The following is a 52,325-nucleotide window of genomic DNA, read 5'->3' on the forward strand; positions in this document are numbered from 1 at the left end:
TAGAATTTTACGATGACTTTGCAAGGGGTAAAAGTAAAAAAAATTCACTTTTTTTTACTTTTTTCGCTAAAAACGGGATGTATTCCGTCGGTACTACACATTATTCACATTCTGTAAACAGAAATCTTTTTGGCCATAGGCAAGAATCGACTGGACCCTTCACTTCGTTCAGGGTGACAAGAGTGAAAAAAAGGCAATTCCGGCACGGCGGCCGGGGTGACAAAAGCAAGAAATGACTGGATTCTTCGGCGATTCTCGCCTCAGAATGACGCGCTTAGCATTCTTCCACCAAAATCCAACTAAAAAAAAACGTCCCGGGAGTGGAGCTTCCGAGACGTTTTAAGCGAGATTCCTACTTTCGAATGACGACACGCCGTGGGTTTTCGCCTTGCACATGCAGAAAATATACACCGTTGTTCACGCTAGAGAGCCAAACCGTCTCGCCCTTGGATGCTCGGCCCGAAAGTACGCGCTTTCCTTTCAAGTCAAACACGGCATACGCAACGTCACTATCACGGACAACTGTAAAGTTCAAGCCACCTTCACCCATAGAAATTATCGAGGGCCTAACCATAGCGAATACCGGGGATACCGCTGAAGGCCCCTCCGCTCCAGGAATCAAACCAACGGCGAGCCTGTACAGGAAATCAAACGCCTTATTTTGTACAGAATCTGCAAAAACAATTTCCTTACCGTCTTTACCTGTACGAGTCGCATCGTAGAACTCGTGCTTCAACCCATAACCCTCAGGATTGTAGAATTCATGATAGACTTTGTTCTTAGTCAAAACGGAATCGATATAGTAGCTACCATAAAGCGTCGGCGTGTGGACCTCCAGATGAATAGCGCCTAAAACAATACTGTATTCATCCGAAATATTGTCGCGCATCATTTTATCGGCCTCAGTCATAGCATAGCCCACCTTATACGGCATCACGTAATCGGAATCGCCATGCGCGAGGAATACAGGGACCTTGCTATTTTTGAGAATCGACGGATCGTGAATACCTCCCCAGAGTGCCACCACGCCATTTGCAACGCCACTTGCCCCTCTAGGCCCATACCTGTCCAGTCCACCTAGCGGAATGGTATCGTAGACATACTTACTTTGTTCATCGGAATACATCTTGACGTATTGCGCACCTTCATTCAAATAACTCGGAAAATCCTTTTCGTCAAGAGCATAGATGTTTTCAAGGCCAAGCAGAGCACCGGCACTGTTTCCGAGTATATATATTTTATTCGTATCAATACGGAGAGCCTTTGCATTCGTCCTTAAATAACGGATAGCGGCATTCACGTCCTGGACGCTTTTGTAGACCGTGCGCGCAAAATCCACACTATCAATAACAAATGTTTCTTTTCGGCTGGACATCAGGACACCCAGACGGTATTCCAGCGATGCCGTCACAAAGCCACGAGCAGCAAGAGAGTCCACATAGGCGACCGCCTTCTGGTCAAAAGAAGTCTTGGTCCCCGCCACAAAAGCGCCACCATGACAAACTAACACCGCCGCCCTATTTTCAGCTTCATCGCCTTCAGGTTCATAAATATCCATCTCTAGCGGCCTGAAACTCACCCCCTCTTCACTGTACATATAGAACATCGGATGGACATTAAACATGTTCATCAGCGACGTCAATTCATTGTAGTACGACTTGTCCAGAAACGGAACACTATCGGCAACAGTCACCGTTGTAGGCAAGCTCGTTTCAAACAGGCGGTCTTTGTAGCGAACCCCATCTGCGGCAAAAGCATAAACACCGCACAGCAGTGCGGCCAAATACAGGTTGATTTTCATAGCCCCTCTCCTATTTTGACAGATTTTAGTAAGATTAAATTATCTTTTTGGCAAAGCAAAGTCAAGAAAAAAATCCCGCGATGCAAATCACGGGATTCTCAAATTTTCCGATTCCGGCACATGTCCGGAATTACAGATCATTAATTGGCAGGCTTGCAACCGTTCGGATATTCATCCGTGAGGCATTCCTGTTCTTCGAGCGGATCGCCTTCCTTGTAGGTGGACCAGTCATCGTGCCACTTGTAACGGTTATCCTTGGTCTTGTTGATACGCGTCATGTAATGGTCGATGAGGTACTGCGGGCATTCCACTTCTTCCCAGTGGTAGGTCGGATTGTCTGCGGCCATGTACCAGTCGGCAAACCAGTGGCAGCCGCGGAGCAAGTTCGGGAAACCGGCATTTCCGAATGCGGCATCGCACATATCCTTTACGCATTCCTGATACTTTTCAAGAGTGTTGTCGTAACCGAGCTTGCTCTGGCATTCCGTGAGGAAGCCGCCAAAGCCTGCGCCCCATTTCACGTTAGCACCGTTTACCTGGACAGAGAGGGCATCGAACGCTCCAACACCGCCACCCGGCACCATCAAGTCGAACTGGCCAACTTCCACATCGTGACCGATGTTGGACGTCATCACGACAATGTGCTTGCCCTTGAGAGCCTTGTGCGTTGCCTTCGCTGCATTGTTAGCACTTGCGTCCTTGAAGCTACCATCGTACTGGAGATGGAAGCACTTGCCGCAGGTCGTCTGGGAACCAGGGCCAGCCACATAAGCGTAAGAGAGATTTTCATTTACAGCGATAGGAGCCATGTCCGTGCAAGTGAACACGCCCTTTTCCTTAGCATTGCCGCAAGCGTTGTTCGTGCCTTCAAAGCCATACCAGTACTGCTGAACAGCATGGCCAAGCGTAAAGGTCGGGACTTCAACGTCGTGGATGTTGCAGTTACGGGCAGTCGTCATGCCCTTCTCATAGGATTCCTGTGTAGTCGTATCGGTCTTGCCTTCCTGACCATTGCTAATCCAGGAGCAGTGCGGCTTACAAGCATCCCAATAGCGGCTGTTCCAGCCCTTATTTCCGTTGCTCAAGATGTCCTTCGTGTATTCCGCAGGAGGCGGGCCGTAAGATTCGATTGTCGGGAAACCATCGGGGCCAATTTCAGAATTGCCACTGCTAGAGCTTTCGGCAGCCGAAGACTCAGGAATTCCACTAGACATCGGATTTACAGACGAACTAGACAGAGCTGAATTAACACTGGAGCTGGACACCGGATTCGGACCAACAACAGAGCTTGAAGACACATCAGAACCGCCACTTAAGCCAGTATCGGTAGAGCTCGATCCCGGATTCGATGCACCTGCACTAGAGCTGCTTTCGCCACCCGGAGTAAAGTTCGCTTCGCAACGCAGCAAAGCTTGAAGATCGACATTGGACAAAATAACTTCACCAGTGGTCAAATCCAAAATGTTACCGACGCCATCGTACGCGCCAACAACATTATCCACAACGTCCGTGACCTTGTTATCATCGCCAATAATCCAGTAGGAATTGCCCACTTCAAGGAGCCTGCCCGAATGGGTAAGCGTCATTGCAGAGCAAATATCCGACGGGCCAGGACCTACTGGCGGCAGTGGATCATCAGAGCAGGCGCTGAACATCGAAAAAGCGCCCGCAGCAAGTAAAGAACTCGTTAAAATTTTTTTCATATTTTTCCTTTTCACACCTTCGTCTAAAATTAGATTTTCTCGCAACAAAATGCACAAAAAAAAGCTTTTTGAAAGCAGATATGTGAGTTAGGACAAAAAAAGGCCGCACTTACGTGCAAGCCTTTTGGTTATTAGCTATTAGCCAATAGTCATCAGCCTTAGTTAGGCGCCAAAGGCGCGATTACTTAAACCAATAACCAATGACCAACTACTAATGACTAGTCGCGGAACTTCACCTGCTTGGTGCCGGCGACGACTTCACCGATCTGAGTCCACTTTTCACCCTTAGCTTCGAGGTGAGCGACAACTTCAGCCTTGTCAGCCGGGTCGATGAAGATGAGCATGCCCATGCCCATGTTGAACGTGGAGTACATTTCGTCCTTTTCGACAGAGCCAGCCTGCTGGATGAGCTTGAAGATCATCGGAGGATCCCACGTGGTGCGATCGATAATCACATCGACATCGTCCGGGAGGATACGCGGGATGTTGCCCTGGTAGCCCGAACCCGTGATGTGGGCAAGGCCCTGGATCTTCTTCTTGTTGCAGAGGTCGATGAGGCTCGGGTAGTAGCTGCGGTGCGGAGTGGCGAGAGCTTCGCCGATGGACTTGTCCATGCCATCGACCATGGTGTCTACCTTATAGCCGGCCACGTCAAAGAGAACCTTACGGGCAAGAGAATAGCCGTTTGTATGGAGACCCGTGGACGGGAGACCGAGGATGATCGTACCCGGCTTGATCTTCTTACCGTCGATGATGTTTTCGCGTTCCACGACACCCACGATCGTACCGGAGATATCGTAGTCGCCCGGACCGTAGAAGCCCGGCATTTCAGCAGTTTCGCCACCGATCAAGACGAGGTCGTTTTCGCGGCAGGCCTTGGCCATACCGGCAACGAGCTTGTCCATGACACCCGGTTCCAAGCGGCCCGTAGCCACGTAGTCGAGGAAGAACAGCGGACGTGCGCCCTGAACGAGGATATCGTCACAGCAGTGGTTCACGATGTCCTGGCCCGGCAGTTCGTGCGTGCCCATTTCGATATCGACCTTGAGCTTGGTGCCCACGCCATCGACGGAACTCACGAGGACAGGGTCCTTCATGCCGAGGTGGTTCAGCGTGAACAGGCCACCGAAGTTGCCCACGTCGCCGAGAACGCCCTGGTTGAAAGTGGTACGGACGGACTTCTTGACACCGACCATTGCCTCATCGGCACGTGCCAAGGAAACTCCTGCGTCTGCGTAATTCATCTTTTTTCCTTTGCCCTACGAGCGGGCAGCGATTTGGCCCTATTTACGGGCACTTTGTTTTTCATCAATATTTCTGAGCGCATCAAGGATGAGGCTTGTCGTATCCGTCATCTGGTTGATGTTTACTACATCGGGCATCACGTGCGTATCCAGCTTGAACAAGGTTTCGTCGCCCCACGAAAGCATCTTTTCGAGAGCGTCCGGGCCTGCAAGCTTGCCGCACTTGGCACAGCAAATTCGACCTTCCTGGAAGGCAATAAAGCCCGATTCTCCAGCACATTCGAAAATGACCGTCCCGGTGATATGGCTCTTTTCCATCGTCTGCGCAAAATCAATAAACGGAAGAACCTTCGCCGAAGCCAGAAGCGACAAACGTTCAAATTCATCGAACGCCTCGTTCTTTGCACGGAGGCGGTTCGCCATCACCTTGTAAAGGTAAACCACAACACTTGGATTCTTATCCAAGAACTTCACAAATTCCGCTTTCGGGATATGAAGCACCGTGCAATTGTCTTCAGCAGCAATAACCGTATTTGCAGTAGGCTCGTTACACAGGATAGACATCTCGCCAAAACAGGAGCCGCTTTCCAAAGTCGTCAGCATGCTGTAATGGCCATCCGGCAAAATCTGTCCACAAATAATGGCGCGACCGCTCTGCAATACGCAGAAGCTGTCGCCTTCGACTCCACCCTGGAGAATGATCTCGCCAGCATCGTATTCGCGGATCTGCGCATTCAAAAGCAGAAAGTCCGCATAATCTCTCGGAACCAGTTGCAAGAACGGTACACCAAGATCATACTGAGCAGCGATCCAATCTCCAATACCTGTGTGTGACATCATACGCTAAAAATTATAGATATTTCTGTACCATTTGTAAGTAGTGTCGATGGAATTTACCCCCGGAACCGTGCCTTTTATGCATTTCGTAAGATTCCACAGGAGTTCTGCCGGCCGCGTAATCGCCCCTTCGTAAAAATCGTTGCCTGTTCCGGGTCCCTTGCGACCGTCATTCTGGAAAACCTTCTTCTCCCTGAACGCCCTGATGTTTTTCACACGAGGTTCAAGCGCGAGGATTTCATCTGCCGTTGCAAACATCGACGGATTGACCCAAACATCGACGCTATCGGCAAGCGCATAGACTTCTTCGAACGAGAACGTGAGTTCACGGGATGTATCGGATGCCCACACATAGCAGCCCCCCGCATCGCGGACCAGGTTCGCCGTAAAGCTGTTGCCGCCGGACGCATGCCACACACCGCCGTAGGACATGCCGGCGAGAACGCGAGGACAATGTTTAGTAGACGGTAGGAAGTTAGAAGTAGGAAGTGGGCTATGGGCTATGGGGTCGCGACCTTCGGTCGCTTTGGGGTTTATGCTATCATTTGTGACAGAAGAGGCTATCAGTTTTTTCAGTGTTTCGTATTTATTCTTCTCTTGTTCGAAAATGGTATCGGCTTGAGCGCGGAGGCCGAACAGGATTCCGTACAACTTAATCCATTCCAGCTTTGCAAGCGGAGTATTCTCTTGCCACTCGGACGTAAGCATCAACGGCAAGTTCGTACGTGCAATTTGTTCATAGTTGTCATAGTCGCCGCCTGTCGTAAAGTCAAGCACCAAGTCTAGATTCAGCGCCATCAGCTTTTCCAAGGCGCCCGCATCATAACCGACACTGGCCACGGCCCCCTGTTTTGCACGTTCATACAGAACACTATCTACAATGTACTGTCCGTCCGAAACGCCGACAATGTTATCCCGGAGTCCAAGCCTGAGCATGTACCCCACCTGCGAAGTCGAGAGCGCCGCCACGCGCTTAAGCGGCACTCGCAGTACAACCGCCGCCTTCCAATCATCCGGGAATCCTCGACGGCGCAAATCCATCCCGAGAGAAGCCTCCGCAGAATCCATCATCACGTACTTGTGGACAAGCGTGTCTTTGCCGACCACGGAACGCACAACCGCGACATCCACCCCGCACAGCTTACCCATCGAGAAAAAATCGCTTTCGACCGGTTCGAACAGGACATCCTTATCGCACTTCGCCCCCGACGATTTCACCTGCAAATCTTTCGACGCATCACGGCATCCCGATATCGTCAAGGCGCCATAAAGAACCACAAGAGGTAAAAAAACAAACCTCAGCCCTCGGAACGGATGACTAAAAAGCCTTAATTCCTTGATTTTCAACAATCTATCGTAAAATTTCATGCACAAAACCCGAAGATAATGTATTTTATTGTTTGACTAAATATCTCTTTTTCTGAGATTCCTATTAGGAGAGAGCCTTTATGAAGACAAAAATAGCCTCTTTGTGCTTAGCTGCGGTGTTTAGCATTCTTGCATTTGCCACAAATTCATCCGCTGCCGACGACGGTTTCTACGACAAGGAACACATCCGCGGTTTCGTTTCTTTAGGCGGAGATTTCCGTGGCATGCTCCCTGGATTCCACGACTACATTAACGACGTTGCATTTGCCTACGGCTCGCTCAGATACAGATCGGACTCCACCATCTACCAACCGACCAAGGCCCCCAAATACAGCAAGTTCAACAAGTTCTATCCAGGACTCCAGTTCAATGTCGGTGCACAGTACAAGCAGTTCATGACCTGGATCAACTTTAACTTCATGTTGACGCAGATTTCTGAACGCCCGTCGTCTTCTATCACGGCCGTAGATACAAGCGGTAATGCGGTAAAATTCCCCCTCTACGATGCTCGCTGGTTCAGCTACGGCGCCGACTGGATGTTCGGCTGGAAGATTCTTGGCGAAGACGCGTTCTTCAACTTGATTCCGGCCGTAGGTATTGGCTTCAACATGATGAATATCCACTTTACATCCAACTACCTGCTTACGAGCCTCGATTCCAAGGAAGACGTCATCATGCGTGACCGCTATTACAGCACCATGTCTGCATCGTTCAATGCAGAACTTGAAGCCCGCCTTCAGTTTGAGCAGTTCTCCATCGGAATCTACGGCGGCTACCGCGCAGTGCGCTACAACGACATCAAAGTCGAAGGCACAAACCTCTATACAACATCATATGACACCGACAACGATGGCGACACCTGGTTTGTGGGTCTCCGCATCGGCTGGACATTCTTAAGTCCCTGGGAAAAGAAGCAACTGGACAAGATCTAGTCTAAACAAAAATTGCTAACCGAGCCTCGCCAACGCGGGGCTTTTTCTGTATCCGTTTTTCCCATAGCCAGTTTTCTCCTTATGCGCAACCGGTTCATCAAGCGAGGCCATGACCTTCTGCAAATACGTTTTCCAGATATTTGAATTTTCTGGTTGCGGATTATACGGCAACATGAACAAATTCTTTTCAGCGGCACGTTTGGGCGGATACATTTCGGCCACCTCTTCCATGGCGACATAATAACCGCTGAGTTCCCGAAGACCTGGATCCGTTTTCCAGTAAATTGGCGTATCCCCCTTCAAGTATTCAAAATTCCAGCCAAGAAGAAGCATTGGCACACCTTCCCTCTTGAGGCGTTCCGGCAACGTCGAATACTGCCCCTGCGTACTCAGCAGCACAAGGACATCGATCTTATGGTAATAAGCATAAAGGTAAGCGTCTTCAACAAGCTGCATATTCGGCCCCATTTTATCGACATCCTTAGCCGCATTGTAATGCACTTCGAACCCCGCTAGCGTAAGCTGCTTTTCAAGGCGGTCCTGCCCATCGCCAAACGAGGACTCCGCTTTGTCGAGATGCCTCACGTATGGATGGTAGTAATGCGCCTCGACCTCGACAGGGCAGCCCTCCCTGCCCAAAAGCTTCATGGCATAATCGCGCACCCAGCCCTTGAGCGCCCTGAAGTCCAGGCGGGAATGGTACTTGTGGTGCTTCAGGTAATATTCATTGACCTTCTTAAGCGTGTAGCCATCCAAAAAGAATCCAACGCGCAATACTGATAGCTTGCTCGGCATAAAACCTCCTGATATGTTAAAGAGCGTCTACTCTATTAACACGCTTTTTTGCCGAGTTTGGTCCCTATAATTTTGTAAAAAAATATAAACATATAATTAACGATAGTCAGAAGTTAAAAGCCCTCATTATCAATCCAAACAGAATCTGCTGTATTTAGTATAATTTGAATTCTCGCATCTGGATGTGGTTCAGAAAAAATAGATTTAATTTCTTCAGTGACTTCAAAAGTACACGTTTGCCAATTATTAAACCAATCCAATACTGGTTTTGAGAAGTGGAAGGAACAAATTCTGAGGCGAATACACCAGAATCTTATTTATAGAACTTAGATTTTCCGCCTTTACAAGAAGAGAATAGCTTTTCTTTGATTCAGTACCCACAATCTGATAATCATCAATATCATTCGATGTCATATAGGCTTTTACGGCGTCATTTGGCTTCAAAAGAGCAACCTTGTTTTCTAACGGATTAGAACAACAACCTTAGATACTTTCCAGAATCACTATCTTTATTTAAAAAGATTTCCGCTATAAAATAATTCTTATCTCCCATAGGGTAAACATTAATTGTAGAATTTAAGACATTACCATTTTCATCTATAACAGAAATGGGAACACTCGAACTTGAACTGGAAAAAGAGCCATAAATTTGCAGCCTGGATGTATGTGGTTCCACATAGATATTCGATGAATGAGAATTACTTACTACATTTTCACTAGCAATTTGTTCTTTTCCATAAGCATTTTAAATTTTTTCAGAGATGCATTATTCTTTTCTAATTTCAGCCAACCATCTGGTGAGTCAATCGAAATATACACCTCATCATCATGTGGATTTATCCCAGCATCTCCATACTCGTCATACAATCCATATATGTAATGCATCGATTCATGCAATAAATCACTAGCAGCTTCATAAGGCCTTTTACGACGATCATCTTTTTCAACTTCTATAAGATGATCATAATCAGAATAATTCAAAGCCCCCCCCATGATTAAACGCACCAACATTCGCATTGGGATGAATATCAAATTTTTTCCAATCAACAAATCGTTAAGTCGATGATTTCTTCTGTAGGAATCGGATTACTATTTTGATAAACCGCTCTAACAGTAGAATATGGAGATATACCCGCAAAAATTACGGAAAATAGGGATAGAGAGAAAAAAAGTTATTATTTTACAACCAAAAGAATTACATTTTTTGATTGATATTTTTTTGCAATATTTTCATTTTTTGTTTATATATATTTTTTATATGATAAAAATTTTATTACAGTCGATTTTAGCGCTATCCATTGTTTGTCTTGCACAGACAAGTTCCAGTTCGACACCCAAAAGTTCTTCAGCAGCAGATTCTCAAATAAGTTGTCCTAATATAGAAACCCGAGGAATGCAAACAACTAAAAATATACCTTATAGACCCGATAAAGATAGATGGATGTTGAATAAAATCAATATAGAGGGGATTATTGATTCCGTAGGTAAAGACACATTTTTCGTTGATGACAAATATGCAATCCGTCACTTAGACTCAACTTCTATTGTTGCAAAAATCATCAGGATAAAAAATGTAAAACCAATTGACTCTGACAATGCAATGAAATGGGCTTTTGATTCGAATGCAGTTTATGTTCCCTTAGATCTAAATCTCGTCAAAGGTGATTCTATTTTTATCACAAATTATTCTGTAACTTTTTTCCTCGAATGTTACACACACACTAATTTAAGAGGGCGATTCATAGGGGAATTTTTTGTCAATTCACGCCCAACTACAATAATCCCTTATAAACCACGAAAAGCAAAAGTTCCCGCCACAAAAAAACGCAATAGAAACGCTGCGGGTAAATTTCTAAAAGATACTCCATCAAAAATAATCAAGTACTAACATAAAATCACAATTCATTCTTGCTTTCCAGCAAACGCAATTACTCATCGCAATCATATTTGGGACAGCCATCCCCAGAAAACCAATTGTAAAACAACATTATCTGTTCAGGATTAATCAGCTGAGCACGAAGAATTCGCAAGAGAATTCGTTTTTCCATCATAGGATAAATTGCGATAATATAATACCCTACTCTTAAATCAGCTTGCGGTCGGTGAGGTCGTCAACGAGCGACCCGGGCATCCACTTCTTGAGCTTCTGGTAATCCGGGTCATCGAGCTTTTTGCGCTGTTCGGCGGACTTTGCTTCGTCTCCAGCGTCGTGGTAGATGCGGATGAGGTTCAGGACGGAGCACCAGTAGCGAATGGACTTGCCTGTGCGCTCGAGGTAATCGGCAGCGCTCTTCTCGTAAATGGAGGCGGCTTCATCGTAGCGCTTCAGCCTGTAAAGCATGTCGGCCTTGATCTGGAGCATTACCGGATGGTCCGGGGCCTTCTTGAGTCCGCGTTCAGCAAGCGAAAGCCCCGTCTTGTAGTCCTTGCGGTCGTAATGCATCCAGATGAGCGGCGTCAAGAAGAGCGGCCAGAACTTGGTCGAGCGCAATGAGCCGGAATCGAGAATCTTGAGGTAGGTCTCGCGATTGTCCGACTTGAACGGAAGCCAGCCGAAGCTGTTATCGACATAGTAGGCGTAAATCGCATAGAACGCTTTCGATTCATAATCCTTGGCATCTTCAAACTGGCTTGCGGCCGAGCGCGTCTGCATGGCACCCTTGACGGAGTGCCCCGTCTCCGTGAGTACATAGCCAATCTCAAAATTGCGGAGCGCATCCCAGAGGCCCTCGGCCTTGCAGGTTTCGAGATTCTTGGCGGCCACCTTGAGCGATGTGGTATCGCCCTTGTCGTCGTACATGCTCACGCGGATGATGTTCTGGAATACGCAGCCGACGCCATCGTTTTCAAGGCGAAGCTTGCGGGCCAGGTTGAATGCTTCAACGTAGTTGAGTTCCATCGTCTTCTGCGTCACCTTTTCGGCGAGTTCGTTCTGCGCCGGAGAAAGAGCAAAAGAAAGCTCGTCGGCAAACGAGATGCCGGCGACAAAAAAGATCAAGGCAAATAATCTAGATAGCATTAAAAGGTAATCTAGAAACTTTTGATACAGCGCACCACCTTCCACTTTGGAATATGGCAAAGCTTGTCTAATGATATAAAAAAATGTATAAATACAATAGATGTTAATAGGAAGTAAACATTTTATTAACAATCTATCAAGAAATTTCTAGTTAAGTGGTTGTCAGAAGAGAAGTTACAAAAATTCAGGCGCCACAACTACTTTTTTCGACGGAGGCCACCATGAAGATGTTCCATAAAACTCAAACTGCGGCTCTCTACTATTTGCTCCATACAGGATTCCAGTCCTTCAAGGAGCGGATCAAAGACGAGCTGACCTCCACTAGCGGCATCAACCTCGAAGACGTCATGGACGATTCGAACCTTTACGCTTATTACCAGCAAGGCGAATCGGCGGACTTCGTGGCGGCCTGCATCGCAGCGAACTGCTAATTTCTCTCTCTAATCCGGATTTACCGGTCTTCCTCATAAAAAGGACCCTGGGGCTTAGCCACAGGGTTCTTTTTTAAAGCTTATGCAAATCAAGACTTAACTGGATCCTTCGCATTCGCTCAGGATGACAAGTGTAAATCAAGACTTGACTGGGTCCTTCGGGCTTTGCCTTCAGGACGACGAGTGCGTTACTTCTTTTTCTTGGACTTGGCGGCTTCCTTCGCCTTGTCCTGGCGTTCGCAAGCCGTCACGACTTCGAACTTGCCCTTCTTCACGGTTATAATCTTCGTATTGGCGTTTGCACCACGGCGGAACTTGATGTCACCGTAAATGCCCTTGAAGTCCTTGGTCGCATTAATGTAATGCGTCATGTCGTCATCTTTGCCCGTGACAGCAGCAAGCGCAGTAAAGATGATGTTTGCAGCATCGTAGCTGAGACCGCTTACTTTATCTTCACCCGGTTCAACTCCCCAGCGCGCTGTAAAGTCCTTCACGAAGTTCGTGTAAGCAGTATTTCCTTTGTTCATATCGAGATCAGGAACACTGAAATAGGAGCCTTCGACAAGGCGCTTGCCCTGAATCAGAAGTTCACGGCCATACCAGCCAGAAGTTCCGAGGTACGTGCCGGAGACCTTGTTGAATGCGGCCTGGCTAACCATCGCGCCAGCATCTGCCGGATTTGTCGCCGGGATAAAGAGGCCCGGGATTTCGACGGTCGAGTCGGCGAGGTAGAGCTTACGGTCACGCGGATTCACGGTATTCAAGTCGCTCAGGCCCTTAGCAATGTTGCGACGGCGGTTTTCCTGATTGAAGCGGACATCGCGCATGAGGTTGAATTCCGTCTTGTAGTCCGGGCGGCCTTCTTCGTAATTGCGGAAGCCGACCACATCGCCGCCACGGCGTTCGACAGCCTTAGTAAAGCTTTCGGACATCGCCGTTCCAAAGTCACCAAGCGGGCTCATCACGCCAAACTCGCGAATGTCGAGACACTTGATGGCAAAGTCTGCGATGGTCTGGGCGAGGATGTCCATAGTGAGGTTCACCTGGAAGATGTTCGGGCCAAGCTTTGCGATGCCGGCATCCGTTGCAGTCGGGGTAAGCATCGGCACATGCTGGAAGTTCGCACCAAGCCATGCGGCGACAGATGTTGCCGGAGCACTCATGATAGGTCCGATAATGGCGATGATGCTGTCCTGGTTCACAGCGCGCTGCGTACGCATGAGGGCAATCGCCGCATCAGCATGCGTGTCCTGGAAAATGATGTTCACCTTGCCCTTGAGGTCCGCCTGTTCATAGGCGAGGAGGGAACCCTGCACAGCGGCGGCACCGAATTCAGCGAAGTCACCAGAAAGCGGGGCAAGCACGAGCACAGTCGGAAGACCTGCGCCAAGACCTTCAAGAGCGCTTATGCCTTTCTTGGCGGTCTTCTGCAAACTTTCGGAAGAAGTCGTCCTGAGGACCTTCTTGTACCAGTACCTAGCAGCGCGGTAGCGCTTGGCATTCTGGCATTCTCGACCGATCTGGAGCTGCATCCAGCCCATGACTTCACGATCGACAGGATACTTTTCAAGGAGAGACTGGAGCTGGTCAGCCGTGAGGAGAGATGCCGCCAGAGTCTGGATGACGACGTCTTTTGCGCGGGACCTTGCGGCCGGGTTGGTCGAATAAGAAAGTACGCGGAGCATCGCTTCGACGCCATCGAACACGGAACCCTTTTCAACATCGATAACAGCGCGGGCAAGTTCCATGCGTTCGCGGTAAGCGGACTTCACATGATATTCCAAGAAGCGGGAAGCGACATCGTAGGCATCGTCCTTCTTGTCTGCACGGAGATAGCACTCCGCAAGCATGACCGCAGCCTTTTCTCCTTCAATCTTGCGGAAAGAAGAGCTGTATATCTTTTGCAGCGGGGCAATCGCATCCGAGCAGCGGCCGCTCTTGACCACGGACTTTACCTTTTCGACATCGTCCTGTGCAAACGCCGCAGTAGAAATGACCGCAGCCAAAAATAGGGGAAACAAGCGATTCATATTTAAACCTCGCCGGTCTTACTGGAAGCTTTCGGCGGCCTCCTGGATGACAGAATGTTCTTTCTTGATTTGCTTTTGAAGAGATTCGGGGAGCTTAGACCAATCGACAACATCAACACGGAACGGAAGTCCGCTTTCGACAAAAGCCTTTTCCACCGAAGTCATGTCATCAAGGGAAATAGGGGAATCCGAGATGACAGCCAATTCCAAATCCGTATCCGGGGTCAAATCCACTCCCGTGACACGCGTACCGTACGCCCAGACTTCAAAGCCCTCAAAATGGAGGCCAAGTATTCTCTGTACGGTTTCCAACTGATCCGTTTCTAAGCAAAGAGTCATAGTTCCCTAAAATATAGTTAATGTATTTTGACACTGAATGACACTACAGCCTATCAGGTACAAAACGGAGGAACCAGACCTCTGTATCGCTACCGATTCGGACAGGAGGACCCCAGGAATCGACACCGCTGGAGACAAGCCACTTGACCTGATCCAGTTCACCAATACCGTAGGCGAGGCGCCAGAACCAGTCAATAAACACCGTACCCGGAAAGAACTGGCCATTATGCGTGTGCCCGGACATGGCAAAGTCAGGACGGCGGCCAGGGTGGTCCTCTTCGATACCGCGCGGCTGGTGGTCGAGGAGGAGCCAGGGGAGTTTAGCATCTCCGGCCACAGGACGCATTTCAAAAAGCGGCTTACGTTCGACATCGCGCATCTTGGCAACGCTGTGGTCTATACGGCCGGTAATACAGGCAAAAGGTGTGCAGACGGTGGAGTCTTCCAGCACGACGAAACCGTTGTTCTGCATCCACTTTTTAAAGTCGCTGCCCTCGCGTTCGAGGAACCCTTCGTGATTCCCGTCGATGGCAATGGCGGCCGTCTTGGCGGTTGCGGCAAGCTTTTGCACCAGGAAGTCGTATTCCCAGGCAGATAGCGTCGAATCCACAACATCCGAGAAGTCACCGCCAAATAGCACCAGGTCCGGATGGAGGCTATCGGATACATGCACGATGCGTTCCATCTTTTCGCGCTTGAAAAGCGGGTCGATGTGGAGGTCGCTAAAGAAGACCGCCGTAAATTCCTTTTCCGTCGGGACGGCAATCTTGAATTCGCGAACATGGAAATTGTCGTTTGCGCCTGTGCCTGCAATGCGGAAGATCACCGTCAGGAGTACAGATACAAAGAGCAAAAGTCTCGACACCGAAATTTCGATATGGCGGTCGAGCGGCTTTTTCACGATTGCGCGACGGATTCCGCGGACAATCCACCAGAGGATATAAAAGAAAAGCGCCTCGGCAAGCCAGACAGCAAAGAAGGACATGCCAAGCGATGCAAAATAACTTGTTCTAAACAAGAAGCAGACGGGGAGGAGGATCACCGAGATTCCGGCAATGACGCTTCCCTTGATTCCAGGTGCCACCATCCTGACGTTAAAGAACAGGAAGAATACACCGAAGATGAGTATGAAGAAAAAAATCATTTCAGTTTCGCTTTAATAAGTGAAAGAACATCGTTGTGGACTTCGTCGGGAGTGCGGTCAGCATCGACGACGCTCACGCAATCGCTATAATCGCGGCCTGCGGCGAGGTAGCCTTCGCGGACGCGTTCAAAGAATTCCGCCTTTTCGCTTTCGAGGCGGTCGGGGGCGCCACCGCGAGTCGCCATACGCTTGCGGCTTGATTCGACGGTCAAGTCGAGGACTACGGTGAGTTCCGGGAAGCAACCGCCGCACGTAAGCTCCGTAAGGCGCTGGACTTTATCAGCACCGAGCCCGCGGGCGTAACCCTGGTAGGCAAAAGTGCTCCACGCAAAACGGTCGGCAATAACGATGTTCCCTGCATCGAGCGCGGGTTTTATGATTTCGTGAATCACCTGGGCACGGGCGGCATTGTACAGCAAAAGTTCGGTATCGTCTGCCATGATGCCCTTGAAAGCAGGGTCGAGCAAGAGTTCACGAATGCGTTCGGAAATTTTCGCTCCACCGGGTTCGCGCAGCCTTACGACCTTGTGGCCTTCGGATTCCAACACGCGGACGAGCATGTCAATTTGCGTGGACTTTCCGGAACCGTCAATGCCTTCGAGGCTGAAAAAATTCTTCGCAGTTTTCATAAGAACAAATATGCAAAAATTTTTTGGGGACCACACGCTTTAAAAAGGGGATGCCCGCTCGGCGGCGGGCATGACAACATAAGCAAAAAACCTCGGCGGGAGAGCCGAGGATTTTTCAATTACGTTTTATGCGGGAGTGCTCGCGATTCTTGGAAGGATATGCCCCGACTGCCATCCCGGACTGGTTCCGGGACAGGGCATGACAATTCCGAATTACGAACTCTTAACTCCGAATTATTCGACGTCCTTGCCGTGGCACTTCTTGTACTTGAGGCCAGAACCGCACCAGCAGAGGTCATTGCGGCCGAGCTTTGCACCAGCCTGCTGCTGGGCGCGTTTCACAGCGGCAGCAAGGGCAGCGTTAGCGGCAGCGGAGCGGTTCGGGCGAGTGCCCGGGAGTGCGCTCTGCGGCATCGGCTGTGCATGCTGATCCTCGGAAAGGGCGTTCGTTTCAGAAGAAGCTGCCTGACCGGCGAGACCTGCAGCCTTTGCGCCTTCGGCACTCAGCTGTTCAGAAGAAGCTTCACTGGATCCTTCGCTTTGCTCAGGATGACTTTCTGCATTAGCATCGCCAGCGTTACCTGCGGTAGCGGCAGCTTCTTCAGCGGCCTTGCGTTCGGCATCGATCTGTTCCTGGCTCTTGAGCTGGAGCTGGTCCGGAGAAACAGTCACACCGTTCGGGAGCGTGATGCGGATGTTCAAAATGCGGAGAGCCGTGAGCGTTGCAATCTTTTCCATGCAGCTTTCGAACATCTTGAAGCCGTCATTTTTGTAGACCATCAGCGGATCCTTCTGGGCGTATCCGTGGAAGCGGATAGCATCCTTCAGCTGGTCCATAGCATACAAGTGTTCCTTCCATACCTGGTCAATCGTCATGAGGAGGAAGCGGCGTTCGATATTGCGGAAGTCAACATCCGGAATAATCTTCGTGAGCTTGTCATAACGCACCCTGCAAAGAGCGATGATTTCATCGAGCACCTGTTCCGGCGTCTTCGAAACAGCTTCATCAAGCGTGAGGCTGTATTCCATGCCGAGCGTACGCTGCAAGTCTTCGTGCAAGCCTTCGAGGTTCCACTGTTCCGCATAGCTCTTTGCCGGGATGTAGTTGGAAACCTTGATATCGCAAGCGTCTTCGATGCGGTTCATGATTTCGTCACGGATATCTTCACCGTTCAAGATGCGACGGCGGAGTCCGTAAATCACCTTGCGCTGTTCGTTCATCACGTTATCGTAGTCGAGCAAGTGCTTACGGATATCGAAGCTCTGGCTTTCGACGCGACGCTGTGCACCACGGATGGAACGGGAAACGATCGGGTGGGTAATCACTTCGTCTTCGCCCACGCCAAAACGGTTCATGAGGTTCTTGACGTTGTCGCCACCGAAGATACGCATCAGGTTATCGTCGAGGGAGAGGAAGTACTGGCTAGAACCCGGGTCACCCTGACGGCCAGAACGACCGCGCAACTGGTTGTCGATACGGCGAGATTCATGACGTTCCGTACCGAGCACATGCAAACCGCCGAGTTCAGTCACTCCCGGTCCAAGAGCAATGTCAGTACCACGACCAGCCATGTTCGTTGCAATCGTCACCTTGTCCTTGTGACCAGCGTACTGGATGATTTCAGCTTCGCGGCCATGGTTCTTGGCGTTCAAGACTTCGTGCGGGATGCCTTCCTTTTCGAGCATGCCGTGGAGGATTTCGGACTTTTCGATGGAAGCCGTACCCACGAGGAGCGGCTGGCCCTTCGCATGGCGTTCCTTGATTTCTGCAACAATGGCGCGCCACTTGGCATCTTCGGACTTATAAACGAGGTCCTGCAAGTCCTTACGGATGCACGGCTTGTTCGTCGGAATGACCCACGTGTTCATGTTGTAGATCTTGATGAATTCCGTTGCTTCGGTTTCAGCCGTACCGGTCATACCGGAGAGCTTCTTGTACATACGGAAGTAGTTCTGGAACGTAATCGTCGCAAGCGTCTGGTTTTCGCGACGGATCTGCACATTTTCCTTGGCTTCGATGGCCTGGTGGATACCGTTAGAATAGCGGCGGCCTTCCATCAAGCGGCCCGTATTTTCGTCAACGATGATGATTTCACCGTCACGGACGATGTAATCGACATCCTTTTCGAAGAGGTACCAAGCACGGAGAGCGTTATCGAGGAAGTGAACCCAGTCGGCATGTTCGCCATAGAGGTTCGTAATGTGCATCAAGTCCTGGATGTGGAGCACACCCTTTTCCGTAAACTGGATGTTCTTGTCCTTTTCATCGACAGAGAAGTCCTTGTTACGGACGAGCTGCTTTGCAATTTCGTTTGCCTTGGCGTACTTTTCGGTAGCGTCTTCAGCCGGACCACTGATGATAAGCGGCGTACGGGCTTCGTCAATCAAGATGGAGTCCACTTCGTCAACGATACAGAAGTTGAGTTCGCGCTGCACGAGCTGGTTCGGTTCAACTGCCATGTTGTCGCGGAGGTAGTCGAAACCGAATTCGTTGTTCGTGCCGTAAGTCACGTCGGAGTTGTAGCTTTCACGACGCTGTTCCGGATTGAGGCCAGCCACAATGAGACCGACCGTGAGTCCGAGGAACTTATAGACCATGCCCATCTGCTTGGCGTCACGGCCAGCGAGGTAATCGTTCACCGTCACCACATGCACACCGTGGCCAGAAAGACCGTTCAGGTAAACCGGGAGGGCGGCGGCAAGCGTCTTACCTTCACCGGTAGCCATTTCAGCGATGGCACCTTCGTGGAGCACGAGGCCACCGATCATCTGCACGTCGAAAGGCAACATGCGGAACGGCTTCACGGAATCCGGATAGAGTTCGCGAACCTTAGCGTAGAGAGCAGCCGGGAGGTAGACTTCCCATTCATTCTTTCCGCTTTCGAGTTCAGCCTTCGCCTTGTTCACAGCTTCCTGGAGTTCCGGGCCGAGACGGCTAAAGTCAAAGCCAAATTCCGGCTTGAAAATGTTGAAGATACCGAGACGACGGTCGCAAGCTTCACGGCAAACGGCAAAGGCGTCAACCTTGATATCGTCGAGGGTAGCTCCATTATTCAGTTTTTCACGGAATTCAGCGCTTTTTGCAGCAAGTTCTGCGTCATCAAGCAATGCGAGAGCCTTGCAGGCTTCGTGAATCTTTGCAATCACCGGGCGGAGTTGCTTCACCTTACGTTCATGAGGTGTACCAAAAATCTTATGGAGTACTGTATCTACAATGCTCATGGTTGTCCTTGATTAAAAATTAAACGTGGTAAAAGTTAGCAAAAGATGTGCCAAACATATTTTTGTTTCAAGTTGAAATAGCGGCTAAAAGCACGTTTTTATGGGGATTAGACGCTTTCCCATTTTACTTTACTCGCACCGCAACACCAATATATTATATTGGAGACATGAAAAAACTGGATTTTGCAAAAGGGATTTTTGTTCTCGCCGCGGGATTTTTCCTCGCTGCACCCGTGAACGCGCAAGTTAGCGATGCCGAGTTGGCAAAGCATCCGGAATTTACCTCCAGCAATTATTTGGCGTACCCGGAACCTGCAAATATTAGATATACCAAGGCACCTGCCGGATACAAGCCGTTCTATATCAGCCACTACGGACGCCACGGCAGCCGTTACCACCACGACTCCGACGAATATAAGTATCTCTACAAAACCCTTTCCAAGGCCGATTCCGCAGGCAAACTTACCGAAATCGGTAAGCAAGCGCTGGCGTATGCAAAAGTCCTCGCCACCGAAGCCGCCCCGCGCAAGGGAGACCTTACGCAAGTGGGCGTCAAGCAGCACGAAGGCATCGCCAACCGCATGCACAAGAATTTCGGAGAAATTTTCAAGGACTGGAATGTCGGCGGGAAAAAAGTCACGCCGCACGTCAAGGCTTACGCAAGTACCAGCGGACGCTGCATCGTGAGCATGGCCGCCTTTATCGGGGAACTCCGTTCGCTCAATCCGAAAATCAAGCCGGAACTTATTTCTGGCAAGAGCTACATGAAGTTCATCAGCGCCTTTGACTGGGGCAAGCTCGACTATTCTAAAGTCAAGACGTACACGGACGAAAGCGACAAGCTCTGGCAACAAGTGAACCCGCAACCATTCCTGAAAAAAATCTTCGCCGACAGTAGTTACGTTGCAAAGAATATCGAAGCAGACAAATTCTACAACCGCTTCTTCGAAATCGCGACATCGCTTCAGGGCATGGACAAGCCGCTACTCGACAAAATCGCCCAGGCCGCCCAAGTGCCCGCCGACAGTTTCGTAAACTTGTTCACAACCGAAGAAAAGATTATCCGCTGGAAAGCGCAAAACGCCTGGTGGTACAGCCTCGAAGGTACAAGCCCACTCATCAACCGCCCCGATGGCCTGAACTTCGCCAAGCCCACATTGCAGAACATCTTGGAAGAAGCCGACGAAGCAATTGCCGTTGATACCGCACACAGTCCAGCAGGTTCAAGTTCCATAACGCCGATTGCCGCCACGCTCCGCTTTGGCCACGACGCAACGCTCCTTCCGCTTGCAGCCCTCATGCAGTTGCCCATCGCAAATGCAAAAGTCTCGGACCTCTCCAAACTGCACGAACAGTGGAACGACTTTAAAATCATCCCGATGGCAGCAAACCTCCAGATGGTATTCTACAAGGCAAAAAATAAACCCGTCCTCGTGAAAATCCTGTACAACGAAATCGAACAGACATTGCCCGTGCCATGTGGCATAACAGACGAGAGACGAGAGACAAGAGACGAAAGAACTAATCTAAAAGTCTCACAAAATTGCCCCGCCGCCCCGTACTACCGCTGGGATGATATCCGTAATTTCTATAGCGCCCTCCTCAAGAATTAACCTATCATGAAAAAATCTATCGCTCTCATTTTCGCTCTTGCCGCAACATCGCTTTTCGCAGCGCCTAAAGCGACGTCAAACGCAGCAACCAAAGTCTCCAAAGCCGAGGCCGTGAAAAACCTTGTCGATCAAGGCGTACAGTTCCATGAGCAAGGCCAATACGACGAAGCCATCGCGAAGTACAAGGAAGCCGAAAAGAAGGACCCGAAAAACGCACTCGTCAAATACGAAATGGCATTCACCTACCATGCCAAGCGCGATCTGGACAAATCGCTCACTTACGCCAAGGCCGCCACAAAGCTGAAATCCGAAGGCATCGACGAAAATCTCTACAGCCTGCTCGGGACGATCTACGACGAGAAGGGAATGCCAGACTCCGCGCTTGCCGTCTATCGTGAAGGTTTTATCAAACAGCCAAACTCGTTCAACATCCCGTACAACGCAAGCATCACATACATGCGCATGAACAACGCAGACAGCGCCTACGCCTGGATCAAGCGGAGCATCAACAACTCGCGCATCCATGAAGGCAGCCACTATTACATGGGATTCCTGGCAAGCCAGCTCGGCAAGTGGCCACAATTCTACGCATACACCATGTACTCCACGTTCATCAGCAAGAAGGCCGAAATCATCCGCGACAACCTTTCGAGACTTTACGGCCGGACAAAATCCTTTGTTCTAACGAAAGACAACAAGGTCGAAATGAACACGCCGAACATCAAACAAAATGGAAGCGACTCAACCGTCAACAACGAATTTTTGCTCGCTATCCAAACGATGCTTCTTTCAGATTCTCTCGGCAAGCGCAAGCTCTACGACCCGGATTCAAACTCGACGCAGCAAATGGAATTTTTAGTCCACGTCCTTGAAAAAACAATCAAGCTTGTCGCCTTCACCGACGAAATCGAAGACCCGATCCAGAGATTTTATCAGGGGCTTATCCGCGAAAGTCTCGTGGAAGCATTTATCTATACCATCTGTGAACCCATTGACCGCCCGACATTTGCGCAGTGGCTCATCAAGAACCGCAATGAACAAGGGCGACTTTACCACTGGTTCAACAAAGAATGGCTGATGCTGTAAGGAGACATCATGCGATTTTACGTACCTACGGACATTTACGTTGAAAAGGAATGCGTGAAAAATCACGCGAAAGAACTGCTCGCCGTCGGAAAGCGCGCACTCGTCGTCACCGGGCACAGCTCCGCCAAAGTGAACGGTTCCCTGAACGACGTGACCGAAGTCCTGAACGCTGGGGGAGTCGCCTACAAGATTTTTGATGAAGTCGAAGAAAACCCGTCCACCGATACCGTGGGGATGGGCGCACAAATCGCACGAGAATTCGGCGCCGAATTCATCATCGGCATTGGGGGAGGTTCCGCTATCGATGCCGCAAAAGCCATGGCAATCCTCCTCGTGAATCCAAGCGTGAACGCCGATGAACTGCACAAAGCGCCGAGCCATCCGCTGAACCATGCGCCCGTTGTTGCCGTCCCGACCACTTGCGGAACAGGCTCCGAAGCGACCCCGGTCGCCATCATCACGAACCACAAAATCAACCTCAAGAAAAGCATCCCGCACCGGATTTTCCCAGTGCTTGCCCTCGTTGACGGAAAGTATCTCGCTTCTGCCAAAAAGCAGCTGATCGTGAATACCGCCGTCGATGCGCTTGCACACATGGTCGAAAGCATCTTGAACATTCACTCGAACATGCTCAACCGCATGTGTCCCGAATACGGCCTCAAGCTCTGGGGTGAGTGCAAAGAAGCGCTTATTACCTCGGTCGCCGCAAACAATGCCACCGCGAAATGTGTTGTCGCTGGAAATGCAGCACAAGATGCCGCGCAAAATGCCTCAGAAAATGCCGCGCCGATTGATGCGAGTTTGTACGAAAAACTGATGTACACCTCGACAATCGCAGGCATGTCCATCGCCATGACAAGCACCGCCGTACCACACGGCATGAGCTACGACCTCACGCTCAGCAAAGGCACACCGCACGGCCCCGCCGTCGGATACTTCCTTGCCACCTACGTCGAAGTCTGCCAGAAAAAAGTCCCGGCCGATGTCGAAAAGATCCTCTCGCTGTTGGGACTCAAAAACGTCGAAGAATTTGCAGCAATGCTCCGCAAGCTCATCGGCACATGCACCGTCTCCCGCGAATTGCGCGACAAGTTCGCCGCCGCCATGAAAGTGAACCACTCCAAGCTCGACCTTGTCCCTGGCGGCATCACCCCCGAAGAAGTCAAGTACATCTACGATAAATCACTAGTCGTTGAATAACGGTCTTTCATCTGTCATTCCCGCATCCGAGCGGGAATCTCCTTACACATCCCAAAATTTTTATATTACTATACCGTAAATCGATAAAAAACGGAGTCACAATGAAAAAAGCTTTAATCGCCGTCATCGTTGTCGTCGTCATCCTGCTCATCATCGTAGGGAAGGGCATCGGCACCTACAACAACATCATCGCCCTCGAAGAAGGCGTAAAGGCACAGTGGGCACAAGTCGAAAACACCTACCAGCGCCGCTTTGACCTCATCCCGAATCTCGTCAGCACCGTGCAAGGCGAAGCCAACTTCGAAAAGAGCACCCTCACCGAAGTCATGGAAATGCGCAGCCGCATGGGCGGAACCATCAAGCTCGACGAAAGCCTCATGAACGACGAAGCCGCCCTCAAGCGCTTCCAGGAAATGCAAGGCTCCCTCGGTGGCGCCCTCCAGCGCCTCATGGCCGTCTCCGAAAACTACCCGGATCTCAAGAGCAACAAGAGCTTCCAGGAACTTCGTGTGCAACTCGAAGGCGCCGAAAACCGCATCGCCGTCGAACGCAAGCGCTACAACGAAACCGTACAGGCATTCAACACCACCATTCGCCAGTTCCCGACAAACATCGTCGCAGGTTTCGCAGGCGCCTCCCCGAAAGCCCTCTTCTCCGCTGACGCCGGCGCAAGTGCCGCACCAAAAGTGCAGTTTGATGTGAAGTAAGAATGCAATAAATATCGCACCTTATTTCATGAACATAGTGCGATATAGCCTCACAAAATACAGCACAAATACTTTACAAATCGTAAACTTTTTCGCAGTATTTCACTAATAAGTATCCACTTTTTATGTGAAAATAATTCAACCTCAATAATGAAAAATGTAAATTACTGTTATTAAGATAAATAGACCACACCTGCATGGCTTGTTTATAATCATAAAAGAGTATATTTTATAAAAAGTAGTAAAATAGCTATATATTATGTATATCACATATAAAGAGATAAACAAATGAGTCTTGTAATTAAAGCACATGATTTTTTTGCTGTAAAAAAAGCAGAAATTATCCTTGACGGAATGACCATCATTTCTGGTATAAATGGATGTGGCAAAAGTACTTTAGCAAGATCAACATACGAACTCCTCTTTGCAGCAATAAAATATGATGATCTCGTTTCCAAGAATATTCAAAGAGTTCTTAGAGAAATGAAACAATCTTTACGTTCTGCAATAACCCATCTATCAGGATTTATAAAACGTTCTGATGCAATAAAATTACAGCAAATGGCATATCGCAATTATCGAGATGATAATGATGAAAAATATTGCGATTTTATCGACACTTTAATAAATATCTGTACTGAAATTTCACCACCTATACTTTCATCTAAAAGAAAATACTATGATTCCTTTTGTAGCATTTTAAGTAATATTATTGAAAAAAAATATGATATAAATGCTAAAGCTGAAGATTTACTAGAAGAATTCAAAAATAAGTATCTTAAAATAATCAGCAGTGCAGATATTTATAAATCCGAACGAAAGACAAATATTTTTCAACATCAATGGACTGAATTATTCGGACAAAAATTAAATCCTTCTTTATTCAATGTTTTTGAGAATAATATTCCTATTGTTGATTCAGATCGAAATATTGTCTTATTGCCAGACTCTGTAAAAAGAGTATTTTACATTGATACTCCAATGAGCTTGATGAATAGTAGTTTTTTCATTTTTGATGAAACAAGAAAACATTGGGAAGATTTAAACCAAGTTATTTGGCAATCAAAAAAACTGGGTGAACCATTTGATTTCAAACCAACAGAAGCAGGAGGGCTTTTAAGTGGAAACTTCGATTGGAATGAAGACAAATCTACTCTATTATATCAAGCATCTAACGAAAGTCCTGCCTTCGATGTATTAAAGCAAGGTGCAACAGGATTAAAAACATTTGTCATAATGCAATCCCTTTATAGAGAAGGTTTAATTAATAAAAACACTTTACTGATTTTAGATGAACCTGAAGCTCATCTACATCCACAATGGATAGTTCATTATGCCAAATTCTTAATTATGCTTAGAAAAGAGACACGTTGTTCCTTTCTTATTTCAAGCCATAGTACTGATATGATTAGTGCCCTCAAATTTATTGCAGAAAAGGAATTGGATAAAAAAGCACGATTCTATTTAGCCGACATAGAAGACGAAAAGAAACTTTTATACAACTTTAAAGGATTGGATGATGATATTGAACCCATTTTTGAAAAATTCAATAAATCATTCAAAATAATGGACAAATATTCAGATATAGAAGAAAATATAGAGTCCACGATTTCATAATGGCAAATGGAGAAAAATAGTGCTTTACAATTTAGACAAAACAAAATTATTTGCCAATCAATGCAATACCAATACTGTTGACTTTCCCAATTTAATCATTAATGAAGGAGGCGGAACCGATTTAAGGAACTGTCCAAATCTTATTATAATTGATCATAATGGAACCAAATGCAGAACCGAATGTATTTCAGGTGATGCCTACGCAAGTAACCACAAAGCTGCAGGTCAAACTCAAAAATCAGGGGATGCACTTTTTGCAATAGATAAAGGAAAAGATTATCAAGTTGTCCTTACAGAAATGAAATTCAAATGCACTACAAAAGGTAGTTGCGAATCATTAGCTTCGGATATTATAAAAAAAACAACTTCTACCAAACTATTATTTTGTGGTATATGTTTTTACAATGAAATATATATACTCGTGAATAGTAAGGAACAGCGCTTATTGAATACCCTGCAAAGACAACTTATTGCAAAAAAAATCTATAAAGTTATAACATTATCTAATCTAGAAGATAAATTCTTTAAACCCTAAATTTTTCACAAAAAACTCCTAATATTACAAATAAAGTACTTTATATATAAAATTTACTCATCATATACAAGAAAAATTTTATCATAAAGCATCAAGTACATTATAAACCATACAACAACTTTAACAAAGCCACATCTTTCGCCTTATTTTGCGGTTTAAAACTTTCTATAACCCTATTTTCCACTTCAGGAGACCAATAAATTTTTAAGTTCTTTCTAGCACGTGTAATTGCTGTATAGAAAATATTATGTGTTATCTTTTCATCAACTTCATTTGATATAACAATTTTTACAGAATCATATTCCAAGCCTTGCGCTTTATGGATTGATATCGCATAAGCAACCTGGAACGGAACCATATCTTCTAAGCGCTCATTGTCATTATCTGTACTACGATATTTCGACACTCTAATTCTTATAGTTGATGTTGTTGCTTCTGGTGTCGAGAGCAATTCAAAATCATACCCCCTTGCACTAATTTGGTCTATTGCAATTTCAAGAGCTATATCAAACAAATAGTTTTCTTTATTTTCCCACAATTTTAATATTCGACCTTTCATATTATTGTATATGAGTGGTGCAAATCGATTAGACTCGTTAAAAAGAACAGGATCCCCAACCTTATAAGTATTAACCCCTATTCTAATAGTTGCATTTCTATTTTGTCCTTGTAGAAAGGCATTAATGTTATTTATGCCGTATAATCCATCATAGTTAAGGCAAAGTACTATTTCATCTTCGTGATTGTATTGAAAGTCAAAATCTTCTAATTTTTTCGACATATCGTTTTTATCCAGAACTTCTTGGATAGAATCTTCATAATTACGAACTCGGCTCCACAGCAACTTTAATTCATCATTTGAGCTACGGTAAGTATTCGTTAATTCATAAATACACGATGTAGGCAAAAATTTTTCCGCTATCGCAAACCAATTCCCAAAACGAATGGACTCTATTTGATGAACATCTCCAACAAGAACAAGTAACTCCGTAGTAGATTTATTCAATATTTGAACCATTTGCTCGTTGCTAACGGTACTGCATTCATCTATAACTATTAAATCCCATTGACAACAAACCTGTTTGTTTTTTAAATACGACTCAATGGTCATATACACAGCATTGTTGTTTTGAGTTTTTCTTTTCAAGTTTTCTATTGCAGGATGTGTTACAGCCAGATATAACTTTATGGCATTTAAATAGTATTTTGAAATATGTCCAATTAAAGTTGATTTTCCTGTACCTGCAGCACCATAAATAAATGCAACTTTAGATGAAATAAATAGTTTCTTTAGAAGTTCAATCTTTTGCTCATCATCAATAGAATTAAGGGGATCATCCAGCCAGTGCCGAATTGCAGTTTGATACCCAATCACACCAGATTGTGCAAAAACCGACAACTTACGTAGAATTTCGGCGCAATAATCTGCATACTCCTTGATATAATAATTTCCTTTTATTTCCTTGATTTTTCGATTTTCATGTTTGTAATAAAGAGCTCCATTAAAAGCCCTTACTAAAGCATCAATATTATCGAATTTTTTCAAATCATCTTTCTTTGTAAATAGATTACCCTTTATTTCTGTTTCTACTTGAATACTCTTTACTAAGAACTCGTAATCTCGATTTTCTTGTGGTATGCAATCTAAGAGTTCGTAAATTCTCGGATTATGATTTCGTAATGCAGTACAGAATGGTTTTTCTTCAAAAGGAATGCATCCATTATCTAGAAATAAATTACATAGTCGATTATTTTGAGCGCCCCATTGTCGCTTTATAATATCATTTCTCATTTTGTAAAGAAGATATCTCAAGATATTGCTTCCCGCCAATACATTGCAAATGATACTACGACTTCTATCCAAAATATCAAATATGAAAGAATCTTGAGCTTTTGTGATAACACCTTGCTTTATATGGTTGTAAAAGTCATGTGAAGAGGTTACAAATTCACATAAATTGAGATGGTATCTCGTGAGAAAACTCATCAGCATCTTATATTCAGGATCATCGCTTCTAATCTCAATATTTGATCCAAAAATATTCATATAATTTGAAATTTCACAAGGGCGAATTGAAACACTCCAAGCATCGATTATATTTATTTTTATGGTATTCCCCATTACATTTATATATTCTTCTCTTTGAGAAAACTTCACAGAGTAATTGGGTAAAATATCATATTTTGTAAAAGCAATAACTCGATCAAATTTGCTTATATTGCTAAAAGCCATTGTAAATGTTACTTCGTAATAAATTTCCGAACCAACAAAAAATGGTTTTATTTTTTGGATGTAATATCTATTCTCATCTGATACTTTTGGTTCAATACCAGGCTTTGTTTCTTCAATTTTTTGAGCCACGGCTTGATAATAAACATCTAAATCTTTATCTGTATTTATCGGAAAATCGGATATATTTCTTAAAATATCCAGATTACATTGTTCTTTTACAAATTTCTTTACTATCAAAAGATACTTGTAATATTTAATCATTAATCTTTCAGAACCATTTTCATCTATCGTATAATGAGATGCAGATTTTTGCAGTAGTTCATGAAACTTATATAAAGGGCGACAATTTCCACGAGTAGCTAAATTATTCAACGCTCGAGTTTTCTGTTCATAAGAATTTGGATTAATGAATTCACCGACAAGACAAACCTTCATTGCAATATATTCAATGAGATTTCTCAATTGAGCCAATATATTTTGACTTAGCAAGCCTCGTTCTGTTTCGTCAAAATGCGATATGTTTTTGCATATTACGGAGTCACAATCTAAAATCGACTTGTCAATAGATATCATAAAAATAATTACTCCTATAATATTTTTAATTTATACTTAAATATCAGCAACAGATATCAAAGTATGTTTTTTGTAAAGTTCAATTAAATCTTTACGCAATTTTTTGCAATTTTCACTGGATCCTTCACGACGCGGCCGTTCAGAATGACGGGGAGAGTAGGCGGGTGCACTCTCGACGCATTTTCCATCCGAGTTAATCCTCACTTTCATCCGGCATTCCGTGCAAAAGATCTTTAGAAATAACTCTAGACCTTGACTAGATCCTTTCCCTTACGGCTCAGGATGACAATGCAAAATGAATTTCACAAGATGGGGCTAAAGCCCCTAACCCTCGGCTCGGTTCAAAGAATATACAAACGCATTCGAAATTGTATGGATGGGGCTATGCCCCACCCTTTAGGTTCGGTCATGTCCATATAAATATGGCCGCGACTCTCGACGCAATTTCCAATTGACTTTAAGCGCTCTTTCGATTAACATCCCGCGAGCAGTCCATTCTACATTCTGCGACCATTCCCTCAAAACATTACTCTTTTTCGCGGAGCATGTCGGCGGCGCGTTGAATATCGCGTTCACGGATTGCTTCATCGACACGCTTGCGGAATAGCGTCTCGGTGTGGTACTGGAAAAGTTCGCGTTCTTGAGCAATGTAGAACGTGAGGAATTTGATGTACAGACCGATGCTTGTCACAAAGAACAAATTCTGAATGACATTCAAAGCTGTCATATCGGAATTCTTGAACATAAGTACCACGACTGCAAGCGTCGCGAAAAACCATGCCACCAAGAGCTTCTTCGGAAAACGACCTTTCAGGATGCCGCGTTCTTCCATGCATTTTTCCTGGCACCCGACCATGTCGTTGAAAATCCAAAAGTGCAGAACAAATCCAATAATCGGAATCAAGGTGAGTACGATGGCACCGATAGGCGAGAAATCAGGTTTCGTCAAAATACGCAAGTTCGCAATCGCGCGGTGAAGCCACGAGAAATAATAAACCAGGAACATCACCGAAGAAATTAAAAGGCCAAACCCGCAAACAAAACCATAAGCGATATAGGCAACAGCAAGACCGACCGATTCTTGCCGCATACTTTTCATGGATTCCCCAAATGTGTTATTTGCAAAAAACAAAAAAATGAAAAGTACAAAAAGGACCTTCAACCAAAAAAGTGTTCTTTCGCCACGTTTTGTATTATCCTGCATAGAACCTCCACAGTGAAATATAATATTTGTACATCGAGCAAATGGTTCTTATAGAAAAAAATTGGTACCTTTCCACAAAAAACGTTGTTGATACACAGTTATTAAATAAATCATTCTATCAATATTTTAATTCCAAATTTTACATATTATCCACAAAAATCAGTAACGTTTCACGTGAAACACTACAAATGTGATAAAACTTGTTCATTAACTATCAACATTAAAAATGATTTATTGGATTATTTTTTGAATTTATTTTTTGAAGTTGATAAATCAAGCTCATTTTATCAACTATATAATATATGTTGTTTTAAAATTTAGAGCAACAACGCATGTCCAGGGAAACCTTTTTTCGAATTTTACGACAAAAAAAATGCTGAGTTCACGGGGAACTCAGCGGAAAAAAGGAAACGCCCAAAGATGGGCAACCCAAAGAGCCGTTTAGAACGTCACGGTGCGCGGAGGTTCAGTAAAACTGCAGAACGTAGCGGTTGCATCCTTGAAGTAGAGGACTTCGGTGTTTTCGTCATCCGGGGAATACATGCGCTTGAGTTCGGGGTAGGCTTCGAGCATATGGACCTTGGGTTCACGGCGGTCATCGCGGACGAGTGTTCCGCTCAAACGGAGCCACTTATTGCCAGCCTTGTTCATAGCGCAAAGCTGGACCTTGCCATTTTTCTGGATCTGCTTCGAGACATTCTTGGACTTGCCCGTCTGAATGTAGAGCTTGCCTTCGAAAATTTCAATGGTCCCGAAGGGGCGTACTTTCGGTTCGTCGCCATCAACCGTTGCGAGGAAATAGGCGCCGCATTCCTTGATAAAGTTTTTGACTTCTTCCATTATATACTCTTTAATGAAATTACAGTAGATAATATATAAAAAGAATAGGGTATTAAAGTGAGAATAATTTAATTTGCCGATGAAGCGTCCTTTTTACCGTACTTTCGTCACCTCAAGCTTGTAGATTTTTTCCATCTCCGCGCTGAAGCAGCAGAAGATGACCTTCTTGACATTCCGTGCGGGATATTCGCGGACCGTTTTCACGGCAATTTCGGTCGCCTCTTTCCAGGGATAGCCATAAACGCCGGTAGAGATAGCGGGGAAGGCGACAATCTCGCAGCCGTTTTCTTCGGCAAGAGCGAGGCAGTTTTTATAGCACGATTCCAAAAGTTTGGGTTCGCCATGCTGGCCGTCGCGATAAATCGGACCCGGGGTATGAATTACGAACTTCGCCGGGAGCCTGAACCCGGGAGTGATTTTAGCCTGACCCGTCTCACAACCGTTCAGGGGAATGCATGCTTGTAAAAGTTCCGGACCTGCCGCTCGATGAATCGCCCCATCGACACCGCCGCCACCCAGCAGCGAACAGTTTGCCGCATTCACGATGGCATCGACTTTAAGCTTGGTAATATCACCCTGGATAATTTCAATATCGATCATGAGGACCTCCTATATTTACCATTAAATATAATTCACTATATAATAATGGTAAATAGGTCGCTTTTATGTATATTAATAAAGATTAAGAAACCCACTAATGTTCCACGTGAAACCAATTGAGCTACAAAGGAGGTTTTATGAAGATTGAACATATAGCTATTTGGGTTAGGGATATCGATAAGGTTTGTGAGTTTTACCGAAAATACTTCGGTGGGGTAGTCCAACCTCTTTATCACAATCCCACAAAACAGTTTACCAGCAGATTTATTACCTTCGACGATGGTGGCCGCCTGGAAGTCATGCATCGCCCTGATATAGATGTTGAACGAAATGTTGGGACTGTCGAGATGTTTCACGTGGAACATCTCGGATTTACCCATCTTTCCTTTTCCGTCGGTTCAAAAGAAGAGGTGGACCGTCTGACCCAGCAAATGTCTTCCGAAGGAATTACTGTTGTAGGTCAACCAAGAACTACCGGTGACGGGTATTATGAAAGTGTAGTCCTCGACCCCGAAGGAAACAGAATAGAGATTACAGTCTAAATCATCCTTGAGAGAGAATAGCATTGCTATATTTTCTAATATGAAAAAGACCCTACTTATATTTGCCCTCACTGCATTAAACGCATATGCTCTCAATTGCGTCGAAACGGAATTTGAAATCCGTAAGAACGAGTACGATGAACACAAATACGATAACTACATAAACCACAACGGATATTCAATAGGCGAAACCGATTACGTTTTCACAGGTTTCAATATACTAGATAAAGACACCCATAAAGAAATTTTTTATTATACTGGAAACCATTTAGACAGTTCATACTATTCTTTTTCAAATTCTGACTATACACAAAATATATGCTCAGCAACACAATGTCCAGAAAATAAAGTATGCCCACCAAGTAATTGCACTAGCACTTATACATCATCCCACTTCGGCTACAAATTTAAAGCTGAAACCAAAGAAGAACTTACATCCATTTTAAATGAATACCACGCCATAATTAAATATGGGAACTCCACTAAATCTACTGGTGAAAATCCTAAAATAATTACCCGCCAATATTATGAATGTGATAAAGAAGTTTATTGTTCAGAAACAACATCAGTGGACATCTACCATATGAACCAGTTAGTGGAAAGAATTACATACAGTCCCATCGACGGTTCAAATAAAATTAAAGTTGTAAAGGAAAAATACGACAGCAACGGGGAGCTTATTTCCAAAATTCCTACCGAAGAATTATTCGAAAAAACAATCGAAAGTATTTCCGTGTATTATTCCAAAGACTCCGTTCACATGGAAAAAGAAAGTATTTCTTATAGCTATTTCAATGAAGAAGAAAATAAATACACTGAAAACACAACTCGAACAATGTACCTGAAAAACGATTCTCTTTATATATACGATGGTCGAAGCCAATATTTAGATGAAGCTATTTGCGTTCAAGATAAAGATTCAGAAAATCGTTGCCATTGCGGAGAAAAAGAGAATTTTTGGGAGACTTTTAAAATTGAAATGCACAACGATACACTTGTCAGAATTGATCAAGAAAACAAGTTTACAGACTCCTACTTCTATCTCCCTGTGAAAAAAGATTCCACCACATCCATTATTCCCAAGAAAATCTACCCGATTGCGCACTGGCGAAAATTCAAACAATTTGACCTTCTCGGTCGCCCTATTCCCGCCAACGATAAATACATTATAAAGATTAATCGATAATACCAAAAGTCTCCTCTAAAGGGGACTTTTTTACGTTTCACGTGAAACAGTCTATAGCGAGTGTTGCGACGGGGTGCTTGCACACCGGCATGACCGAGCATGAGACTGTAGGACTATAACGAAGTTATAGTCTCAACATTTTTAAACTGAAATATTCAAATCATGTTTTCCAAAGTACTTATCATAATCCTCATCTTCATATCTTTTGTCTCTGCAAAGATATCTGCACTGGAAGATTCAGTGCAGGATTCCACTTTTTCTATAGACCTAAGTAACATCTATGAAAACAAATACAATCCTTTCCAGGTAATATTCCTAGGGGGGATAGGATATACATCTACTAAAAGATTTGAAGTGGATATATTTTGCATGAGCGCTCAAGACATGGGGAGCAAACTTTTCGGCATCGACCGACTACTTGCTGACTATACATTTTTAAGATTTGACCGCAGGCTAGAAAAGACCGAAGGTGACAAGAAAATCGATGACTTATCAATCGGAAGTGCAGTATCGTTTATAGGATTTGGTTTTCTCGGAATGGCAGCTCCAAAAGAAAGTACCTTACGGAAAATAGCACTTGGAGGAATGTGGTTTGCATCCGGAACAACAAAGTACATATTGTATGGAAATAATCTTTCCGGAGTTGCACTGGCCGAAAGTCATGCCATAGAATGGTTCCTTAGATCTGAAGGAAAAGACAACAAATATCATTATTCCGTTAAAGAGTTCGGATTCGTCGAAGAAGTAGGAATACAATTTGGGATTTTCTTAGCTCAGGTAACGGCAGGTGTTTCTTTTGAAATCACCAATAAGCAACACAACATTGGATGGTTCTTGAAAATGGTTACACTTCCGTTCTTCATAGAAAACTTTTCGCGACAAGAACAAAAATAAAACCCTTTAACATTTTCTCAACATTTATCAAAATGTTATCAACATATATTTTATGAATTTTATAGGGCAGGGGAGACAACTGTTTGTTTTCCAAAAAAGTTATGCTAAATTTCAATTCGGAACTTGATAATCACAATTGTTCCACGTGAAACAATTGCAAACCGAGGAAGCGGCGGGAAACCTGTTTACCGACATTTCCGAGGTGCAGCAAGTTGGCTCCGAAGGAGCAAACATGCGATAGCGAGTGTCGCGACGGGGTGCTTGCACACCGGCATGACCGAGCATGAGAATGTAGGACACGCAGTGTCCAAACATTGACGATACTAAAAAAGAGAAAACTTGAGTTACAGAACTAACAAAGCGCAGCAAAATCTTTTGAACCAGTTCCTTTCGGAACATGGTGTACAGCTGTCCGAAGAGACTCTCGACAAGCTTTACCAGTTTGCAGACTTGGTGGTGGACACCAAGGAATATGGCAACTTGATTTCAGCAAAGGATTCTGAAAAGTTTTTGAGCAGGCACATCGCCGACTCTCTTGTTCCCTTCGTGTTTATGGGGAAGTCACTGGATCCTTCGACTTCGCCTAACGGCTCCGCTCAGGATGACAAACTCCGTTGGGCCGATATGGGCGCTGGTGCGGGTTGCCCGGTTTTCCCGCTCGCGATTGCCATGCCGAATGTGCAGTTCTATGCTGTCGAACCGCGCCACATGCGCGTGAACTTTATGCAGATGGTCAAGGAAAAGCTCCACCTGGACAACTTGACCGTCGTCGGCAAGCGCTTTGAAACTTCCGGTCTCACTGACCTTGACTTTATCAGCTGCCGTGCCCTCTCGACTTTCGAAAACGACTGGGAACGCGCCCAGGCAGGTCTCAAGCGTGGCGGAACTTTTGTCACGCTGAAGAGCTTCAACAATATTGCCCATTTGGAAAACGATCCGAAAGTGCATATCCAGAAGTATGAACTTCCAGAAGAAGAACAGGTGTACGCTCTAGTCACCCGAGGTAATAATGAGTAAAATTATCGCCATATGCAACCAAAAAGGTGGCGTCGGTAAAACTACAACGGCCGTGAACTTGGCCGCGAGTTTTGCAGCCCTTGAAAAGAAGACACTTCTTTTAGACATGGACCCGCAGGGTAATGCCTCTCAAGGTCTCGGTTTCATGGAATCCCAGGATATGGATATCCACGAAATTCTGGACATGGCTGGTAATCCGGACAATCTCACGCTCGAAAACATCAAGCCCGCCATCTTGGACACGTCGCTTGAATACCTCAAGGTCATCACTTCTGGACCTGACCTCGCTGTCATGGAAATTGAACTTGTCAACGCCATGAGCCGCGAACGCAGACTCGAACGCGTGATGAACGTTCTCAAGCAGGAGTTCGATTTCATCATCATCGACGCTCCTCCGAGCCTGAACTTACTCACAATTAATACACTGACGGCCGCAACGAGTGTGCTCATTCCGGTGCAGTGTGAATATTATGCATTGCAGGGTATGACCGAACTTTTCAAGACCATCCGTGAAGTCCAGAAAAATCTGAACTCCAACTTGAAAATCGAAGGCGCCCTCCTCACGATGTACGATTCCCGTCTGAGCCTTTCGAAGCAGGTTGCTGAAGAAGTTCGCGAAAACTTGAGCGACACCGTTTTCCAGACGATGATTCCGCGCAACGTGAAACTCTCCGAAGCTCCGTCTCACGGAAAGCCGGTCATTCTTTACGATGTGCAGAGCACAGGTTCGCAGTCGTACATGAAGCTCGCCGAGGAAATATTGAATAAGGAAAAGTGACGAAGTCATCCTGACCCTAGAACGAAGTGATAGGGGAAGGATCCAGGCAACAACTTCACTGGATTCTTCGACTTCGCCTAACGGCTTCGCTCAGAATGACACTTGCATAAACTTTTAACTAATAACCATTGACTACTAACTATTGACTAGTAACTAATAACTAGGAACTAAAAAATGGGTAAACAAGCACTTGGTCGCGGTCTCTCTGCAATTTTTAAGGCACACGATGTTCTCGGCAACTCTGTCGATAACGCTATCAACAATTCCGCAGCTCCAGAAAATGCTGCGACGGACAATCAGAAAATTGTCGAAATCAACATCGACTTGATCGACCCGAACCCGTTCCAGCCGCGTAAGTTCTTCGACGACGATGAACTTGTCGAACTTGCTGAAACCATCGAAAAGCACGGACTTATCCAGCCGATCGCTGTCCGCAAGGTGGGCGACCGTTACCAGATCATCAGCGGTGAACGCCGTACCCGTGCATCAAAGCTTGCCAACTGCCAGACCATCAAGGCCCAGATTTACGAAAATCTCGACGACAAGACCATGAGCGAATGGGCTTTGATCGAGAACATTCAGCGTGTGGACCTGAACCCGATCGAAGTGGCGCAGTCTTACCAGCAGTTGATCGACAACCATAACTATACACACGACGACTTGGCCAAGACGGTCGGCAAGTCCCGTTCCGCCATCACGAACGCACTTCGTCTCTTGAAGCTCCCGAACCAGGTTCAGGCCTGGATCCAGGAAGGCAAACTTGCAGGCGGTGCCGCCCGTGCTCTTTGCAGTGAAAAAATTGCAGACCCGGAAGCTCTTGCAAAGCGTGTCATCGAAGAAGGTTTGAACGTCCGCCAGATCGAAGCGATCGCCCGCGGCGAAGATCCGTTTGCTCAGACGAGAGACGAGAGCGGAGAAACGAGAGAAGCTGAACCTGAAAATGTCGCAGCCGCTCCCGAAGAAGATGAAATGCCGGAAGTCCATGGCAGTGAACCGAGACCGAAGATAGAACTCAGCGCCGATCTCAAGAACTTCGAAAACAGGCTCGAAACGTTCTTTGGCACAAAGGTCGCACTCAACCCGAGCGCCAAGGACCAAACCAAGGGCACCATCGTCATCAACTACTATTCCATGGACGACCTGACAAGAATCCAGGAAATCATGGAAAACCGCTAACGGTAAAATTGTGAGTCGTAAGTTCTACACTATCCAGATTATTCCGGAAAACACGACCGGTTCAAAAAAGTACCGCATATCGAGCAAGCAATTTTACTTGTTCCATATCGGTCTTGTCCTGGTCGCTATCATCCTCATTTTGTTCATTGTCCACATTGCAAGGATCAACAAGACCCTCATCAGCTACGAAAAGATGCGTGTATACAATGCGCAGCTCGTAAAGCAGAACGCAAACTACGAAGAACTCTTCTCGAGACTTGATTCACTGTGGATCATGGAAAACCGAATCCAGAATATTTTTGAAACGTTCCTCGAAAACGACTCCAACAAGATCAACAGCATCATCGAGCGCAACCGCTTTGCGCATGTCCCCTCTAGCAAGAACAGTATCGATTTCGAAGGTATCCACAACTGGCTCACGACCGACGAAAAAATCCGCCTGGAAAGAATCCCGAACGTGATCCCGGCTGTGGGCATCATCAGCAAGAAGTTCTCTTACGAAAACAAGCACCTGGGAATCGACATCTCGGCTCGCAAGGGAAACCCGGTATTTGCATCGGGTAGCGGCAAGGTAACATTCGCGGGCAACAGTGGCGATCTTGGAAACACCGTAGTCATTGACCATCAGAACGGATACAAATCCAGCTATTCACATCTCAAAAGCCTAAGGACCCGAAAAGGATCCAATATCACAAAAGGCGACGTGATTGGATATGTCGGCGACACCGGCAACACGAGTGGTCCGCACTTACACTATTCTATTACCAAGAACAATATACCTCAGGATCCAGAAACCATATTTACATACTAGGGGAAAATCATGGCGAGCAAAAACGAACAGGAATTCACCCAAATCGGAAGAAGCGTTCAAGTTAACGGAAGCATTACTGGGAAAACGGATTTGCGAATCGCCGGAAAAGTTTATGGCAATGTCTCCATAGATGGAGAACTGATTCTGGAAAAATTTGCCCTCATAGAAGGCGACGTCAAATGTGGCGCCGCTATTCTTGCAGGTTCCATAAAAGGCGATGTGGATTGCAAGAGAAAACTAGTTCTTCAGGACAACGCGAAAATCATCGGGAACGTAAAGGCAGAACAGCTTATCATTAACGAAGGAGCCATCTTCCAGGGTTCCTGTGAAATGTCCACCACTACTATTAAATAATACTAGATATATTTATATATAGGAATTGATAATTAATATAGTGAATAGTGGATAGAATTTTTACTGTTCGAACGTAACTCTATGATAATCAATGAGATACGAAAATAAGCCAAATGTGGATTAATGTTGAAAATTTAAAATCTATTCACTTTCTTCAATGTTGATAGGTGTTGAACCCAAGTTTTCAATGTCAATTCACGAAATGGTCACAAAAGTATGTTGAAGATTGTGTGATGAAGTTCACAAAAGTACGTTGTTCATCGCAAAAAGTACGAAAAACTGGATAAACTTTTCATTTTTAAGTCTCAATAGCTATATTCTAATAAAGTCTACACAAGCTGTATGGAAAAAAAAGTACTAAAGATAGGTCAAATAACGGACACCCACATCGGTGGTGATGCGAGTCCTGTCCAGGGTATTGACGTTCGCAAGAACTTTCTTACAGCCTACAATTCCGAGACCATGAAAGGTCTGGACCTTTTGGTGCTATCCGGGGACTTGGCCGACGACGCTTCGCCGGAAGCATATTCCTATATTGCCGGCATCCTGAAGGACTGCAAAGTCCCTGTCTGCATCATCCCGGGAAACCATGACGACCTCGGTATCATGGAAAGGTATTTTGACCTGGAAGGCAAAATCAGAAACGGCAAGTGCTATTACCGTTATGATATTGATGGCCGTTCCATTTTTTTCCTGGATAGCGCTGATGGAACTGTTTCGAGTGAACAGCTTTCGTGGCTCGAAAATGAAACTGCAAAAGTGGATGACGAAGTCTTGCTGTTCATGCACCATCCGCCATGCCATTGCGACCATAAGTTTATGGATTCGAGATATGCGCTGAAGAACATCGAGGAAGTCCAGACGACGCTTTTGAAGATAGGGAATATCAAGCGTATTTTTGTGGGGCATTACCATAGCGAGATGGAAGAGAGGATTGGAGACAAGATTGTGTATGTCACTCCATCGACTCAGATGCAGATCGATCCAAACGCTTCTGACTTTTCCAGGACTCCTAAGGGACCGGGCTGGCGCGTAATTGAATGGGGCGAAAATTTCTTAAAAACAAATGTTTATTTTTAGAAGACCCCTTGAATTTCCAAATCACTTTTACTAAATTTGGAGTCAATGGCGGTTTAGCTCAGCGGTAGAGCACTGGAATCATAATCCATTGGTCCGGGGTTCAAATCCCTGAACCGCTATTACAAAAAAAAAGAGGCGAGTATGTCAAAAAAAATTCTAGTAATTTCTCTTTTGGCAATCGCCTCTTTTTTTGTTTCCTGCTCTGACAAGCAGCCGGAAGCGAAGCCTGCAAAGCAGGTTGTGCTGCCGCAGTCGCAGCCGATTGTTCCTGTGCTTCCGTTCATGGCTCCTGCAAAATCCACGATTACCGTCGAAAAGGCTACTACCTATGCAAAGGCAAGCAATGGGCTTGTCGAGCTTGGCGTGAAGTGGTCTGAACGTATTGACAACGCTAAGGATTTTGAAAAGATCCAGATTCTCAATGCATACAATGTGGCACGTGACCAGCTCTGTGCCCGCGTAGGCTTGCAGGGCGGCATTGCTGAATTCGACTGGATTACCAATGTGGCCATGAAGAATCCGGAAAACAGGAATGCTTTCGAAAAGGCCGGATTTAAGGTAAAGTAATTTAGTTAGTTAATAGTTCTAAGTTACTAGTTATTAGAAAAGTTGAATGAAATGCCGCGAAAAATCGCGGTTTTTTATTTATTGCTGAAGGCGCTTATAGACTTCAATCTGGCGTTCGATAATACCGTCCCAGGTGAAGCATTCTTCGATGCGTTTACGGGCGCCGGCGAGGAGTTTCTGGATCAGTGTTGCATCTGCTTCGAGACGCTTGAAGGCTTCGGCGAGCGCGACAGGGTCTTTCTCGGGAACGAGAATTCCTGATTTTCCATCGACAACGACATCCGGGATGCCGCCGACATTGCTTGCGACAATGGGCAGTCCAAGTTCCATCGCTTCGATGAGGACAACTCCGAGTCCTTCGGTGTCACCCTTGTGATCGACGATGGCCGGGAGCACAAAGACGTTCGCCGTCTTGTATTCGTTTGCGAGATCTTCAGGAGAAAGCTTGCCTGTGAAGATGATATCTGCTGGTTGATTTCCTTGACTGGATCCTTCGCTTTCGCTCAGGATGACGCTTTGCATTGCTTCGGCTTGCGCTTTAAGCTGTTCGGTCAAGTCGCCGATGCCGACGATGCGGATTTCGAATTTGTCTCTGGGCAAATGCTTTGCGGCTTCGATGAGGTAGCAGATTCCCTTGCGTTCGATGTGCCGCCCGACAAAGAGAATCTTGAACTTGCCGTTCACTGGATGCGGAACAATTGTGACTGGATCCTTCGACTTCACTACGTTTCGCTCAGGATGACACGAAGCATTACTCTCGTCTTTATTAGTCTCAAGAGTTGTTCCGTACGGACTCCATTCGACGTCCACATTGCGGAGCGCCTTGATTTTTCCGGCAGTGAAACTTGAGTTTGCGAAGATCGCCTGCGCCTGTCCGATGGCGAATTTCAGGAGCGGCTTGACCCATTTCTTTTTGCGGATGAGCAGGAGTTCTGCCCCGTGGAAATTCAGCACCAGCGGGATTCTAAAAAGCTTTGCTGCGCCAAGCGCGATGTAGGCATGCGGGAACGGCCAGTGTGCGTGGATCACGTCGGGGCGCCATTTGCAGCAAATCCTGATGCACTGGAAAAATCCGTTGATGATGTAGGGTATGGCGAGCAGCTGCAACCACGGCTTGGAGGCCATCTTGCTTGGGGCGCCTTCCTCGTGCGTGAGGATTTCCCAGTTTGCAGGTGCGTATCGGAAACGGTTGACGTGTGTGCCGTCTATGTCGTGGCTCTTGAGGCCTTTGTACGCGGGGGCGAGAACCTGTATTTCGACGCCTGCTTTTTTAAGATGTGCGACAGAGGTGCGCAGCCACGGAACTTCGGCGTCTTCTTGGAATCTGGGGTAGACAGAGCCTATGACGAGGACTTTCATTGTGCCTGCTTTGCGACTTCTTGCGCCTGGATATCCTGGATGCAGGCCGGATAGACAATGGGTTTGACGATCTTGTCAAGCACGAGTTTCATAATTTCGAAATCGTGCTTGCTTGCCGTGCGGATAAAGCGGCCTACAAGGCGGTTCCATCCGTTGAGTTTTGAATCCAGAAGCAAAAGCCCGATTCCGCTTTCGTGTTCCAGAAAACCGAGAATGTCGCTCCCGCGCTTGTTTTGGGAAAGCGTTTCCATGAATATATTCCAGAACTGCTGGGAGTTGCTCTCGTTGCCGAGGGTTGCATTGATGGATTCGAAATCAAATTCAATGTACACGAAGGAACTCTTATCCTCGTCACTGCGGATAATTTCTTCCTGACAACGTCTCTCAAAAATATCTTCGGTATAGATGGAGATATTGTATTGATGTTTTTTTATCAAGTTGAAGAGCTCTTCCTTCATCATTGCCCCTAATTTAGTCTATTTTTTAACCATGCAGCGATTGTTAAAATTGAAAAAAGCGCTGAAGAGCAGTGTTTTGGCTACTTCGGTCGAAAATTTTAAGGCCATTAGGTCAGCGACTGGCAAGTACCGTCCGATGACGGCCTTCGAGATACAGATTCTTGAAAAAAACGGGAACAGTTGCGACGACTGGTCGAAGGTGCTGGTCGAGCCGGACTTTGACCCGAACCGCATTTTCCGCTCGAGTTTTATGGGCGATGTGCGCCTCCCGAAGTTCTTTGGTACGCTCCTCTTGCCGGGCGATGTCTCGGTCGCTACAGGTATTTATGACTGCATGGTCCACAACTGCATTATCGAGAATGCCTTGATTTACAAGGTCTCGACATTGAGCAATGTGCTTGTGCGCAGTAGTGCGGTCGTGCAGAATGTTGGCACTCTTGTCAGTAGCGGCAAGATCAACTACATGGTCGGCTCGACGATTAACGTGGGTAACGAGATGGGCGGCCGCGAAGTGCTGGTTTTCCCGGAACTCACGACGGAGCTTGTCGACTTGCAGCTGTTCCACAAGACAGAACAGAGTGTGCAGGATTCGTTTGCCGAAATGCTCAGCGCCTACAGGTCTGAACTTGCACTTCCGTTTGGAATCGTAGGGAAGGGCGCGGTCGTATCGAATACGAACATTATCCGCAACAGCTGGATTGGTGCGCATGCCCGCATCGAGGGTGCCGCAAAGATTCGCAATTCCATCATCATGAGTTCGCTCGAGGAATCGAGCCATGTTTATGATTCCGTGATTCTTGAAAATACGAATGTGCAGATGGGCGTTAAGGTGCATACGGGCGCCGAGGTCCAGAGTTCCGTGCTGATGGGCCGCTGCAAGGTCGGCTGCAAGGCGATTGTGAAGTCTTCTATCATTGCACCGTGCTGCCATATCGAAGAGGGCGAAGTCAACAGTTCCTACATGGGACCGATGACGCAGATGCACCACCACTCGCTTTTGATTGCGGCGCTCTGGCCGGAAGGCTGTGGCAATTTGGGCTATGGCGCAAATGTTGGCAGTAACCACACGGGCCGCATGCCTGACCAGGAAGTGATGCCGGGCCAGGGGATGTTCTTTGGACTTGGCGTGAACATCAAGTTCCCGTCGAATTTCCGCGAGTCTCCGTTTACCTTGATTGCAAGCGGGCTTACGACTTTGCCACAGCGGCTCAAGTTCCCGTTTTCGCTGATCCATGCGGGAGACCCGCAGCTGGTGGGTGTTGCTCCGCGCTTGAACGAGATTGTGCCGGGCTGGAACTATGCAAAGAATGCGTATGCGCTAGACCGCAATGCGTACAAGTATTCCATTCGCGGCAAGGGCCTTGTGCCGTCAACATTCTACTCGATTTACAATCCTGAAACGGCTCGCCTGGTGTTCGATGCGTACAACCGCTTGCAGGTGGTGAAAATCAAGGACGTTTATACGAAATCTGATATTGACGGGCTTGGTGAAAACTTCTTGCGTGAACGCGTACGCCAGAGTGCAGTCAAGGCGTATGGTGAGTATCTGGAACGCTATGTACTTGACTTGATGCTTGCGCTGGTGGAAGGCGACGAGTCGCTCTCGAAGCAGTCTCCGCGCGAGTTACGCAAGCTGCTGGGTGAAACGAACAAGGAAATTGCACGTGTCGTGACGCTTCCCGAGACGATGGACGATCTGGTCAAGCGCTACAGGCAGCTTGACAAGGAATGGTTTGATAGCGTAAGTCATGGCCTGGATCGCGATAATCAACGCGGCCGCGAGATCTTTGACGATTACGATAGCGCCCATCCGGTGGACAAGGGATTCATGGAATGGGAAAAGGCCCGCTTTGAAGAATCGGTAAAACGCTTGAGTGCGTTCGTGAAGAATCTCGCTTAAGTGTGTATTGAACTGCGCGGAATTTTTCTGTTATGTTGTTATATATTTTACTTTGTCTAGAAATTGTCTTGCGGACGCTTCTTGAAATTCGCGAACGCAGGCTCACGCAGTTGCGTGGCGGCGTGTTTGCCGTGTTGCGGTTGATTCCGCTGGTGAACGATATTGTTCCGCTCCCAGAAAACCGCAGCGAAGTGCATGAGTCGAAATTTGTGAAGCTGCACGAAGAAGGGCACAAGGTGCTGCATCATGCGGTGTTGCGCAACTTGATGAAAATCGCCTTTTGGATGGTTGCTGTGTGGTTCATGGCTGCAATGATGGTGCGCTGGAACGCAAGCTTTATCGAAGCTGTGCTGTGGCTCCATTTGGCGGCAATTCCGTTCCGCATGCTGTTTCATTTTTACTGCTGGAACCAAGAATACGAATGCGATAGGTATGCGCTAGAAAAGACGGATAAGAAAGTGGCAAAGGCCGCATTGCGCGAACTTGCTGCATGCGAAATTCCATACACCGCCTTGTTTGCGCTCGTGTATCGTGAACACCCGACTGCCGTGTTGCGCAGTCAGAGAATACTGAATAAGGTAATTAGTGGTTAGTCAATAGTCATTGGTCAGTGGTTGTTTGTTAATGCGTCTCCGTCATCCCGAGAAGCAAAGCGACGAGGGATCCAGTAATTTTCAATTGATAGATATTGGCTGGCGGAACTTGTGATGTTTGTTTAAATTTTCATTTTTTTGTATATTCACTTTCGAGGTTTAAAATGTCTCGCTTTACTTCATTGAAAAGTTTCAAATTCCTTTTTTCGATTGCGCTACTTTCGGTTGTTTCCGCGTATTCCTTTGACTTGACTGTCAAGGCGAATGTCGATAACGCCCAGGTCTTTATTGGTGACAAGTTCAATTACGAAATTCAGGTGACGGCGCCTGAAAATGCGATTGTCGATTTGCCGAGCTTTGTCGGGAACCTTGGCAGCTTTGAAGTCAAGGAAATGAAGAACGAGAAAATAACCGAGGGCATGCCCAAGGGCACGGCGAAGTTTACCTGGCTTGCAACACTCAATACATTTGTGAGTGGCGACTTTTTGATTGCCCCGCAAGAAGTGAACGCCGTTGTCGGAACGGATACGGTCAAGACGCACACGGACCCGGTTGCAGTCAAGGTTTCCAACCGCACGACTGGCGAAGAAGCGGATATCCTCGAAGTGGAAGACCCGCTGAGCGACCCGAGGCTCCCGCAGTGGCTTTATGTACTGTTTGCCGTTCTTGGCGTTGCATTGCTCGTCTTTATTGGCTGGTTCTTGCACAAGAAATTTGCAAAGCGTGGCGAGGCCCCGCAGCTACCGCCGTACGAAGAGGCAGTCCTTGCTCTCAAGGACTTGCGCAACAGGAATTACCTTGCCGAAGGCAACCAGGGCGATTACTTCATGTCGCTTGGGTTCATTACCCGCCGTTACATCGAGCGCCGTTTTGAAGTCGATATTCTCGATGCGACAGTCGCCGAACTCAAGAAGCGCATGTCGCATGTGGCAGGGCTCCCGCAGGCTTACAAGGAATCCGTGGTGACGCTTGCTGAAGAAACGGAACCGGTGAAGTTCGCGAAGATGAAGCTTGAAGGTGAACGCTGCAAGTTCTGGGACGAATGGGCAGACCGCCTGCTCGAAGACACCAAGCCGATGCCGGAAGACGAAAAGAAAAAGTAGAACTTAGAAGTTACCAGTCTGCCAACTTTATTTTCTTATTGCAACATTTCTTATTATATTTCTTGATAAGAATTAAGGAGAAAATATGACCGTAGTTATCGTTGTCGCCGTTGCCTTTATAATTATCGCTCTGTTCATTTCTATGTACAACGGGCTTGTGAAGCTCCGCAATAATCGCGAGAATGCCTTTGCAAATATCGATGTCCAGCTCAAGCAGCGTTTTGACCTTGTGCCGCAGCTTGTCTCGACGGTCAAGGGTTACGCAACTCACGAAAAGCAGGTGCTTGAAGAAGTGACTGCCGCCCGTGCGGCTGCCATCAATGCTAAAACCATTGACGAGAAGGTTGCTGCCGACAAGTCGCTTTCTGCGGCGCTTACAGGACTTAAGGTTTCGCTTGAAGCTTATCCGGAGCTTAAGGCGAACCAGAATTTTTTGCAGTTGCAGACGGAACTTTCGGATATTGAGAACAAGCTTGCTGCTGCCCGCCGCTTCTTCAATTCTACAACTCGCGAATACAACAATGCATGCGAGGTCTTCCCGAGCAATATCATTGCCGGCATGTTCCACTTTACCCGTGCGACCATGTACGAGGCGACTGAAAACCGTGAAACGCTAAACAAGGCCCCTGAGGTGAAATTTTAATGAGTAGACAGTAGGCAGTAAACAGTAAAATAATGGCGCGACTGGTGTCGCGCGTTTAATTAGCGCCTTTGGCGCATTTTTCTCTGTCTACTTACTACTTCAAACTTCCTACTGCCTATGCGTTACGTTGGTCTCCAGACTCAAATCTGGCGGAATAACCGCAATACGGTGATTCTGCTTTTTATGTTCCCGGTGATTTTGCTGGGGATGGTGTTTCTGGTCATCCTGGGGCTTGATTTTTTCGGCCTGCTTTGCGATATTGTCGAGGGTGGATGTCCTCCTGAACATGCATCGCGTATAAGGTATGGGACTATGCACTGGCCTGAAATATGGCATTGCTTCAAGGTCGTGATTCCTTATACATTGCAGATTGTGGGCGTATGGTTCATTATCGCCTATTGCGCAAATACATCCATTATCCGCCATGCGACTCATGCAAAGCCGCTTGAACGCAAGGAAAATTTGCGCGTCTACAATATTGTCGAGAACCTTTGTATTGCTGGTGGCATCGAGATGCCGCAAATCAATATTATCCAGGATTCTGGAATGAACGCTTTTGCAAGCGGTATCGATATTCCTTCGTTTACCATTACCCTCACGACGGGTCTGATCGAAAAACTGGATGATAGGGAGCTTTCGGCGGTCGTGGGTCACGAGCTGACGCACATCAAGAATCGCGATACGCGTCTTATGGTGGTATGCATTGTGTTCGTCGGAATTTTTGCGACAATCCAGACGGTCTCCCTGAAGTTGATAAGCGCTATGTTCCGTAATCCGCGTAGGTCTAGGCGTAGCCGCAATGGCGGAAGTGCCGATATGTATATCCTCCTGGTTTTATTGCTTGTGTTTATATGGAGTTCCGTTGGTTATGTGTTCACCTGGTTCACGCGGCTTGCTATTTCACGCAAGCGAGAGTATGTAGCCGATGCCGGTGGTGCCGAGCTTTGCGGGGACCCTCTTGCACTTGCGTCTGCGCTGAGGAAAATTTCCAAGGATCCGGGCCTTGTGAGTGTGCAGAGAGACGATATTGCACAGCTTTACGTGATTCATCCTGATGAGGAATTTGACAATAATGCAGGCTTGAAAGGCTGGGTGGCGAAGGCCAATGTTTTGTTCTGCACACATCCAGATACGCCAGAGCGTATTCTGCTGCTGGAACAGTTCTAATGTTCGGACTGCTTTTCCGGGTTTTTGCCCAGGATCGTTTTGTTGATATAGTTTATGCCTTTTGCCTTGTCGGCGGCGGCAGGTGTCTGGAGCTGGATTTGCTCCAGTATTAAGGCTTCGAGCTTTGCCATCAGCTCTGTAGCAGAGCAGCCGAAAGCGTCTGCGAGATCACAAAACGATTTGACGGAAAGGCTGCGCTTGCCTTTTGCGACCAGTCCGAGATGCTGACGACTAATCCCGCTATCTAAAGCGAGCTTTTTCTTCGTTAAGGAAGTCGCTCCCTGCATCTGTGCTAAAAGTTCAATTTCAGCTTTTCGGATGACGTCAATGTCATATCGCATCCTTCAATTTTATGAATCTGCCTCAAATATCGTGCAAACTTTAGTTTCCATAATTTCGAGAATTTTTGATTCTGTACGATATAATCATAATCAAAAAAGCACTCTTTGGCAGAGTGCTTTTATAAGTTGCTTCTATAGCAGTTGTCTTTTTTAGACTAGAATTGGGCCTTGAGGGCTGCCGGGCATTCGACTTCTTTATAGGTGTGGTTCGGGTTGCCTGCAGCTTCCATCCATGTGGCAAGGAAGAGGCAGCCTTCCTTAGCCTGGGTGTCACTTGCGAATGCTCTGTTGCACTTTTCAGTGAGACATTCCTTGCGCTTGGTTAGGAGGTCGCCACTGTATCCGACTTCCTTTTCGCAGTCAGAGAGGAGGCCGCCGTAGGTTGTGGTGTTTTGCGGGATGTTCCAGCCCATCTGGCTGCAACCATTGAAAGCGCCGAATCCGCCACCCGGGATCATCACGTCGAACTGACCGCCTTGCACGTCGTAACCGATGTTCGATGCCATCACGACGAGAGTCTTGCCAGCAAGAGCCTTGTGGTTTGCCTTGGTTTCGTACTTGCCTGTGCCGGTGAAGGTGAGGGCGAAGCACTTGCCGCATGTAGCGTCGTTACCCGGAGTTGCTGCGAATGCGTAGGCGAGCTTGTCGCTCACGATTATAGGAATCTGGCTTGTGCAGGTAGTGCCCTGGCCACCGGAGCAGATGCTACCGTTAGTGTTGCCGATCGGGGTCTTGCCCTTGGCATCGCAAGTTTTAGCGGCACCGCCGTGTTCCGGCCAGGAGCAGTGGGGCATGCAGCAGTCCCAATAACGGGTTGCGAAGCCCTGCTGTCCACCGGCACCTGCGTTGAGGTACTTGGCTTCTTCGGCAGATGCGTTCGGATTGTCTATTTTGGACGAAGAAGACTTAGCCTGGCTGCTAGAGGACTTGGCCTGGGACGAAGAGGATTTCGCCTTGCTGCTGGAAGACTTCACCTGGGACGAAGAAGATTTGGGCTGGTCCTGCTTCTGGCTTGAAGAGGACTTTGTTTCCTGGCTGCCGTTTCCGCTTGTCACGTTCAATGTGAGTGTTATGCTTTTGCCGTCGGCCATCCATGTTTCAGTGACTTCGCCAACCTGGAATCCTCCAGGGACGGTGGCGGAAATGGTAAACGTCTTTGCGCTTGCATCGTATTTGCAGTCGCTGTCCTGGATGAACCAGGCGTTCCAGGACTGTCTGGTTGGCTGGCTATTGACACCCGAGACTGTGACAGGGGTGATTGCCTTGCCTTGTGCGACGGTCTGTGTGAGAGAACCTGCACCACCGTTACCTGGCTGTTCCTGCTTTGCAGAAGAGCTTTCCGGTTTCGGTTGTTCTGTTTTCTGCGATGACGATGAAACGACGGGATTGACTTTAGCGGAGCTGGAGCTTGCTACCGGAATCCCTGGAGTATATACAGAAGAGCTGCTTACAGCGATGACCGCGCTGGAATTCGGCGTACCTTCACCAGGAGCGGAAACGATTTCGCCTTCAGGTGTCATTACGTAGCCGTTAGGATAGGTGATGGTTCTACCGGGATTTACAACCGGAAGGGAGCTAAGGTCTACGACAATTGGTGCTGCACCGTCTATAATGATGCTGCTGGTTGCGACATCGAATGTTCCGACGGGAACGCTGTATTCGTTAGTCACGGTATACGTGCCTGTCCCGTTGGGAATAATGAAATAGATTGCTGTACCGGTATTTACCATAAAGCAGTGCTGATCGACGTCGAAAGCAGCTTTTGGCTGGGTTCCAGGAAGTTCCGATGTGTGACCCGGTACAGATGCTGGGTCTCCAGAGCAGTTCCATGCGATAAAGGAAAGGCCGAAAATGGCGAGGGTTGTGAATAGTTTGTTCTTCATGATACAGTAAGCCCTTGTAATTATATCACACCCTGTATTCCAATCATCCGCGCTAAAAGATAAAATCTTCTTCTCTGAAATGCTCGTAAATAAGAGTAAAAAGAACTATACAATAAGTTTTTGTGAACTTACGCACAACTTATTTATTATCAAAGACTTACAAAAAAGAAAAACGCCCCGGTTTGGGGCGTTCAGTTCCGTTTTAGACCTTTTTTAGTACTTGGCCTTGAGAACTTCGGGGCATTCCACTTCGACGTAATCGTGCAACGGGTTGCCTGCGCCGCTCATGAAGTTGGCGAGGAACAAGCAGCCCTTCTTGGCTTCGCTGTCGCTAGAGAATACGCTTTCGCATTTGTTTTTATAGCACTTGAGAGTTGCAGTGGGCTTGTAGTTGCTTTCCTTTTCGCAGTCGGAAAGGAGGCCACCGTACTGTTCGCCTTGCGGACCCCAGCCCATGGAGGAGCAGCCGTTGAACATGCCCACGCCACCGCCTGGAATCATGATATCAAACTGGCCCTGCTGCACATCGCCACCGATATTCGTTGTCATGATGATGAGCTTCTTGCCCTTGATGGATCTGTGGTTGTCGTCTGTTGAATACTTACCCTTGCCGGTGAAAGTGAGCTGGTAGCACTTGCCGCAAGAGCCGCCGTCGCTTGCAGGCACAGCCGCGAAAGCGAAACCCATTTCATTACAGCCGTCGATTGTAAATGGAATCTGGCTTGTGCAGGTCATGAGGCCGCCGCCACTGCAAACGCTGCCGCCACCCCAGTCGGTGCTTTCGTTCTTGCCCTTGTTGGTGCACTGTCTAGAGTAGTTGCCGTTTGCGTGTTCTGGCCAGGAGCAGTGAGGCTTGCAGCAATCCCAGTAACGGGTTGCCCAACCGGAACCGCTCTTGCCGCCGCTTTTCACCTTGATCGACGGGCACTGTCCGGTTACAGGTGCAGAAGAGCTGCTCTTTGGCTGGGAGCTGCTGCTGCTCTTGACCTGGGAACTGCTGCTCTTGGGAGGATTAGCACTGCTGCTGCTCTGGACCGGCGGAACGTATGCAGAGGAGCTGCTGACTATAGGAGGAACGTATACGCTTGAAGAAGACGGGATCACGGGAGGAATGTAGTACGCACACTTTGAGTCCGGTGTCAGAAGCGGGAGCTTCGAGAGGTCGGCCTGCGTGATCGTAGCGCCGTTGGCCTTCGACTTGATGGTTCCTGTGGCAATGTCGAAGGAACCGACAAGATTGCCGCTTGGATCTGTCACGGAAAGGTCGGAATAAATGAGGTAACGTCCCGTGTTGTCGATATGGAGGAATGCCGGTTCGGTGATGGTGTAGAAGATTCCGTCACCTGAAATGATTGGCAAGCTTGTCAAGTTGATGTTGTTGACGAGCAGGTTGCCGGACAAGTCCGAGATAAAAATCGTTGATGTCGAGTTCGGAACGAAATTCCAGATACCGGCTGTGGCGCCTGCTTCGTCTGTCACGGTGTAATCATCGTAGATAAGGAAGTTCTTATCGGCGGCCAGGTACCAGGCGTTGACGCAAGATGTAACTTGAGTGCTCGGGGGTACTACAGAGCACTTGGTCGGATCGCCAGGGAGCGTTTTGACTCTCTTCGGATCGGAAAGATCAACCTGGTTGACCAAGTTGACTTGGTTCAGGTCTTTGATGATGACGTAGTTTGTGAACTGGACAGGGTAGGCTGTGCCCACCTGGTTTCCGTTAATGTCGGTTACTCTGAAGTCCTGAAGAATGATGTAGCCTTCTTTGATCAGGTACAGTGCATCTTCGCAAGGCACAAAAGAGACTTCGCCATCTTTATTGGTAGGCGATTTTTCAGAGCAAGAACATGCTAAACCAATTGTCCCAAGCGCAAGCAGGGACTTCAAAAGGGGGTATTTCATAGAAGTTCCTCGAAATTAACCCCAAACACCGGATATTAAAGATAGAAATAATGTATATAATGTGTTGTAAAAAAACTTTTCATGTTGAAGAATGTGTATGAATTTGAAAATCAGTTGATAGTCGTTGATCGCAAGTTAGTTTGGTCGATGTCCGTTTGTGCGTTTTCGTTTTTTTTCGGGCGCCGAAAAAATCCTGTTTTTAATATGAAGACGTTCCTTAGAATACAAATGAAAAAATCTCAAGATCTTGAAAGTCAATGTGTTGAACGACCCTAAAAACGAAAAACTTTGTAAAATTTTGTAATGTAAAAATCTTTTTACATTCAAGAACGAAGACTGTTGATTCACTTTTCGGCTGTTTACGTGAATTGTTTATAAAATGTTGAAAAAGTGGTTTTATACTTGAAACAAAATATTGAACCTTTGATTTTTGAGCGAAAAAGGGCATTTCCATCCCTAGAAATAAGCGCGTTTTCAACGGCCCGGAAACACCCCGAAAAACTGTGGATAAGTCCGAAAATCCGCATTTTTAGCGCAATTTCAAAAGAAAAATACTTGCAAATTACCTAGCATTTATTAAATTTGTGTTCCAATTTCGCAGAGTACCGCTTCCTATGCTTTGCGAAAATACGGGGAACTCGTGTAGTTCTCTTGAACTTGAAGCGATAAACCTTCTGCTGAAGAAGAGGAAAAAATGGCAAAAGAACATTTTGACAGAAGCAAGCCGCACTGCAACATTGGCACCATCGGCCACGTTGACCACGGTAAAACCACTTTGACCGCTGCAATCTGCACCACCCTTGCTGCTAAGGGTCTTGCCGCTGCAAAGCGTTTCGATGAAATCGACAACGCTCCGGAAGAAAAGGCTCGTG

Annotated in this window: 47 protein-coding genes and 1 tRNA gene; 26 read left to right on the forward strand and 22 right to left on the reverse strand. The window is 46.7% G+C overall.

All coding sequences use genetic code 11. The features are described 5' to 3' along the window. Positions 1-352: 352 nt before the first annotated feature. From B7990_RS14270 to B7990_RS14290, 5 genes are all read right to left on the reverse strand, one after another. Complete coding sequence (locus B7990_RS14270) at positions 353-1,801, reverse strand: carboxylesterase family protein (protein ID WP_088641549.1); 1,449 nt, start codon at positions 1,799-1,801, stop codon at positions 353-355. A 140-nt stretch (positions 1,802-1,941) separates the two neighbouring features. Beyond that, complete coding sequence (locus B7990_RS14275; RefSeq protein WP_254917553.1) at positions 1,942-3,504, reverse strand: glycosyl hydrolase family 5; 1,563 nt, start codon at positions 3,502-3,504, stop codon at positions 1,942-1,944. Positions 3,505-3,722: 218 nt separating this feature from the next. Beyond that, the gene (gene purM, locus B7990_RS14280; protein ID WP_088641550.1) at positions 3,723-4,748 is read right to left on the reverse strand and encodes a phosphoribosylformylglycinamidine cyclo-ligase; all 1,026 of its coding nucleotides are present in this window, start codon (positions 4,746-4,748) and stop codon (positions 3,723-3,725) included. Between the two features lie 39 nt (positions 4,749-4,787). After that, positions 4,788-5,588 (reverse strand): cyclic nucleotide-binding domain-containing protein, encoded by an 801-nt coding sequence (locus tag B7990_RS14285; RefSeq protein WP_088641551.1) that lies wholly within the window; start codon positions 5,586-5,588, stop codon positions 4,788-4,790. 3 nt (positions 5,589-5,591) lie between these two features. Then, on the reverse strand, positions 5,592-6,953 hold the full coding sequence (locus B7990_RS14290; RefSeq protein WP_088641552.1) for an ABC transporter substrate-binding protein: 1,362 nt from the start codon (positions 6,951-6,953) through the stop codon (positions 5,592-5,594). A gap of 80 nt (positions 6,954-7,033) precedes the next feature. Between B7990_RS14290 and B7990_RS14295 the strand changes: the two genes are divergently transcribed. Continuing rightward, positions 7,034-7,885, forward strand: a complete 852-nt coding sequence (locus B7990_RS14295; RefSeq protein WP_088641553.1) for a hypothetical protein — start codon at positions 7,034-7,036, stop codon at positions 7,883-7,885. 15 nt (positions 7,886-7,900) lie between these two features. On the opposite strand, the gene B7990_RS14300 is transcribed toward B7990_RS14295, so the two are convergent. Further along, entirely contained in the window at positions 7,901-8,680 is a 780-nt protein-coding gene (locus B7990_RS14300; RefSeq protein WP_088641554.1) for an NYN domain-containing protein, read from the reverse strand. Positions 8,681-9,385: 705 nt separating this feature from the next. After that, positions 9,386-9,661 carry a hypothetical protein gene (locus B7990_RS14305; RefSeq protein WP_176407343.1) on the reverse strand — a complete coding sequence of 92 codons (276 nt, stop codon included), beginning with the start codon at positions 9,659-9,661 and terminating at the stop codon, positions 9,386-9,388. A 139-nt stretch (positions 9,662-9,800) separates the two neighbouring features. On the opposite strand from B7990_RS14305, the gene B7990_RS14310 reads away from it, so the two are divergent. Next, positions 9,801-10,568 carry a hypothetical protein gene (locus tag B7990_RS14310; protein WP_088641556.1) on the forward strand — a complete coding sequence of 256 codons (768 nt, stop codon included), beginning with the start codon at positions 9,801-9,803 and terminating at the stop codon, positions 10,566-10,568. A gap of 195 nt (positions 10,569-10,763) precedes the next feature. On the opposite strand, the gene B7990_RS14315 is transcribed toward B7990_RS14310, so the two are convergent. Continuing rightward, complete coding sequence (locus B7990_RS14315; RefSeq protein ID WP_254917554.1) at positions 10,764-11,699, reverse strand: M48 family metallopeptidase; 936 nt, start codon at positions 11,697-11,699, stop codon at positions 10,764-10,766. Between the two features lie 221 nt (positions 11,700-11,920). Between B7990_RS14315 and B7990_RS14320 the strand changes: the two genes are divergently transcribed. Continuing rightward, on the forward strand, positions 11,921-12,130 hold the full coding sequence (locus tag B7990_RS14320) for a hypothetical protein (protein WP_088641557.1): 210 nt from the start codon (positions 11,921-11,923) through the stop codon (positions 12,128-12,130). 188 nt (positions 12,131-12,318) lie between these two features. On the opposite strand, the gene B7990_RS14325 is transcribed toward B7990_RS14320, so the two are convergent. From B7990_RS14325 to secA, 5 genes are all read right to left on the reverse strand, one after another. Next, a complete protein-coding gene (locus tag B7990_RS14325) occupies positions 12,319-14,160 on the reverse strand; it encodes a penicillin-binding protein activator (RefSeq protein ID WP_088641558.1) in 1,842 nt (613 codons plus the stop codon). Between the two features lie 18 nt (positions 14,161-14,178). Further along, on the reverse strand, positions 14,179-14,499 hold the full coding sequence (locus B7990_RS14330) for a nucleotidyltransferase family protein (protein ID WP_088641559.1): 321 nt from the start codon (positions 14,497-14,499) through the stop codon (positions 14,179-14,181). Positions 14,500-14,542: 43 nt separating this feature from the next. Further along, on the reverse strand, positions 14,543-15,643 hold the full coding sequence (locus B7990_RS14335; RefSeq protein ID WP_088641560.1) for a metallophosphoesterase: 1,101 nt from the start codon (positions 15,641-15,643) through the stop codon (positions 14,543-14,545). Then, positions 15,640-16,272, reverse strand: coding sequence for a dTMP kinase (gene tmk / locus B7990_RS14340; protein ID WP_088641561.1), 633 nt, complete (start codon positions 16,270-16,272; stop codon positions 15,640-15,642). The genes B7990_RS14335 and tmk overlap by 4 nt, the downstream gene beginning before the upstream one ends. Positions 16,273-16,506: 234 nt before the next feature. Beyond that, entirely contained in the window at positions 16,507-19,494 is a 2,988-nt protein-coding gene (secA, locus tag B7990_RS14345; protein WP_088641562.1) for a preprotein translocase subunit SecA, read from the reverse strand. Positions 19,495-19,661: 167 nt separating this feature from the next. Here secA and B7990_RS14350 point away from each other — a divergent pair, with 167 nt between their 5' ends. The 6 genes from B7990_RS14350 to B7990_RS14375 all read left to right on the forward strand — a co-directional run bounded on the left by B7990_RS14350 (position 19,662) and on the right by B7990_RS14375 (position 26,252). Next, entirely contained in the window at positions 19,662-21,107 is a 1,446-nt protein-coding gene (locus B7990_RS14350; RefSeq protein ID WP_088641563.1) for a histidine-type phosphatase, read from the forward strand. Positions 21,108-21,113: 6 nt separating this feature from the next. Then, entirely contained in the window at positions 21,114-22,193 is a 1,080-nt protein-coding gene (locus tag B7990_RS14355) for a tetratricopeptide repeat protein (protein WP_088641564.1), read from the forward strand. Positions 22,194-22,202: 9 nt separating this feature from the next. Further along, positions 22,203-23,393: an iron-containing alcohol dehydrogenase family protein gene (locus B7990_RS14360; protein WP_088641565.1), complete on the forward strand. Its 1,191-nt coding sequence runs from the start codon at positions 22,203-22,205 to the stop codon at positions 23,391-23,393. A gap of 101 nt (positions 23,394-23,494) precedes the next feature. Then, positions 23,495-24,100, forward strand: coding sequence for a LemA family protein (locus B7990_RS14365; protein ID WP_088641566.1), 606 nt, complete (start codon positions 23,495-23,497; stop codon positions 24,098-24,100). 288 nt (positions 24,101-24,388) lie between these two features. Next, entirely contained in the window at positions 24,389-25,717 is a 1,329-nt protein-coding gene (locus B7990_RS14370) for an AAA family ATPase (RefSeq protein WP_088641567.1), read from the forward strand. Between the two features lie 19 nt (positions 25,718-25,736). Next, a complete protein-coding gene (locus B7990_RS14375; protein ID WP_088641568.1) occupies positions 25,737-26,252 on the forward strand; it encodes a hypothetical protein in 516 nt (171 codons plus the stop codon). A gap of 100 nt (positions 26,253-26,352) precedes the next feature. On the opposite strand, the gene B7990_RS14380 is transcribed toward B7990_RS14375, so the two are convergent. The 4 genes from B7990_RS14380 to B7990_RS14395 all read right to left on the reverse strand — a co-directional run bounded on the left by B7990_RS14380 (position 26,353) and on the right by B7990_RS14395 (position 31,702). Next, on the reverse strand, positions 26,353-29,058 hold the full coding sequence (locus tag B7990_RS14380) for an ATP-dependent RecD-like DNA helicase (protein ID WP_088641569.1): 2,706 nt from the start codon (positions 29,056-29,058) through the stop codon (positions 26,353-26,355). A gap of 526 nt (positions 29,059-29,584) precedes the next feature. Further along, positions 29,585-30,157, reverse strand: a complete 573-nt coding sequence (locus B7990_RS14385; protein WP_254917555.1) for a DUF4328 domain-containing protein — start codon at positions 30,155-30,157, stop codon at positions 29,585-29,587. 546 nt (positions 30,158-30,703) lie between these two features. Next, complete coding sequence (locus B7990_RS14390) at positions 30,704-31,102, reverse strand: pyridoxamine 5'-phosphate oxidase family protein (protein WP_088641571.1); 399 nt, start codon at positions 31,100-31,102, stop codon at positions 30,704-30,706. A gap of 93 nt (positions 31,103-31,195) precedes the next feature. After that, positions 31,196-31,702 (reverse strand): O-acetyl-ADP-ribose deacetylase, encoded by a 507-nt coding sequence (locus tag B7990_RS14395; RefSeq protein WP_088641572.1) that lies wholly within the window; start codon positions 31,700-31,702, stop codon positions 31,196-31,198. Between the two features lie 137 nt (positions 31,703-31,839). Between B7990_RS14395 and B7990_RS14400 the strand changes: the two genes are divergently transcribed. The 11 genes from B7990_RS14400 (at position 31,840) to B7990_RS14450 (ending at position 40,107) form a co-directional block, all read left to right on the forward strand. Continuing rightward, positions 31,840-32,244 (forward strand): VOC family protein, encoded by a 405-nt coding sequence (locus B7990_RS14400; protein ID WP_088641573.1) that lies wholly within the window; start codon positions 31,840-31,842, stop codon positions 32,242-32,244. 40 nt (positions 32,245-32,284) lie between these two features. Then, positions 32,285-33,430, forward strand: coding sequence for a hypothetical protein (locus B7990_RS14405; protein WP_141099299.1), 1,146 nt, complete (start codon positions 32,285-32,287; stop codon positions 33,428-33,430). Positions 33,431-33,592: 162 nt separating this feature from the next. Continuing rightward, positions 33,593-34,324 carry a hypothetical protein gene (locus B7990_RS14410; RefSeq protein ID WP_254917556.1) on the forward strand — a complete coding sequence of 244 codons (732 nt, stop codon included), beginning with the start codon at positions 33,593-33,595 and terminating at the stop codon, positions 34,322-34,324. Positions 34,325-34,663: 339 nt separating this feature from the next. Then, entirely contained in the window at positions 34,664-35,341 is a 678-nt protein-coding gene (locus tag B7990_RS14415; protein ID WP_088641575.1) for a 16S rRNA (guanine(527)-N(7))-methyltransferase RsmG, read from the forward strand. Continuing rightward, a complete protein-coding gene (locus B7990_RS14420; protein ID WP_014546136.1) occupies positions 35,334-36,119 on the forward strand; it encodes a ParA family protein in 786 nt (261 codons plus the stop codon). Before B7990_RS14415 ends, B7990_RS14420 begins: the two co-directional genes overlap by 8 nt. A gap of 174 nt (positions 36,120-36,293) precedes the next feature. Beyond that, positions 36,294-37,295, forward strand: coding sequence for a ParB/RepB/Spo0J family partition protein (locus tag B7990_RS14425; protein WP_088641576.1), 1,002 nt, complete (start codon positions 36,294-36,296; stop codon positions 37,293-37,295). 10 nt (positions 37,296-37,305) lie between these two features. Then, positions 37,306-38,106: a M23 family metallopeptidase gene (locus B7990_RS14430; protein WP_088641577.1), complete on the forward strand. Its 801-nt coding sequence runs from the start codon at positions 37,306-37,308 to the stop codon at positions 38,104-38,106. Between the two features lie 9 nt (positions 38,107-38,115). Next, entirely contained in the window at positions 38,116-38,460 is a 345-nt protein-coding gene (locus tag B7990_RS14435; protein ID WP_088641578.1) for a polymer-forming cytoskeletal protein, read from the forward strand. A 342-nt stretch (positions 38,461-38,802) separates the two neighbouring features. Then, positions 38,803-39,540 carry a metallophosphoesterase gene (locus tag B7990_RS14440; protein ID WP_088641579.1) on the forward strand — a complete coding sequence of 246 codons (738 nt, stop codon included), beginning with the start codon at positions 38,803-38,805 and terminating at the stop codon, positions 39,538-39,540. 47 nt (positions 39,541-39,587) lie between these two features. Then, a tRNA-Met gene (locus B7990_RS14445) sits at positions 39,588-39,659 on the forward strand. Positions 39,660-39,681: 22 nt separating this feature from the next. Further along, entirely contained in the window at positions 39,682-40,107 is a 426-nt protein-coding gene (locus B7990_RS14450; protein WP_088641580.1) for a hypothetical protein, read from the forward strand. 78 nt (positions 40,108-40,185) lie between these two features. Here B7990_RS14450 and B7990_RS14455 read toward each other — a convergent pair whose 3' ends face one another. Beyond that, complete coding sequence (locus B7990_RS14455; RefSeq protein WP_088641581.1) at positions 40,186-41,466, reverse strand: glycosyltransferase; 1,281 nt, start codon at positions 41,464-41,466, stop codon at positions 40,186-40,188. Further along, positions 41,463-41,927, reverse strand: coding sequence for a hypothetical protein (locus tag B7990_RS14460; RefSeq protein WP_088641582.1), 465 nt, complete (start codon positions 41,925-41,927; stop codon positions 41,463-41,465). Before B7990_RS14460 ends, B7990_RS14455 begins: the two co-directional genes overlap by 4 nt. 73 nt (positions 41,928-42,000) lie before the next feature. Between B7990_RS14460 and B7990_RS14465 the strand changes: the two genes are divergently transcribed. From B7990_RS14465 to B7990_RS14485, 5 genes are all read left to right on the forward strand, one after another. After that, entirely contained in the window at positions 42,001-43,824 is a 1,824-nt protein-coding gene (locus tag B7990_RS14465; protein ID WP_254917557.1) for a DUF4954 family protein, read from the forward strand. Positions 43,825-43,856: 32 nt separating this feature from the next. Beyond that, positions 43,857-44,417 carry a M48 family metalloprotease gene (locus B7990_RS14470; RefSeq protein WP_141099300.1) on the forward strand — a complete coding sequence of 187 codons (561 nt, stop codon included), beginning with the start codon at positions 43,857-43,859 and terminating at the stop codon, positions 44,415-44,417. A gap of 164 nt (positions 44,418-44,581) precedes the next feature. Then, entirely contained in the window at positions 44,582-45,520 is a 939-nt protein-coding gene (locus B7990_RS14475) for a hypothetical protein (protein ID WP_088641585.1), read from the forward strand. An 85-nt stretch (positions 45,521-45,605) separates the two neighbouring features. Beyond that, a complete protein-coding gene (locus tag B7990_RS14480) occupies positions 45,606-46,163 on the forward strand; it encodes a LemA family protein (protein WP_088641586.1) in 558 nt (185 codons plus the stop codon). A 117-nt stretch (positions 46,164-46,280) separates the two neighbouring features. Continuing rightward, positions 46,281-47,330, forward strand: a complete 1,050-nt coding sequence (locus B7990_RS14485) for a M48 family metallopeptidase (protein WP_088641587.1) — start codon at positions 46,281-46,283, stop codon at positions 47,328-47,330. Here B7990_RS14485 and B7990_RS14490 read toward each other — a convergent pair. The 3 genes from B7990_RS14490 to B7990_RS14500 form a co-directional block, all read right to left on the reverse strand. Then, complete coding sequence (locus B7990_RS14490) at positions 47,327-47,671, reverse strand: helix-turn-helix domain-containing protein (RefSeq protein WP_088641588.1); 345 nt, start codon at positions 47,669-47,671, stop codon at positions 47,327-47,329. The genes B7990_RS14485 and B7990_RS14490 overlap by 4 nt on opposite strands. 155 nt (positions 47,672-47,826) lie before the next feature. Further along, on the reverse strand, positions 47,827-49,554 hold the full coding sequence (locus B7990_RS14495; RefSeq protein WP_088641589.1) for a glycosyl hydrolase family 5: 1,728 nt from the start codon (positions 49,552-49,554) through the stop codon (positions 47,827-47,829). 213 nt (positions 49,555-49,767) lie between these two features. Next, the gene (locus tag B7990_RS14500) at positions 49,768-51,453 is read right to left on the reverse strand and encodes a glycosyl hydrolase family 5 (protein WP_088641590.1); all 1,686 of its coding nucleotides are present in this window, start codon (positions 51,451-51,453) and stop codon (positions 49,768-49,770) included. Between the two features lie 694 nt (positions 51,454-52,147). Between B7990_RS14500 and B7990_RS14510 the strand changes: the two genes are divergently transcribed. After that, a partial coding sequence (locus tag B7990_RS14510; RefSeq protein WP_254917547.1) for a GTP-binding protein occupies positions 52,148-52,325 on the forward strand: 178 nt, incomplete at its 3' end.

Origin of the sequence: Fibrobacter sp. UWB4 (genome assembly GCF_002210345.1) — a bacterium.
Classification (GTDB): Bacteria; Fibrobacterota; Fibrobacteria; order Fibrobacterales; family Fibrobacteraceae; genus Fibrobacter.

Bases quoted from the DNA above. Each gene is read 5' to 3' on its own strand.
- B7990_RS14270 (WP_088641549.1), bottom strand. From the start codon at position 1,801: ATGAAAATCAACCTGTATTTGGCCGCACTGCTGTGCGGTGTTTATGCT.
- B7990_RS14275 (WP_254917553.1), bottom strand. From the start codon at position 3,504: ATGAAAAAAATTTTAACGAGTTCTTTACTTGCTGCGGGCGCTTTTTCG.
- purM (WP_088641550.1), bottom strand. From the start codon at position 4,748: ATGAATTACGCAGACGCAGGAGTTTCCTTGGCACGTGCCGATGAGGCA.
- B7990_RS14285 (WP_088641551.1), bottom strand. From the start codon at position 5,588: ATGATGTCACACACAGGTATTGGAGATTGGATCGCTGCTCAGTATGAT.
- B7990_RS14290 (WP_088641552.1), bottom strand. From the start codon at position 6,953: ATGAAATTTTACGATAGATTGTTGAAAATCAAGGAATTAAGGCTTTTT.
- B7990_RS14295 (WP_088641553.1), top strand. From the start codon at position 7,034: ATGAAGACAAAAATAGCCTCTTTGTGCTTAGCTGCGGTGTTTAGCATT.
- B7990_RS14300 (WP_088641554.1), bottom strand. From the start codon at position 8,680: ATGCCGAGCAAGCTATCAGTATTGCGCGTTGGATTCTTTTTGGATGGC.
- B7990_RS14310 (WP_088641556.1), top strand. From the start codon at position 9,801: ATGGAGATATACCCGCAAAAATTACGGAAAATAGGGATAGAGAGAAAA.
- B7990_RS14315 (WP_254917554.1), bottom strand. From the start codon at position 11,699: ATGCTATCTAGATTATTTGCCTTGATCTTTTTTGTCGCCGGCATCTCG.
- B7990_RS14320 (WP_088641557.1), top strand. From the start codon at position 11,921: ATGAAGATGTTCCATAAAACTCAAACTGCGGCTCTCTACTATTTGCTC.
- B7990_RS14325 (WP_088641558.1), bottom strand. From the start codon at position 14,160: ATGAATCGCTTGTTTCCCCTATTTTTGGCTGCGGTCATTTCTACTGCG.
- B7990_RS14330 (WP_088641559.1), bottom strand. From the start codon at position 14,499: ATGACTCTTTGCTTAGAAACGGATCAGTTGGAAACCGTACAGAGAATA.
- B7990_RS14335 (WP_088641560.1), bottom strand. From the start codon at position 15,643: ATGATTTTTTTCTTCATACTCATCTTCGGTGTATTCTTCCTGTTCTTT.
- tmk (WP_088641561.1), bottom strand. From the start codon at position 16,272: ATGAAAACTGCGAAGAATTTTTTCAGCCTCGAAGGCATTGACGGTTCC.
- secA (WP_088641562.1), bottom strand. From the start codon at position 19,494: ATGAGCATTGTAGATACAGTACTCCATAAGATTTTTGGTACACCTCAT.
- B7990_RS14350 (WP_088641563.1), top strand. From the start codon at position 19,662: ATGAAAAAACTGGATTTTGCAAAAGGGATTTTTGTTCTCGCCGCGGGA.
- B7990_RS14355 (WP_088641564.1), top strand. From the start codon at position 21,114: ATGAAAAAATCTATCGCTCTCATTTTCGCTCTTGCCGCAACATCGCTT.
- B7990_RS14360 (WP_088641565.1), top strand. From the start codon at position 22,203: ATGCGATTTTACGTACCTACGGACATTTACGTTGAAAAGGAATGCGTG.
- B7990_RS14365 (WP_088641566.1), top strand. From the start codon at position 23,495: ATGAAAAAAGCTTTAATCGCCGTCATCGTTGTCGTCGTCATCCTGCTC.
- B7990_RS14370 (WP_088641567.1), top strand. From the start codon at position 24,389: ATGAGTCTTGTAATTAAAGCACATGATTTTTTTGCTGTAAAAAAAGCA.
- B7990_RS14380 (WP_088641569.1), bottom strand. From the start codon at position 29,058: ATGATATCTATTGACAAGTCGATTTTAGATTGTGACTCCGTAATATGC.
- B7990_RS14385 (WP_254917555.1), bottom strand. From the start codon at position 30,157: ATGAAAAGTATGCGGCAAGAATCGGTCGGTCTTGCTGTTGCCTATATC.
- B7990_RS14390 (WP_088641571.1), bottom strand. From the start codon at position 31,102: ATGGAAGAAGTCAAAAACTTTATCAAGGAATGCGGCGCCTATTTCCTC.
- B7990_RS14395 (WP_088641572.1), bottom strand. From the start codon at position 31,702: ATGATCGATATTGAAATTATCCAGGGTGATATTACCAAGCTTAAAGTC.
- B7990_RS14400 (WP_088641573.1), top strand. From the start codon at position 31,840: ATGAAGATTGAACATATAGCTATTTGGGTTAGGGATATCGATAAGGTT.
- B7990_RS14405 (WP_141099299.1), top strand. From the start codon at position 32,285: ATGAAAAAGACCCTACTTATATTTGCCCTCACTGCATTAAACGCATAT.
- B7990_RS14410 (WP_254917556.1), top strand. From the start codon at position 33,593: ATGTTTTCCAAAGTACTTATCATAATCCTCATCTTCATATCTTTTGTC.
- B7990_RS14420 (WP_014546136.1), top strand. From the start codon at position 35,334: ATGAGTAAAATTATCGCCATATGCAACCAAAAAGGTGGCGTCGGTAAA.
- B7990_RS14425 (WP_088641576.1), top strand. From the start codon at position 36,294: ATGGGTAAACAAGCACTTGGTCGCGGTCTCTCTGCAATTTTTAAGGCA.
- B7990_RS14435 (WP_088641578.1), top strand. From the start codon at position 38,116: ATGGCGAGCAAAAACGAACAGGAATTCACCCAAATCGGAAGAAGCGTT.
- B7990_RS14440 (WP_088641579.1), top strand. From the start codon at position 38,803: ATGGAAAAAAAAGTACTAAAGATAGGTCAAATAACGGACACCCACATC.
- B7990_RS14450 (WP_088641580.1), top strand. From the start codon at position 39,682: ATGTCAAAAAAAATTCTAGTAATTTCTCTTTTGGCAATCGCCTCTTTT.
- B7990_RS14455 (WP_088641581.1), bottom strand. From the start codon at position 41,466: ATGAAAGTCCTCGTCATAGGCTCTGTCTACCCCAGATTCCAAGAAGAC.
- B7990_RS14460 (WP_088641582.1), bottom strand. From the start codon at position 41,927: ATGATGAAGGAAGAGCTCTTCAACTTGATAAAAAAACATCAATACAAT.
- B7990_RS14470 (WP_141099300.1), top strand. From the start codon at position 43,857: ATGTTGTTATATATTTTACTTTGTCTAGAAATTGTCTTGCGGACGCTT.
- B7990_RS14475 (WP_088641585.1), top strand. From the start codon at position 44,582: ATGTCTCGCTTTACTTCATTGAAAAGTTTCAAATTCCTTTTTTCGATT.
- B7990_RS14480 (WP_088641586.1), top strand. From the start codon at position 45,606: ATGACCGTAGTTATCGTTGTCGCCGTTGCCTTTATAATTATCGCTCTG.
- B7990_RS14485 (WP_088641587.1), top strand. From the start codon at position 46,281: ATGCGTTACGTTGGTCTCCAGACTCAAATCTGGCGGAATAACCGCAAT.
- B7990_RS14490 (WP_088641588.1), bottom strand. From the start codon at position 47,671: ATGCGATATGACATTGACGTCATCCGAAAAGCTGAAATTGAACTTTTA.
- B7990_RS14495 (WP_088641589.1), bottom strand. From the start codon at position 49,554: ATGAAGAACAAACTATTCACAACCCTCGCCATTTTCGGCCTTTCCTTT.
- B7990_RS14500 (WP_088641590.1), bottom strand. From the start codon at position 51,453: ATGAAATACCCCCTTTTGAAGTCCCTGCTTGCGCTTGGGACAATTGGT.